A 56,720-nucleotide genomic window follows, 5' to 3' on the forward strand; every position below is an offset into this window, starting at 1 on the left:
AATACGACCGCGAGCGGCTGGTCGCTCTGGTAAAGGCAGGCGGGAAAGAAGATGCCTGAAACGACCCCGGCGATTACCCAGGCCACGCTGGTCAAGAAGGCAGCGCCGAAATCCGACTACAAGCCAGCCGACGTGTCGCCACAGCGGCGCGTGCAGCGCTCGTTTGCGGTCAGGCTATGGTCCGTACGGCATTCGCGACTGCTCGAATGGTTCTACGCTAGGTTCGCCGACATGTTCCTGGCTTTTCACCCGCTGTGGAAGGGCATCGGCTACAGCCGCGTCGAAGGCCCGGTCAAATTCGTCGAAAAACGCGTCAAGGGTTTTATGTTCGACTGCCGCATGTGCGGCCAGTGCATCCTTTCCTCCACCGGTATGTCGTGCCCGATGAACTGCCCCAAGCAATTGCGCAATGGCCCCTGCGGCGGTGTGCGCGCCAACGGCAATTGCGAGGTCGAGCCTGATATGCCCTGCGTCTGGGTCAAGGCCTGGGAAGGCTCGCGCAACATGGTGCATGGCGACAGGATCCTCGACGTGCAGAAACCGGTCGACCAGTCGCTGCGCGAGACTTCGGCCTGGCTGCGGGTGACTGCGCAGGCTGCGGCCGCGCGCGAAGCGGCCCGCAACGCCGCGAACCCTGGGGCCCCGGTATGAACGGCCGCCAGCGCGACGAGAACCCGGCCGGCATCCATCTGCCGCTCGATCCCCTGCCCGGCCACACCTCGCGCGGACGCTTGGAGCGCGTCCTGAGGCGCGGCGAGTTCGCGGTAACGACCGAGCTCAACCCGCCCGACAGTGCCGATCCCGAAGACGTCTACAACCGCGCCAAGATCTTCGACGGCTGGGTCGACGCCATCAACGCCGTCGACGCGTCGGGCGCCAACTGCCACATGTCCTCGGTCGGCATCTGTGCGCTGCTGACCCGCATGGGCTATGCCCCGATCATGCAGATCGCCTGCCGCGACAGGAACCGCATCGCCATCCAGGGCGACGTGCTGGGTGGAGCGGCGATGGGCGTCGCCAATATGCTTTGCCTGACCGGCGACGGCGTGCAGGCCGGCGACCAACCCGGCGCCAAGCCGGTGTTCGACCTCGACTGCATGTCGCTCCTAGAAACCTGCCGCATCATGCGCGACAACGGCAAGTTCCTGTCCGGCCGCAAGCTGACGACGCCGCCGCAGCTTTTCCTGGGCGCGGCGATCAATCCTTTCGCGCCGCCAATCGATTTCCGCCCGCATCGGCTAGGCAAGAAGATCGCTGCCGGCGCGCAGTTCGTGCAGAGCCAGTACTGCTTCGACGTGCCGATGTTCCGCGCCTACATGCAGAAGGTCCGCGATCTCGGCTTCACGGAAAAATGCTTCATCCTGTGCGGCGTCGGGCCGCTAGCCTCGGCCAAAACAGCCAAATGGATCCGCTCCAACGTGCCGGGCATCCATATCCCCGACCAAGTCGTCAAGCGGCTGGAAGGCGCCCAGGACCAGAAGAAGGAAGGCAAGCAGCTCTGCATCGACATCATCAACGAGGTGAAGGAAATTCCCGGCGTCTCCGGCGTCCATGTGATGGCCTACCGCCAGGAGGAATATGTCGCCGAGATCGTCGATGAATCGGGCGTGCTGAAGGGCCGGCAGCCGTGGAAGCGGGAAATCCGCCGCGATGACCAGCTGGTTGCCGATCGGCTCGACCACATACTGCACGACGAGATTACCGAAACCCAGGTGGACATGGTCAAGACCGCGCATTGACGGCGGGCACCGTCCGCTTGAACGAAATCAGATAACGATATAAAGAAATCTTTATATCACGACGGAGAGAGGTTTTCATGACCCGCACCATCGTCGCCTCGGCGACACGAGAGATCATTATCGGATTCGATCAGCCCTTCTGCGTGATCGGCGAGCGCATCAACCCGACCGGCCGCAAGAAGCTGGCCGCGGAGATGGTGGCGGGCAATTTCGAGACTGTCATCAAGGACGCGCTGGAACAGGCCGCCTGCGGCGCGACGATGCTCGACGTCAATGCCGGTGTCACCGCCGTCGATCCCAACGCAACCGAACCGGCACTGCTGGTGCAGACGCTGGAGATCGTGCAGGGCCTGGTCGACCTGCCGTTGTCGATCGACAGTTCGGTGACCGCCGCGATCGAGGCGGCGCTCAAGGTCGCCAAGGGCCGGCCGCTGGTGAATTCCGTTACCGGCGAGGAAGAAAAGCTTGAGGCCATCCTGCCGCTGATCAAGAAATACAACGTTCCGGTGGTCGCCATTTCCAACGACGAGACCGGCATTTCGATGGATCCGGATGTGCGCTTTGCCGTCGCCAAGAAGATCGTCGAGCGCTGCGCCGATTTCGGCATTCCCGCGCATGACGTGGTCGTCGACCCGCTGGTCATGCCGATCGGCGCGCTGGGCGATGCCGGCCGCCAGGTGTTCGCGCTGCTGCGTCGCCTGCGCGAGGAGCTCAAGGTCAACACCACCTGCGGCCTCTCCAACATCTCCTTCGGCCTGCCACATCGCCACGGCATCAACGCCGCCTTCATCCCGATGGTGATCGGCGCCGGCATGACCTCGGCGATCATGAACCCGGTGCGTCCGCAGGAGATGGAAGCGGTGCGCGGCGCCAATGTGCTGAATGGCACCGACGAGAACTGCACCAACTGGATCAGGACCTACAAGGACTACAAGCCGGCCGAAGGCGGCCAGGCGGTAGCGGCCCCGACGGCGGTCAACGCGCCCGGCGAAGGCGGCAATGGCGGCCGCCGGCGCGGCGGCCGTGAAGCCCGGATGGCCCGGGGTTGAGCCACGGCTTGGCCGACACGATATGGTGCTTAGAACTGTTGGGAGGAACGGGTTCGAACCGCGGCACCGGTGTCGCGGCCCAGGTTTCAAGGTTCGCGCAACTTAGAAAGTAAAGTCTGGAACGGATGAACTCTCCTGCCAACATCACCGATCCGCTCGTGCTGTTCATGCCGTCCGGCAAGCGCGGGCGGTTTCCGGTCGGCACGCCGGTGCTCGATGCCGCGCGCCAGCTCGGCGTCTATGTCGAGAGCGTGTGCGGCGGACGCGCTACCTGCGGGCGCTGCCAGATCGAGGTGCAGGAAGGCAATTTCGCCAAGCACAAGATCGTTTCCTCCAACGACCACATCTCGCCCAAGGGCGCCAAGGAAGAGCGCTACGAACGCGTGCGCGGCCTGCCCGAACGGCGCCGCCTGTCCTGCTCGGCGCAGATCCTCGGCGACCTCGTTGTCGACGTGCCGCAGGACACCGTCATCAACGCGCAGACCATCCGCAAGGACGCCGACACCAGGGTCATCGCCCGCGATTCGGCAATCCACATGTGCTATGTCGAGATCGAAGAGCCCGACATGCACAATCCTTCAGGCGATCTCGATCGCCTGAAGATCGCGCTGATGAAGGACTGGGGGCTCAAGAGCCTCGATTTCGATTTCCATCTGTTGCCGCAGGTGCAAGGCATCTTGCGCAAGGGCAACTGGACCGCGACCGCCGCGATCCACAAGGATGCCGAAAGCGAGACCGCGCGGGTCATCTCTTTGTGGCCCGGTCTCAAGAACGAGGCCTACGGGCTTGCCTGCGATATCGGCTCGACCACCATCGCCATGCATCTGGTGTCGCTGCTGTCGGGCCGCGTCGCCGCCTCGTCGGGCACATCAAACCCACAGATTCGCTTCGGCGAGGATCTGATGAGCCGTGTTTCCTATGTGATGATGAACCCGGACGGCCGCGAAGGCATGACGGTCGCGGTGCGCGAGGCGATCTCCGGCCTCGTCGACAAGGTCTGTGCGGAAGGCAACGTTCAGCGCAACGACATCCTGGATTCGGTCTTCGTCGGCAACCCGATCATGCACCATCTGTTCCTCGGCATCGACCCGACCGAACTCGGCGGCGCGCCCTTCGCGCTGGCCGTCTCGGGTGCTGTGCACATCAAGGCGTCGGATATCGGTCTGAAGCTCAACCAGGGCGCCAGGCTCTACATGCTGCCTTGCATCGCCGGCCATGTTGGCGCCGACGCGGCCGCGGTGACGCTCTCGGAAGGTCCGCACCGCCAGGACGAGATGATGCTGATCGTCGATGTCGGCACCAATGCCGAGATCGTGCTCGGCAATCGCCAGCGGGTCGTGGCGGCCTCATCGCCCACCGGCCCGGCCTTCGAGGGTGCGGAAATCTCCGGTGGCCAGCGCGCCGCACCCGGCGCCATAGAGCGCGTCCGCATCGATCCCGACACGCTGGAGCCGAAATACCGGGTCATCGGCTCGGAGCTGTGGTCCGACGAGCCTGGCTTCCTCGACAGCGTGCAGACGACCGGCGTCACCGGCATCTGCGGCTCCGGCATCATCGAGGTGGTCGCCGAGATGTATCTGGCCGGCATCATCTCCGAGGACGGCGTTATCGATGGCGCGCTCTCCGCCCGCTCGCCGCGCGTCACCGCTCATGGCCGAACCTTCTCTTATGTGCTGAAGGAAGGCGAGCCCAGGATCACCATCACCCAGACCGACGTGCGCGCCATCCAGCTCGCCAAGGCCGCCCTTTATGCCGGCACCAAGCTGTTGATGGAAAAGCAGCACACCGACCACGTCGACCGCATCCATTTCGCCGGCGCCTTCGGCTCCTTCATCGATCCGAAATACGCCATGGTGCTGGGACTGATCCCCGACTGCGATCTCGACAAGGTTTCAGCCGTCGGCAACGCCGCCGGCGCCGGCGCACGCATGGCGCTGCTCAATCGCGGCTATCGCCGCGAGATCGAGGAGACGGTGAGCCGGATCGAGAAGATCGAGACCGCGCTGGAGCCAAAATTCCAGGAGCACTTCGTCTACGCCATGGCGCTGCCGAACAAGATCGACCCGTTCCCAAAACTGTCCGCGGCGGTGAAACTGCCGCCGCGCAAGACGGTCAGCGAAGACGGCATTGCCGGCGACGCCGCCCCGCGGCGACGTTCGCGCGAAGGCCACGCCGCCCGGCGCGGCCGGGGGTAACATCCCGCTGGCGGAAGCGGCCCTTCACCCCTAATTTCATTTGTATGCATATGTTTCCAGATCGACCGATCTGGAAACGAAGACGCTGTTTTCGTGAAATCCACCAGATACATGCAGGGAGCATTTAATCGGCATCGAACGGCAGGCAGGAAATAGCTTTCAGCCGCCGCAACACTCCAAGGGAGATGAAGATGTCGATGTTCGAAAGCCTCGGTCGCTTTGGTACGGCCATCAAGCATGCACACGACAGGAACAGGTCCGTCCGGGCCTTGAACAGCCTGCCGCCCGAAATCCAGAAGGATATCGGCTGGCCGTCGTCGCCGCGCAACGACCCACAGGCCACCTTGTCGGCCCTGCTTTTGGGCTCGGCGCGCTGATGACCTTCGCCGACAAATGCAAGCTGCTGGCCAGGCGCCGAAGCCGTCATACGGCTTCGGCGGCAAGCGACCGTCGGCTGCGCGCCGCCCTGTTGCCTCGGCGCTGAGCGCCGCAGGCGGCGACCAGTGCGGTGGAGCCGCAATCACACCACCGTGTTGACACCGCGCAAATCTTGACATTCTGGGTGGAGGTACAATCTTCGGTATTGGGGGTTCTCTTAGTCAGCTCAGCCGAAGTCCGTGTGTCCGCATGCCCAGTCTCAAAAGCCACGTCGTGTCCTTCGTGCTCAGGCACAGCCGCAAGAAGGCGTTTTCGAGCCCGGAAAACCTGCAGCGCTGGATCGCCTATGCGCGCAAGACGGAGGACCACCGGCCGCCCGCCTCGCTACGATCGCGTTTCGACGTCACGACACGCAGCGTTGACGGCTTTCCCGTCTACGAAATCGCGCCAAAGGCCGGCGAGCGAAGGCGGATTCTCTACCTGCATGGCGGCGCCTATGTCTTTCAAATCACGTCCTATCACTGGGGACTGATCGCCGATATGGCCGACCGGCTGGGCTTCGGCATCACAGTGCCGATCTATCCCATCGCTCCCGAACACGATTTCCACGCCATGTTCGGCATGGTCGGCAAGGTCTACCGTCAGATACTCGATGAAGCGGTAGCGCAAGACATCGTCTTCATGGGCGATTCCGCCGGCGGCAACATGGCCGTGGTGCTGACCATGATGGCCGCGGAAGATGCGCTGCCCTTGCCGTCGCGCCATGTGCTGATTTCGCCCGGCCTCGACGTATCGCTCGCCAATCCCGAAGTGTTCGAGGCGGAACGCAACGACCCTTGGCTGGGCATCCCGGGCGGGCTGGAGGCTGTCCGGCTATACAGCGCCGGCATAGATTCCAGCGACTGGCGTATCAGCCCGCTTTATGGCGATTTGTCCGTATTGCCGAAAACGCTGTTGCTGACCGGTTCGCGCGATATGCTCAGCCCCGACAACCTGATTTTCGCGCAAAAGGCCCGCGCCGCCGGCGTCGAAATTGAGGTCGTCTACGAGCAAGGCATGTTCCATGTCTGGCCGTTGATCGACATGCCAGAGGCGCGGCGCGCGCGCGACAGCATCGTGGCGTTTTTGGGCAGCGAAACCGAGATATATCAAGCCAAAGTCGGCGAACTCTCGCTGCAGAAGCCAGATCGCGGCGTCACCGCTCATGGCCTGGCTGCGCCGTTGAGGTCCTGAATCAGAACTTCCCGGTTTCCCTGAACACCTCGAAGGTCGCGCGGATATGGTCGGCGACTGCCTTGACCGGCGCGCTGGCGTCCGGCGCCACGACCATGGCGAGGTTGTAGGTGCCGATATCGGGCATGCCGTCCTTCGGGCAAAGCTCCACCATGTCGTTGCCGAGGAAGGATTTCGGCAGTGGCGCCACCGCAAGGTCGGACATAATGGCGGCGCGCTGGCCGGCCGTATGCGCGCTCATATAGGCGATGCGGTAGTTACGGCCCTCGCGGCCGAGCGCCTCGAGCGCCCCTGCCCGCCAGGCACAACCCTCTTCCCACAAGGAAACAGGCAACGGTTCGCGCAGATGCGCGCAGCCGCCCTTGGCGCCGGCCCAGACGATCGGTTCGGTGAGCAGCACTTCGGCGCCGAGCGCGCTGGTCTTGTAGGAGTTGGTGAGCAGCGTGATGTCGAGCGCCCGGTCGTCCATGCGCCGGCGCAGATTGCTGCTCTGGTCGATGGTGACGTCGACCGCGATCGAAGGATGCGACTGCGCAAAACGCTTCAGCACATGCGGCAACACGCGCTCGCCATAGTCATCAGGCGAGCCGAGCCGCACCACCCCGACAATGTCGGGGATGATGAACTTGGACACCACCTCGCGGTTGATCGACAACAGGCGGCGGGCGTAGCCGAGCAGCATCTCGCCATCCGTGGTCAGCGTCACCGAGCGTGCGTCGCGCGCGAACACGGAGCGGCCGAGAATGTCCTCCAGCTTCTTGATCTGCATGGAGACGGCCGACGGCGTGCGGAAGACGGCATTGGCCGCAGTGGTGAAACTGCCGGTCTCGGCGATCGCCACGAACGTACGCAAGACGTCGAGATCGAGCAGCGGCAATGGATGATTGAGTGGGGCGTTCATCGGGATCGACCTTCAATTTTTCTGATACAAACGATCATTCCATTTCGTTTGATTGAACATCACTTTGGGAGGATAGTCAACTCCATCGAAGGCAGACGTATCGAAAGCGGGCCTTGAACGACCGCGACACGAATCTGCAATCGGCACGAAATGAAGCTGAAACAAACCTGAAATAGCGCTTCGCATGCGGAGCGACCGGTGAACTCCCGGTCCAAAGTAAAGGAGAATGAAATGTCCATCCTGTCATCCATCGGCCGCATAGCGACCGAAATCAGCGCGGCTCGCGCCCGCTACCAGACCGAACGCGCCATCCGCTCCCTGCCGATCGAACTGCAGAAGGATATCGGCTGGCCTGAAGCCGCCGACACCAAGACCGGCACTCGCTACGGCATCGGATCCTGGGCTGGTGGAGCAAAATAAATCGTGTGTATCCAAAGCTGAAGGCCTGCCGCGCAGACGCTGCCCGGCAGGCCTTTTCATTTTGTAGTCGACGACTTTCCGAGCCATGCTGCCGCTGCATGGCGCATATGAACGGGCTGCATAGCAGCCGACATTTCGAACTAACGCCTTGTAAATAATCGTAAACCTTGGGCAGAGTGCCCAAATTTATCGCATTCCGTGTCGCTTTTCATGTCAAGTGCTTCGCTTTTGCGATTTAGTTTCCCCTCACGTAAGCCTATATCAGCGTCAGCCAACGAGCTGCCCCACTCCATCAAGCGAAGGCGACCCGTCTGAGCAACTGAATGGAGATGATCATGAAGCTCTTTGCCCGCCTTTTCCCTCGCCGTGAAATGAACCTGACGACCGCACTCGAGCGCCAGCGCCTTGCCAACACCATGCCGGGCCAGACCGGCGCCATGGCCGCCGCGCGCCTCGGCTTCGTCGCCTGATCTGACAGGCTCGCAAGCGGCGCTCCTTGCTGCTTCGAAGTCGATCATAGCCGCTTCGGCCTTGCCGAAGCGGCTATGTGTCGTCCGTCGGCCACATCCGGCACGTTTGCTCAATCCGGCAGCATGTCGAGCCCGTAACCGCATAGCGATTGCCCATTTGCGACCCGTGTCGCAAATAAAGTCTTTCCGTTGCCGCCTAGCCAATTGACAGGAAAGGTTTTTCCTGATGTCAGCTATGCTGATCGCGACATCCTGTTCGCGCCATTGCAGCGTGAGGGTTTTCCTGTGAACGTCGTAAATCATCCGATCAAGCGATCGTTTGTATTCTTCCTGGTCCCCGATTTCACCATGATCGCCTTTGCAACGGCGCTCGATCCGTTGCGCTCGGCCAACCGGATGCTCGGCTACGAGGCCTATCGCTGGCGGCTCGCCAGCATCGACGGCAAGCCGGTGCGCGCCTCGAACGGCGTCGAATGCGCAGTCAACACCTCGCTGGAGGACGAACGCAAGAAGATGTCCGGCCCCGAGCGGCCGAACATGGCGGTCGTCTGCAGCGGCATCAATGTCGAGCGCTACCAGAACAGATCGGCCTTCGCCTGGCTGCGCGAGGAATACAATCGCGGCGTCGCCGTCGGCGGCCTGTGCACTGGCGCACATATACTGGCCGCCGCCGGTCTGTTGTCCAACAAGCGCTGCGCCATTCATTGGGAGAACCTGCCGGGCTTTTCCGAGGCGTTCCCGAAGGCCAATGTCTTCGCCGACCTCTTCGAGATCGACCAGAACATCTACACCTGCGCCGGCGGCACTGCGGCGCTCGACATGATGCTGAAGCTGATCGGCGACGATTTCGACGAGAGCCTCGTCAACCGGGTGTGTGAGCAGGTGCTGACCGACCGCGTGCGCAGCCCGACCGATCGGCAGCGCCTGCCGCTGCGTGCGCGCCTTGGCGTGCAGAACTCCAAGGTGCTGACCATCATCGAATTGATGGAAGCAAACCTTTCCGAGCCGCTATCCCTGATCGAGATCGCCGATCACGTCGACCTGTCGCGCCGCCAGATCGAGCGCCTGTTCCGCACCGAGATGGGACGATCCCCTGCCCGCTACTATCTGGAAATCCGGCTCGACCGGGCCCGGCACCTGCTGATCCAATCAGCGATGCCGGTGGTCGAAGTGGCGGTCGCTTGCGGGTTCGTCTCCGCCTCGCACTTCTCCAAATGCTACCGCGAACTCTATGCACGCTCGCCGCAGCAGGAGCGCGTCGACCGTAAGCAGTTGCTGGTCGCGTAAAGGCAACATCTCGGATAATCCGATCTCAGATAAGAAGATAGAGCGGCGGTACGCTTCGACTTGAAGGCTCGCCGCTCTAGCGGCTGTCGTACATCCAGCTTCGGTCGCGCCACATTTTCTCACCGACCTGGCAGTCGGTGACCGGCTTGTCTTGCGCCAGCACCACCGGCGGATGCGCAGCTTCGTCCGCCGCCCATTGCGGCGAGGCAGGCCCGGCAAGCTCAAGCATCAGCTTGCGGCGGATCGCTTCGGGAAACTGTGTCCAATCATTGACCGGGATCATGAACGCGCCAGGTCCACCGATGACGCAGTCGGTGTAGTAGCGGTCGAGATAATTGACGTCGTAAACGCTGGTGAAGCCGCTTCGGGTCATCAGCGGCAGGCCATTGATGGTGATGCCTTGTTTGACCAGTCTGTCACGGGTGATGTCGACGGGAGCGCCTTGATTGTTGGGACCATCGCCTGAAATGTCGATGACGCGCTTCACGCCTTGAAAGCCGCTTTCGGCAAAGAGATCGCTGGCGAATTCCAGGGCACCGGAAATCGAGGTGCGCCGGGCGCTGCTGGGCGCATGGGCGGAGAGCTGTTCGACCACGCGCTCGGCGTCGCCACGACTGGCGACTACCGTCCACGGCACGATGACATGCTGCCAGGTCGTGCCGGCCCATTCGACGTAGGTGACGGCGATCTTGCCATAGGCGCCGTCGGCGATGGCCTGCAGCACCGTGTCATGCGTCAGCGCCGCCACATAGCCTTGACGCTGGATTTCGAGTTCGGCCGGCGACATCGAAAGCGAAACGTCGACCGCCAGCACCAGTTCGATATCGACCGGCTCGGCGGCGAGGGATTCCGGCGCCAACACAAGCATCGGCACCAGCGCGGCGGCGCCTGAGAGGAGATGTCTTGCGCGGGAAAAAGCAGACATGCCGCAAGGTAAGCGAGAATTGTCGTTCCACAAAGCGAAAAGCCCGGCGCCGGGCCGGGCCGTTGCGTCACATTTTTGCGAGTCCGCCCCGTTGTGGGAGGATCGTCAAACAATCAACGCTCAGCTGCGCGGATTGAGGTTTTCCGGGTCGTAGAGCGGCCTGTAGCCTACAGCGGCCACTTCTACCGGGTAAGTCTCGCCGAAATACTCGACAGTCAGCTTGCGGCCCTCTTGGCAATACGCCCAGGGCAAGTAGGCCAGCGCGATGTTCTTGCCGATGGTCGGGCCGTAGGCGACCGACGTCGTGAAGGATCGGCGGCCGAGTTCGTCGGCCAGCGTCTCGCCCGTTTCCGGGTCCATCACCGGCATCGTGCCGACTGGATAGCGGGCAACGCCCCTGGAATCGACATTGTTGGTCATCACGAGCGTGCAGAGCATGGCCGGCTGATGCGCGCGGGCGCGATACTCCAGATGCTTCGCCTTGCCGCTGAAATCAGCCTCCTTGACCTTCGGTCGGGCAAGATCGGCCTCCAGCAGATTGTACTCGGTCAGAAGGTCGGCATTCTGCAGGCGCAGGCTCTTCTCCATGCGGCGGCTGTTGGCATAGGTCTCAACGCCAAAAGCCATCACGCCGGTCGAGCGCAGCGCGTCCCAGACGGCCAGGCCGTCTTCGTATCGCATATGCAGTTCCCAGCCCTGCTCGCCGACATAGGAGATGCGGAAAGCGGTCACGTCCTTTCCGGCGATCCTGACGGGTTTGATCGCGGCAAAGGCGAAATTCTCTGGCGCCAGCCCGTCAGGGTTCTCAACGACCTTCTGCAACGTCGACCGCGCATTCGGACCCCAGATGCCGATCGTCACGTATTTTTCGGTCACGTCCGTAACGGTGACATCGAACCCTTTGTCTTGTGCCGTCCTGCGCATGTACTGGAAGTCGCGCGGGCCGGCATCGGCGCCGTCGATGACGCGGCAGCGGTCGGCCATGCGGATCACGGTCAGGTCGGCGCGCACCATCCCCTCGTCGTCGAGGAAGTGGGTATAGATGCCCTTGCCGATGTTGGCATCGCCGCCGATCTTGGCCGCGCACAGCCATTCCATCAGCGCGACATGATCCGGGCCTTCCACGTCGTACATCGCGAAATGCGACAGGTTCACGATGCCGCAATCCTCGCTCATGGCGAGATGCTCGGCATTGGAGACGCGCCAGAAATGGCGGCTGTCCCACTCGTTTTGGCGCAGTGGCACCCGGTTGCCGTATTTCTCGAGCAGGTGCTCGTTGGCGGCATAGCCATGGGCGCGCTCCCAGCCGCCCAGTTCCATGAAATAACCGCCGAGTTCCTTCTCGCGCTCCCAGAACGGCGAGCGGCGCAAATTGCGGCCTTTTGAGAAGGGCTCGCGCGGGTGGACCGCCGGATTGTAGACTTTCATCGCCGTTTCAGTGCAGCGGTCCCAGATGAACTGCTCCTGCGTCTGGTGCGGGTAGAAGCGCGAGTAGTCGATGGCGTGGTGGTCTATCGACGTCCGACCGTCCGTCATCCAGTCGGCGATGAGCTTGCCCATGCCGGGACCGTCCTTGACCCAGATCGCGACGGCATACCAGAGGCCCCGCACCTTCTGGCTCTCTCCCATCGAGGGGCCGCCGTCTGCTGTTACCTGCAGAAGCCCGTTGAAGGAATGGCTCTCATTGTAGCCCAGTTCGCCCAGGATCGGCGTCAGTTCCATGGCGCGCTCGAGCGGCGCCAGGATCTGTTCCATGTCTAGGTCGCGCTGCGACGGCGAAAGACGGGCCTGGTTCTTCTCCAGAAGGTCGCGCGGATGGCAAAGGCGCGGATTGGTCTCTTCGTAATAGCCCCATTCGATCTGCCCGCCTTCGGCGGTCTTGGGGTCGCCGGTGTCGCGCATATAGGCCGAATTGCCTTGGTCGCGCAGCAGCGGCCAGCCGATCTCCTTGCCGGTGCCGGCGAACTCCGTATACGGCCCGAAGAAGGTGAGCGGATGGTCGATCGGCATGACCGGCAGGTCCTCGCCCGCCATTTCCGCGATCAACCGGCCCCAGATACCGGCGCAGACCACCACATAGTCGGCCTCGATGGTGCCGCGGTCGGTCACCACGCCCTTGATGCGTCCGTTCTCGATGACGAGCGACCTGGCCGGCGTGTTCGCAAATGCCCTGAGCTTGCCGGAGGCTTCCGCCTGGTCGACCAGCTTGCCGGCAACCGTTTGCGAGCGCGGGATGACGAGGCCGGCATCGGGATCCCACAGGCCGCCCTGCACCATCTGCTCTTCGATCAGAGGGAACTTCTGCTTGATCTCGGCGGGATCGATCAGACGGGCGCGCGTGCCGAAGGCCTTTGCCGAGGCGATCTTGCGCTTGATCTCCTCCATGCGATCGTCGTCGCCGACGCGGGCGATCTCGAGGCCGCCGATGCGCGCATAATGGCCCATCTTCTCGTAGAAATCGATGGAGTAGAGCGTCGTCCAGCAGGACAGGAAATCATGGCTGGTCGTGTAGCAGAAGTCGGAGGCGTGCGCCGTCGAGCCGATATCGGTCGGGATGCCTGATTTGTCGATGCCGACGATGTCGTCCCATCCGCGCTCGATCAGGTGATGGGCGACCGACGCGCCGACAATGCCGCCCAGCCCGACGATGACGACCTTCGCCTTTTCCGGAAACCCTGCCATTGCCCGTGACTCCAAAGTGCTGTTACGGGCGCCGGCGCCCGCTTGACCGGCGCACAATATGCAGGCGACGGCCATCGCGCTACCGCCTGTTTGCGACACGCTGCAGGTGCGCCGCGACCCCGGCGCAGGACCCTGAAAAATCGGAACCGATTTTCGCCGGGGATCATGCGCAGAGAAAAGTTCTATAGTGTCCCTTGCACGCAAATGACGCGTGTTAGCTGGCGACAGAACTATGATTTATCGCCTGGAACCACTTGCACGGCGCGGCGCCCTTTGATGCTCGCTGACGCCCACAGCGCCATGAATGGGCCAGCGAGCAGCAGGAACGGCGGGATCAGATTGGGAAAGTAGATGCGGGTGTCGTGGATCGGGAAGACGGTGAACTTCGCCAGCGCGCCGAGCACCAATGCCGCAAACAGGATGCCGGCGCGACGGTCGAGCTGGAAGCCGGCGCGGCTTGCGGCAAACCACCCCGCCAGCGCCAGCACCGAGACGCCGACCCAGCTGTTCAGGCTGACGGCGCGGGCCATGGAGACGGCAAAGGTCCGGAGATAGGCGACAGCCGAGAACGGCGGATCGAAGCCGTCCATATTGTAGTGCTGCTCGATCGAGGAGAACCACAGATGCGGCCACCAGCCGGGATGCTGCGCCCAATGCGAGATGGCGAAATAGGCGACCAGGGAGGCGGCAAAGCCGGCCAGCGCGCCCCCCGCCTTCTGCCGGAAGGCGACCAGCAATACGGCGAAGACGGCAAGGAAGACAATGTTGTCGGGCCGCGCCATGAAGGCGAGGAAGAGCAGGATCGCCGTCGCCACTTCGCGACCGCGCATATAGGCAAAGAGCCCGCCGAGGAACAGGGCCGAGCATAGCAGATCCGGCGTCGCAGCCCGCGCCGCGTCGCCGAAATCGGCCATGATCAGCACCGCGCCGGCGACCGGCGCCAGCGCCAGCGCACCTTCGGACCGCAGCCAGAGCAGTGCGATCGTACCGAACAGCAGCACTGACAAAACCGAGACCATGCGCATCGCCTCGACCGGCGACATCACGGAACTCATCGTCGAAAGGATCTCGGCGTAGAGGAATTTGATCCGGTACATGCCGAGCAGCGAATGGAAGTCGGCGGCGTTCGCGGCCATATGGCTGCGAAAGCCGCCGCTATCGTCCGTCAGTGTCTTATACTCATCAGCCGACACACCGGCCTTGACCATGCTATAGGCATAGTCGTGCAGCGCCTGCACATCGGGATAGCTGCCCTCCTCGGCGATCGCGATATAGGGCAGCATGTCCCAATTGGCGTCGGGCATGAACCATGCCATCACGGCGGTCAAAAGGATGTAGAGCGCAAAGGCCGCCGTCCCGATCGGCGCGGCAAGACGCGCATAGGTGCCCTCGCCCCATGCCAGGCCGGCCTCGGTGAGCCGGTCGAGCAGGTTTTTCGGAGCAGGAGACCTGGTCCGCATGGTTTCGCTCGGCGGACTTGGTTCAGCGGACCTGGGATTCAGCGGACCTGGCTTTTGACGAAATCCTTCACGATCGACACGATGCCGCGCGACAGCAGGCTGTCGAGCGCCTCGACAAAGCGGTCTACATGTTCGCGCTGGCAGATCAGCGGCGGTTCGAGACGGATGACATTGCGGTTGTATTCGGTGAAGGCGACGAGCACGTCATAGTCGCGCAGCAGCAAGGCACCAACGAAGCCCGACAGCGACCCTTTCAGCTTCTCGTCAAGCACGCTGACCACGGGCCGCAGCACCATCGGCAGCGTCTGCGAAAAGTCGTGGAATTCCAGCCCGACCATAAGACCCTTGCCGCGCACGTCCTTGATGATCTTGGGATATTTCTCCTTGAGCGCCTGCAGGCGCTGCAGCAGGTAGTCGCCAGTGACAGTGGCGTTGTCGATCAGCCCCTCGTCGTAAAGCACGTTGAGCGCCTCGATCGAGGTGACGCAGGCCTCGCCCATGCCGCCGAAGGTAGCCATGGCGTGGATCATCGCCGTCTTCGGCGTGCCATAGGCCTTCATGTAGACGTCGCGCCTGGCGATCATCGCGCCAACGGCCGCCTTGCCGCCACCGAGCGACTTTGCCAGCGCCGTCACATCCGGAATGACGCCGTAATGCTCAAAGGCATAGAAGCGGCCGGAGCGGCCATAGCCGCACTGCACTTCATCGGCGACCCACAGCACGCCATACTGGTCGCAGAGCGCGCGCAGCTTCTGCCAGTATTCGGCGGGCGCCTGGATGATGCCGCCGCCACCCTGGATGGTTTCGAGCACGATGACGCCGATCTCCGGATCGGAGCGGAACGCACGCTCGACCGCTTCGATATCGGCGAACGGAATGCGCACGACATTGTCGGCCACCTTGAAGTCGGCGCGGTAGAGCGAGCCGTCGGTGATAGCCAGCACACCCTTGGTCTTGCCGTGGAAGGAATTCTCGGCATAGACGACCTTCGGCCGCTTCGGGCCGGCGGCGCGCTCGGCGAGCTTCACCGCCGCCTCCATGGCTTCCGAGCCGGACGAGCCCAGAAACACCATGTCGAGATCACCGGGCGAGCATTTGGCGAGATTGTGCGCCAGGGCCGCTGCATATTGCGACATGAAGGCGATGGCGATCTCCTGCCGCTTCTCCTCCTGGAACTTCTTGCGCGCTTCGAGAAGGCGCGGATGATTGTGCCCGAAGGCCAGCGACCCAAAGCCGCCGAAGAAATCCAGGATCTTGCGGCCGCTCTGGTCGATGTAGAACATGCCTTCGGCGCGTTCGATCTTGATCTTGTGGAAGCCGAGCAGCTTCATGAAATGCAGCTGACCGGGGTTGAGATGCGCCTTGAACAGGTCGGTCATGCGCGCTACGTCCATCGCCTTGGCCTGCTCGACGCTGATCAGATCGGGCTTGGCGGTGATGGCGGGCGAAAGCGCCGGCGCGCTGACCGTGGCACGCGCAGTCGCGTGGTCTGGCTTGGTCATGACGGTCATCTCAAAAAATCTCCTATTGACCCTTTACTCGGCGGGCTTGTTATTCCGCGGGCACATGTTTTGCGGCGACGTCATGGCCGTCTTTCCTGGTGCGGTATTCGCTGTAGGCGGCGATCAGCATGTCCTCGTCGCGATATTGCGGCACCCAGCCGAGCTGGCGTTCGGCCTTCGACACGTCGAGAACGCAGTCCTCATCGGCGATCAGATACTGCTCCGGATCCATGATCGGCATATTCAAGAGGTCGAGCAGGTCGAGCGTGCGCTTGACCGCCCAGCCCGGTGTCGGGATCAGGATCGATTTCGAACCGGCATGCCTGATCAGGTCGCCGAGCAATTTCCGTACCGGCGGCGGGTTGAGCGAACCGAGATTATAGGCTTCGTTCGGCACACCGGCCTTCCAGGCGGCGCGCGCGGCCTCGGCGCAGTCGAACACCGAGATGAACTGGTAGGGGTTCTTGCCCGAGCCAATCATCGGCACCGGAAGGTTCCAGTCGATCAGCTTGAACAGTTTTTCGAGAATGCCGAGGCGGCCGGGGCCGATGATGAGGCGCGGCCGAAACAGCGAGATCGACATGCCGCGCTTGCGCCATTCGGCGGCCAGTTCCTCGGTCTTCTGCTTCGACCAGCCATATTCGCCTAGCGGCGCGACCGGATGCTCCTCGGTCATCGGTTGTGTGATCGTATGGCCATAGATCATGTCGGTCGTATAGTGGACGAGCCTTGGCGCGCCGGCTTTGTCCATCGCCTGTATGATGTGCTCGGTGCCATGGAAATTCACCGGAAAGAAGAACTCGTGGCGCTTGGAGCGCACCTGGATCGGCGACAGCATTTTCGCCGACAGATTGTAGACCATGTCGTCGGCCTTCAGCCCGACCGAAGCGACCGAGGCCGGATCGGTGACATCGCAGCTGACATAGCGGACCGAGCGGTAATGCGGCAGGTCGCTCCTGGCGATGTCGGCGACAACCACCTCCTCGCCGTCGGCCAGAAGTTTCGGGGCAAGGTGGCGGCCGACGAAACCGTCGCCGCCAAAAATCAGATGTCTCATCGAACGATCCCGCTGGTGCGAATCTTGTCGGGGGAAAGGCCTGCCGTCTGGTCCTCATGTCCCCGGCCGCTCAAATCCCGGCCGCTTTGGGCGATCAGCACCGTACCGACGCAGATGAAAGCGATGCCGGCGACGCGCCAGGCATTGAGGTCTTCGCGGAAAATGAAATAGGCGAAGATCGCAACGGCGACATAGGCGAGGCTGAGGAACGGATAGGCGAAGCTGAGCTCGACCTTGGACAGCACATAGAGGTGCGACGCCATCGAGATGACGAAGGTGGACAGGCCGAGGAAAATCCACGGGCTGAAGACGATCTGCAACAGCTTCAGCAACGGGTTGGCGCCCTCGAAGGAAATCGGACCAAGCGACATCATGCCCTGCTTCAGCATGAGCTGCGCGGCGGCATTGGTCATGACCGTGAACAGAATAAAGACGATGTACTTCATATTTTCCCACCAAACCCTTCAGCCGTCCTATTACAAACCTGCAAACGTTTCGTGAAGCAGCAAGAATGTTTTGAGTAAAGCTTTACCTTATCGATTCGTTAACCACGAACCATTCGAATGTTATCTATTCCGCGGCTTCGACGGTTTCGCGCCGCACCTCGAGCTTTTTCGCCGTTCGCGCCCAGAAGCTCGACATGAAGGCTGGATCGCGGATGGCCTCGAGGCGCTGCCATTCCGGAAAGGACGCGGCGAAAATATCGGCGCCCATGCGGGCGTCCTTGTAAGGATTGACCGCGCCACCGGCCTCGACCGTGATGTGGTCGAGTTCCTTCAACAGCGCCAGCGTCGCCCGGCCGCGGTTGGGGAAATCCAGCGTCAGCGTGAAACCCGACCGCGGGAACGACAGCAGTGCCGGCGAACGGATCGAGCCGAAGCGCTTCAGGACCGTCAGGAACGATCCCTGCCCGGCCCGCTTGGCCGCCGCAAGCAAGGCCGGCACCGCCCGGCGCGCGACGTCTTCCGGTACCACGCTCTGGTGCTGGAAAAGCCCATTCGGTCCGTAGAGCCGGTTCCAGTTGCCAACGCCGTCGAGCGGAAAGAAAAAGCCTTGATAGCCGACCTGGCGCGGTGCCGTAGACCAGCCTTTCTTCCACCTGTAGGCAGCGTTGAAGGCAGTGAGGAACGGCCGGTTGAGCACGTTGAACGGCGGCTGGAACGGCACCGAAAGATTTCCGCCGGCACGCAAGGCCGCATGCGAACCATGCTCGGCGTGATTGCCGGTTAACAGCAGCCCGCGCCCACGGCCGTGGCCGCCGGCAAGCTGGTCGATCCAGGCGACGGCATATTCGTTGGCCTGGTCGGCCGCTTCGGCAAGCTCGAAGAATTCGCCGAGGTCGCGGAATGGCGTCGCCTTCTCGACGATGTCGAGCGATGGCACCCGCATCAGCCGGATCGATGCGGACAGGATCAGGCCAGTCAACCCCATGCCGCCGATCGTCGCCGCAAACAGATGCGCATTGTCGGCGGCCGAGCAGTAAAGGGTCCGTCCATCCGATCGGAGCAGCGTGAAGGATTCGACATGGCAGCCGAAGGTGCCGCGCCGGTGATGGTTCTTGCCGTGAACGTCATTGGCGATGGCGCCGCCGAGCGTGACGAACTGCGTGCCCGGAACGACCGCTGGAAAGAAGCCGTATGGCGCTGCATGGGCGATGATGTCGGACAGAAGCACGCCGGCCTCGGCCTCGATCACGCCGGTCTCGGCATTGAAGGCGCGGATGCGGTTCAGCGGCCGCATGTCGACGACCATGCCGGCTTCGTTCTGGCAGGAATCGCCATAGGAGCGGCCATTGCCGTAGGCGAGCAAGGCGTTTCTCGTCGCCTTGCCGCTCTTCAGCAGCGCGACAGCGTCATCCGCCGGGATCACATCGAGTGCCGGCGGCGTGACAAGACCGAAGCTCTGGAACCGCTCTTCCGCCATCCTACCAGCCTCCGGCGACCAGAAACACCGCACCGATGAACACGACGATCTGACTGCGCCAGTCGCGGATGATAAAGACGACCGGATCGTCATGCATCTCGTCGCGGCGGGCGAGTATCCAGACGCGCATGGTCAGGTAAAGCACGATCGGGGCCAGCGGCCAGACCAGCCAGGGGTGCGGATAGAGTTCGCGCACCGCGACGCTATCCATATACAGCGCCAGCACCAATGCCGAGGAAAAGGCCGAGGCCATGCCCGCCTGGGCGACGATCTCCTGGTCTTCGGTGCGGTAGCCGCGGCCGGCGATACGCTCGCCCGCCGGGATGGCGGTCGTGCGCAACTCGACAAAACGCTTCACCAGCGCCAGCGACAGGAAAAAGAAGATCGAAAAGGCCAGCAGCCAGAACGAAACGTCAACGCCGGTCGCCGCGGCGCCAGCCAGAACGCGGATCGTGTAGAGACCGGCCAGCGTCAGCACGTCGATCAGGAGCATGCGCTTGAACGACAGCGAATAGGCGGTGGTGATGATCATGTAGCCGAAGAGCACGCCGAGGAATTCGATCGGCAGCAGAAGCCCTGCGCCAACGCCCGTTGCAAGCAGCACCACCATCGAACCCAGGCCAAACGGGATCGACAGGGCGCCGCTGGCGAATGGCCGGTTGCGCTTGGTCAGGTGTTTGCGGTCGAGCGCGAGGTCGAAGAAATCGTTTAGGATGTAGATGGCCGAAGCCACCGCGCTGAACGAGACGAATGCCAGCAGGCATTTCCAGATCATGTCGGCGTTGAAGTATTCGTGCGACAGCACCATCGGCACCGCGATGAGCGAGTTCTTCAGCCATTGATGAACGCGCAGCATCTTGACGATGGTTCTGAATGTCGGCTTCGGCGCCGGCATCATTTCGGCACTGTGCGCGGCCTGCCAGCGCGCGGCAGCACGGTCGGGCGCGACGACGATTGCCGTGCGTGCGGCGTCGAATACCCTAAGGTCGTGCCGGCTGTTTCCGGCATAGTCGAAGCCGCCATCGCCATAGGCGGCGACAAGCGACGCGCGCTTTCTACCTGAGGTCATGTTGTGGGGGCCATCGGTCGCCAGGACGCGATCGAATATCCCGAGATGCGCGGCGATCGCCTCGGCGAATTTGCGCGGCGTGCCGGTCGCCAGCACGATCTGGCGGCCCTCGCCATGTTCGGTGCGAAGGCGCTGAAGCAGCACTTCGCGGTAAGGCAGCGATGCGGGATCGATGTCGATGCGTTGAGCGACGGCCTGCTTCAACTGCGCCGGCCCGCCCGCGAGCCAGAACGGCACAAGGAAAATATAAAGCGGATTCTTCTTGAGAAGGATGAACAGCCCTTCCCACAACAGGTCCGTCGCGATCAGCGTGCCGTCGAGATCGACCGCAAGCGGGATTGCGTTCCTGTCCGACCGCGCGTCCATTTTCTTTGCCCTGCTTAAACCCGCCGCGCCGTGCTTCGGCGTCTTCGGCCCGATATAGCGAGGAACAGCGCAGCGAACGTTAAAACGCCCAGCCTGGCCTGGTCAGCGTGACGGTATTTCCTCCCTCATCGTTAAGTTTCGATGACCCGAAACGATAAAAGGCCGGGCATTTACCCGGCCTCGAAAAACAACGCGTCAACGTTGCTTGATGAGGGTTACTTGATACGGGCGACGCCACCCGAGATTTCGATCGTCTCCGAACCGGTCAACGCCTCGAGGTCGCCGTTCGGCAAGGTAACGAAACACCCGTTCGGGCAGAATTCCGCGGTTTCGCCGGCGGCCAGCGCCAGCTCCGTCTTGCCACCGCCTTCGGTCACAACCAGCGTGCGGGTCTCGGCGTCTTTGTTGACCGCGCTGGCGGCGAAGGCCGAACCGCCCACGGCAAGAAGAGCGATGGCGGCGACGAGAGACTTCCACATTTGCAATATCGGTGTTTCCACCGCCTCTGTTGCATTTCGCAAGGCATTCTCGCCCTTTGCATGTGAGCTTATATGAGATGCAAGCTGAACGGCAACTGAATGCCGCATTCATGCCGCAATTGGTTTCGGCTTTGGAGCCGACTCCAGGGTATGTTGAGATTCAGGTCAGGCCGAGCCGGAGTCGAAGACGGGCGCGAAGCTGCCAGACTGAGTGGGTTCCGAGAACCGGAACGGAGCGTACTTTTGGGTACGTGAATACCGGAAGCGCAGGAAACGGCCGTTTGTAAGCCGGCATCACCTGAGTATCAATACACCCTAATCGGGATCCGGCTTGCGGGTCTTTCGCCCGGATTTAGCCAGGCGTTTCGTCTCGGCCGCAGCTTCAGCGGCCGCGCGCTCCTGCTCGGCGAATTCAGCTTCGATCTTGTCGTCATCGATCGGCCACGCCTCATGCTTCTTGGTCTCGACGACGGCGCGCGGCGCCGATGGAATTTCGATATGCTGGTCGGCGAACAGATCGAGGACGGCAAACCGGATGTCGTTCTGCACGATGTTGCCGTTCATCACGTCGGCCAGGAACACACGGATTTCGAATTCCAGAGCGGCAGGCCCGAAATTGCTGAACAGCACGAAGGGTTCCGGATTTTTCAGCACCAGCGGATGGCCGCGCGCGATCTCCAAAAGGACAGCATGGGCCTGCTTGACGTCGCTGCCATAAGCGACGCCGACCTTGATATCGATGCGACCGAGCTTGTTGCGGTGCGTCCAGTTGCCAACGGCATTGTTGATCAGGTTTGAATTGGGCAGGATCACCGACTGCCGCTGGAACGTCTCGATCTCGGTGGCGCGCACACTGATCTTCTTGACCGTGCCGCTGATATCACCAGCGACGATCCAGTCGCCGACCTTGAACGGCCGCTCGGCCAAAAGGATCAGACCGGAGACGAAGTTGGAGACGACATTCTGCAGACCAAAGCCGATACCGAGGGACAGAGCGCCAGCGACAAGCGCCAGGTTGGAGAGGTCGATGCCCGCCGCCGATATGCCGACGAGTGCTGCGAGCGCGACGCCGGCATAGCCGACCGCCAGCCGAATCGAGTTGCGCACGCCGGTATCGACCTTGCCACGCGCCATCACCGAGCCGTCGAGCCAGCCCTGGAACCAGCGCGTCAGGAAGTAGCCGATGATGAAGACAACGATGCCGGTCAGGATGCCGGTCACCGAGATCGTCACCGAGCCGATGGTGAGGCCCGTAGCCAGCTTGTAGCCCCAGGCCTGGATGTCACCGGGCTGAAAGCCCCACGTCAACAGGATCAGCGGCAGGAACACCAGCACGATCATCAGGTTGATGGCGACGCTGACGACCAGGCCGAGCTGGTCGAGCGCGGACTCCTCGTAACTGGAATGGGCCGATAGCCAGCGCCCGATCGACGTGTTGGCGAAACCGCCTTCCTCGCCGATCGCCCGCGCCGACAGGAAGCCGATATAGGCGGTGACCAGAATGGTGCCGGTGACCACGACCTGCAGAGAGACAAAGATGGCAAGACCGATATAACCGAGCAGCGCCGCGGCGATGGTGGAGAGGCCGAGCGCGACGGCGGTGTAGCGCAGCCATGCCGGCCACGGACGCCAGGTCCCGTCGGCGGCTTTGAACGGTTTTAGCAGCCCCATCAGGATCAGGATGACGCCGACGATGATGGTGGCGACAAAACTTCTGGCGATGGTCAGCGATAGCGGCGAGCCCATCTTGTCATTGACGACCGACAGGAAATTGTTGATGCCGATGACGACCGCCATGGCGGTCGTCAGCCGCACCAGCCAGCGCGCTGGCCCGGTTTCAACCGGTATCAGGCGCCAGTTCGGCAGTCGCGGCTCCAGCGCCGCATTGGTCAGCCGGTTGACGCAGAACACCACCGCCAGAACCCCGACCAGCGCATTCAGGAAAACGCCAATATCGCCGCGCAACACATTGTAATAATTGAAAAAGAAAACGGTCGAGACCAGGAAAACGCCCACCGCCAGCGTCGGCAGCAATGTCGACCAGAACGCCACCGACAGCCGGCTGAGATAGGAGGGATCTTCGACGGAAGGGTCTGCTTCGAACACGCGCCCGAACAGGCGCCGCCCACCGATGAAAAGCACGGCCGCGAGTGAAAGTGCCGTCAACGTCGCGGCCAGAACGGCCTGGAACTTGAACTTGAAGGCGAAGGTCAGCCATGAGGACACCGCCTTGTAGAAGCCCGTAAATTCATCGTTGGCATCGGAAATGACCTCAGGACTTAGTGCATCGGACAGCACGTAGCGCTTGGTGAGCAGGTTGCGAAACAGCTCGCTGCGCATATTGGCGATCTTGTCGATGAGGCCGCTGATACGGATCGACAGGTTTTGCGCCGCGGCGATGACCGCATTGATCTCGGCCTTTTCGGACGCCAGCGCCTGGCGTTCGCTGGTCACGATGTCGGGCTCGGGCGGCTGGCCCTCAGCCGGCGGCGCCCCGAGCTGCTCGAGCCTAGCGTTGATCTCTGCGAGGCGCGGGCGGAAGGTAAGCGCGCTGTTCAACGCACCTCGCGACATTTCCTCGAGTTGCAGGCGGATATCGACGAGGCTGGCGTCTTCTTCGCCGTCCTCTTGGATTTTCTTTTCGAAATTGTCGGTCCTTGTCGTCAGGTCCTGCAGGATTTTCTGCTGATCGGCGACCAGCTCGGAGGGAGCCTGGCCAAGCTCCTGCGCCACCGCGTCCAGCGACTGCGGCGCAGAGACGACAAGCGCAAGGATCAGGACTAGGCGGAGCAGTCGGAAAGGCATGATTGTCAGGCGACTCACGGACGGCAAGGTGTTCTAAAGCCCGTCCTTGATAAAGACGCTCATACCACGGAGCAAGCCGTCCCGTTCCGCCGCTCCATTTCGGAGTCGGCCAGTCGAAAAGCGATGGCGCAATATTGGCTTTGCGGCGGAGGCCTGCTCTATAGTGTGCCGCATCGCCCGCAACGGATGACAAAAAGAATGGCGGAATATTCGGCCTTTTCGCTTCTCAAAAATGCACTGACCGGTAACAAGGACTGGAAGCCGGCCTGGCGCAAGCCGGACCCGAAGGCGTCCTATGACGTGATCGTCATCGGCGGTGGCGGCCATGGCCTGTCAACGGCCTATTATCTCGCCAAGGAGCACGGCATCACCAATGTCGCGGTGCTGGAGAAGGGTTGGCTTGGATCCGGCAATGTCGGCCGCAACACGACGGCTGTCCGCTCCAACTACCTGCTGCCTGCCAACACGTGCTTCTACGAACATTCGATGAAGCTGTGGGAGAACCTTTCGCACGACCTCAACTACAACGTCATGTTCTCGCAGCGCGGCTGCCTGAACCTGGCGCACACGCCTGCCCAGCTCGACGATCTTGCGCGGCGCGGCAACGCCATGCGCCATCTCGGCGTCGACGCCGAACTGATGACCACTTCTGAGATCGCACGTCTGGTACCGGCTCTGGACGTCTCGGGCACGGCGCGCTTCCCGATCGTCGGCGGGCTCATGCAACCGCGCGCCGGCACTGCCCGTCACGATGCCGTCGCCTGGGGCTACGCGCGCGGCGCCGACCGTCGCGGCGTCGACATCATCGAGAATTGCGAGGTCACCGGCTTCCTGCGCGATGGCGACCGTGTCACCGGCGTGTCGACCTCGCGCGGCGAGATCCGCGCCAAGAAGGTGGCGGTCGCGGTGGCCGGCAGCACCGGACGCGTCATGCAGCTCGCCGGCATCGAGACGATGCCGATCGAGAGCCATGTGCTGCAGGCCTTCGTGACGGAATCGCTGAAGCCGTTCGTCGATACCATCCTCACCTTCGGCATGGGCCATTTCTATATATCGCAGTCGGACAAGGGCGGCCTCGTCTATGGCGGCGACCTCGACGGCTACAACAGCTACGCCCAGCGCGGCAGTTTGCCTATTGTCGACGAGGTGATGAGCGAGATGCTGGCGCTGTTTCCAGGTCTCGCCCGCGTCCGCATGCTGCGCTCATGGGGCGGCGTCTGCGACATGTCGATGGACGGTTCGCCGATCATCACCACCGGCCCGCTGCCGGGCATGTATCTCAACTGCGGCTGGTGCTACGGCGGCTTCAAGGCGACGCCGGCCTCCGGCTGGTGCTTTGCCTGGACCATCGCCAAGGACGAGCCGCACGACTTCAACGCGCCCTTCACGCTCGATCGCTTCCATCGCGGCCTGGTGATCGACGACAAGGGCCAGGGCGCGACGCCGCGGCTGCATTAGAGAAAATGAAATGCTGATCACCTGCCCCTATTGCGGCCCGCGCGACGTCATCGAGTTCACCTATCAGGGCGACGGCAACCGCCAGCGCCCTCAACCCGCCTCGCAGGACCTCGACGCCTGGAACGCCTATGTCTACGACAGGCTGAACCCGGCTGGCGACCACAACGAGATCTGGCAGCATTCCGGCGGTTGTCGCGCCCATCTCAAGGTCGTGCGCAACACGCTGACACACGAGATCTCCAGCGTCGCCTTCGCGCGCGGCGACCACAAAGCCGCTATGCGCCACAAGGCGGAGGGCAAGTCGTGAGCCCGCGCCGCATCGATACCGGCGGCCGGATCGACCGGCTGCGAACCATCCGGTTCACCTTCGACGGCGCGCCCTACACCGGCCATGCCGGCGACACGCTTGCTTCGGCGCTTCTGGCCAACGGCGTCACCCTGTTCGGACGCTCGTTCAAATATCACCGCCCGCGCGGCGTGCTGACATCAGGCGTCGAGGAGCCGAACGCACTGGTGACGGTGCTGCGGGGCGAGGTTCGCGAGCCCAACATCGCCGCGACCATGGTCGAGATCTATGACGGGTTGACCGCTGTCAGCCAGAACCGCTTTCCATCGCTATCCTGGGATGTCAGCGCCCTCAACCAGCTCGGCGGCAACCTTCTGTCCGCAGGCTTCTACTACAAGACCTTCATGGGACCCGCCATCGGCCCGCTGAAGGGCACGCGTTTCTGGATGTTCTGCGAGCATTTCATCCGCCGCGCCGCCGGTCTGGGCCGTGCCGGGATCGCTGCCGACACGGCGCGCTATGAGCGCATGAACGCTTTCTGCGATGTGCTGGTGGTCGGCTCCGGCCCGGCCGGGCTGATGGCCGCCAAAGCCGCCGCCGATCAGGGCGCCCGTGTCATCCTCAGCGAGCTCGAACCGCATTTTGGCGGCTCGGCCAACTGGTCCGGCGAGACGATCGACGGCATGCCGGCCGCCGACTGGGCAGCGCGAACCGCCAGCCAGCTCGAAGGCCGTGACAATGTCCGCCTACTGCCGCGCACCACGGTCTGGGGCTATTACGACGGCAACACGCTCGCCGCGGTTGAGAGGGTGACAGATCACAAGGAGAGGCCCGGCAAGGGCGAACCGCGCCATCGCTACTGGGCAATCCGCGCCAAATCGGTCGTGCTGGCCACCGGCTCCTTCGAGCGGCCGCTGGTGTTTCCGGGCAACGATCGGCCGGGGGTGATGCTGGCGCATGCAGCCGAGCGCTATGCCAATGAGTATGGCGTGCTGCCAGGCAACAGGATCGCGCTCTTCACCAACAATGACAGCGCCTATCGGGCAGCGCTTGCGCTGAAGAGGGCCGGTGCGGCGATCGTCGCCATCGTCGACGTGCGGCCGGAGCTTTCGAGCGAGATGCGCAAGCTCGCCGATGAAGCAGAGGCCAAGAGCCTTTCCGGTCACGCCGTGGTCGCCACCGAAGGCGGCAAGGCGCTGTCCGGCATCAAGGTGCAGCGCTTTGACATGGCCAATGGCGCCCTTGCCGGCGACGCGCGCAGCATTCAAGCCGACTGCCTGCTGATGTCGGGAGGCTGGTCGCCGACCATCCATCTGGCCAGCCAGGCCGGCGCCAAGGCGGAGTGGAACGCTGCAAGGCAAGCCTTCCTGCCGCCGAAGCCAACACAGCAATGGATTGGCGCCGGCGCCTTCACCGGCAGCTTTTCCACCGCCGGGGCAATCGCCGAAGGCCGCGCCGCCGGTCTTGCCGCGGCGGGCGGAACGGGCACGCCGGCGGCCTTGCCCGTTGTCGAAGCAGCACCCGGCGATCCCGATCCGGCGCCGGTGTTCGAGATCAGGGCCAATGGAAAGAGCTTCGTCGATTTCCAGCACGACGTGACGGCGGAGGATGTTCGGCTGGCGCATCGCGAAGGCTTCGTCTCGGTCGAGCACCTGAAGCGCTACACCACGCTCGGCATGGCGACCGACCAGGGCAAGAGCTCCAACATACCCGGCCTCGCCATCATGGCCGAAGCTTTGGGCAAACCGATCCCGGAGGTCGGCACGACACGCTTTCGCCCGCCTTTTTCGGCGGTGTCGATCGGTTCGCTGGCCGCGGAGCGTTTCGGCGACCTGAAGCCAGAGCGGCTGACGCCGATGCATGACTGGCATGTCGCCAACGGCGCGACCATGTATTCGGCCGGCCTCTGGTATCGCCCGATGATCTACGGGCTTTCAGGCGAGACAATCGAGCAGGCCTATGTGCGCGAAGCCAAAGCAACCCGAGAGAGCGCAGGCATCGTCGATGTCTCGACGCTGGGCAAGATCGCCGTACAGGGTCCGGACGCAGCGGAATTCCTCGACCGGGTCTACACCAACATGTTCTCGACGCTGGCCGTCGGCAAGGCCCGCTACGGGCTGATGCTGCGCGAGGACGGTCTCGCCTTCGACGACGGCACGACGTGGCGGCTCGGCGAACAGGACTTTTTGATGACCACCACCACCGCCAATGCCGGCAAGGTGATGCAGCATCTGGAATATTTCCTCGACGTCATTTGGCCGGAGCTGAAGGTCCATGTCACCTCGGTGACCGACGAATGGGCGGGAGCGGCGATCGGCGGGCCGAAGGCCAGGGCAATTCTTGCCGCCTGCGTCACCGGCACTGCCGTCGACAACGCCACTCTGCCCTTCATGGGCATCGTGCGCGGCAAGATATCAGGCGTGCCGGTGATGATCTGCCGGCTTTCCTTCTCCGGAGAAATGGCCTTCGAGGTTTACTCCGGCGCCGGGTACGGCACCCATGTCTGGGAAGCGTTGATCGAAGCCGGCAAGCCGTTCGGACTGGTGACTTACGGGCTTGAGGCGCTGGGCACGATGCGCATCGAGAAGGGCCACGTCACCGGCGCCGAGATCGATGGCCGCACCACGGCACGCGACCTTCATCTCGACTGGATGCTGTCCAAGAAAAAGCCCTTCATCGGTTCGGCGATGATGGATCGCGAGGGTCTGATCGCGCCCGACCGCCTGGAACTCGTCGGCTTGATTTCGCTGGACAACCAGCCGCTCAACGGTGGCGCTCACATCGTCGAGACACTTGACGAAGCCAACCCGCACGATTCCATCGGCCACATCACTGCTTGCTGCTATTCACCGGCGCTCGGCAAGTATATCGCGCTCGCTTTGGTCAAGGACGGCAAGGCACGGCGTGGTAGGCGCGCCCATATCTCCGATCCGTTGCGCGGCCGGTTCGGCCCGGTCGAGATCGTCTCCAATCACTTCTTTGATCCGGACGGGAGCCGCATGCATGGTTGAGCGCCAATCACCGCTTGAGTTGGCACCGCTTGAGCTGGAACTGCGCACCGGCTCGCATGGCGATTTCGAACACGGCATCGATGTCATCCTCTCCGAAACCAGGCCGGGATCGATCCTGCAGCTCGCTGCCTGGCCGGGCCAGGAGAAGAAGCTGATCGCCGGTATCCGCACCGTTACCGGCCTTGCTCTGCCCGATGGAGCCGGCGCCGGCAGCACCGATGGGGTGAGGTCCGTATTCGGCTTCGCGCCCGGAAAATTCACCGTGGTCGACGAGGCCGAGGGCTTGGGGTTGGCCTTTGCCAATGTCGTCACCCCGGCGATCGGCACGGTGACCGACCTGTCGCATGGCCGCACCGCGATCCGCATCGCCGGACCGAAGGCCGAATGGGTGCTGGCAAAATTCTTCGCCATCGACTTCGCGCTGCCGGCCTTCCCGGTCGGAGCCGGCCGCTCGACCATGCATCATGACGTCTTCGCGCAGATTCAGCGCACCGGCGCCGACCAATTCGACATCTATGTGTTCCGCTCGTTTGCGCGCTCGTTCTGGAAGGCGCTCTGTCACGCCAGCGAGGAAGTCGGTTACGAAGTGCAGTAGACCGTGGCGGCGCGTCGTCACCTCACTTGGCGCCACCTCACTTGGCGAACGTCACCCACTCTTCCAGCGGCGCGCGGTCGGTGCGGAACTCGTTTTCCGGCTTGGACGTGTCCTCATGGCCGAGCGCCATCCCGCAGACGACGATCTCCTCGTCGGGAATGTTGAGCACGGGCCTTATCTGCCGGTGATAAGGCGCGAACGCCGCCTGCGGACAGGTGTGCAGGCCCCTGCCCCGCGCCGCCACCATGATGTTCTGCAGGAACATGCCGTAGTCGATCCAGGAGCCCTTGTTGAGCCGCCGGTCGACGGTGAAAATCATGCCGACCGGCGCGTCGAAGAAGACAAAGTTTCGGTCGTGCTGCGCGCGCATCCTGTCCACCTCACGCCGGCCGATGCCGAGCACACTGTAGAGGCCGAAGCCGTTGGCCCGCCTACGGGTGAGATAGGGTTCGAAGAACTGATCGGGATAGTAGCGATATTCGTCCCAATCGGCCTTTTCGGCGCGGATACCGGAGTTAAGGATAGCGTCGGTGATCCGCTGCTTGACCTCGCCTTTGGTGACGTAGACCCGCCAGGGCTGCATGTTGGTGCCCGAAGGCGCCCGAGCTGCCACGGCGAGAATGGAGCGGATCGTCTCGTCGTCGACCATGTCGGGCAGGAAGGCGCGCACTGAACGGCGCGATGTGATCGCCTCGTCGACGATCGCCGCATCCTTGGCGATCCGGGTGTTGTTTTCCAGCATGGGCCGTCCTTAGCGCATAACCCCGGAAACCGGAATCGGTTTCCGGAAAGGATCATGCGCAGTCCAGAAAATGATAGAGCATCCTTTGCGCGTCCAATTGGACGCGCGGCGCTCTAACGGGGTCTCGACCGGACGTCCCTCACTCGCCGTTCGTGGCCGAGCCTTTGCCCGAACCTTGAGAATGGCGCAAGCAAATCTTGTGGCCTCATGAAAATGCTCTTGATTTTTTCACGAGCTTGGCCTCTCATGAAATTTGCCCCGAATTTTTCACCAAGGGGAATTTTTCACCAAGAGAAATTCTTCATCGAGAGAAATGGCTTTGCCCTCAACCGCCGTCAGATCGGAGCAGGAAAATCGCGAACGGCTGCTGGCCGGCGATATCAGGGCGCTGCGCAGGGCGCGCGGGCTGACGCTTGCCGAGATCGGCCTAAAGCTCGGCCGCTCCGTCGGCTGGGTCAGTCAGGTCGAACGCGGCCTGTCGATACCATCGCTCAGTGACCTCAGGGCCTTCGCCGAATTGTTCGGCGTGCCGGTCAGCCTGTTCTTCAGCCACGATGTGCCCGTCGAGAAAGAGCGCGGCGTGGTCGTGCGTGCTGGCAGCCGCCGCACGCTTGGCACAAGCGATTCCGGCTTGATGGAGGAGCTTCTGTCGCCCGACCTCGGCGGTAGTTTCGAGATGCTGCGTTCGGTCTTCGCGCCAGGTGCGGAGATGAAGACCGAGGCGCGCCGGCCGACGGAGGAAGCCGGATATGTCGCCTCCGGCAGCTTCGACATCGAGATAGCAGGCGTCTGGCACCAGCTTGGCGAAGGCGATTCCTTTCGCTTTGACGACAAGCCGTTCCGCTGGCGCAATCCTGGAGCGGAGCCAGCGGTGGTGATCTGGGTGGTTTCGCCACCTGTTTATTGAAGCTTTGGAGAAAAACATGGCCGGTTTGCCGACCACGGCACGCGTGGTGATCATAGGAGGCGGTGTCGTCGGCACCTCCTCGCTCTATCATCTCGCCAAGGCGGGCTGGACCGATTGCGTGCTTCTGGAAAAAAACGAGCTCACCTCCGGCTCGACCTGGCATGCGGCCGGCAACGTGCCGACCTTCTCCTCGTCATGGTCGCTGATGAACATGCAGCGCTATTCGACGGAGCTCTATCGCGGGCTGGCCGACGAGGTCAGCTATCCCATGAACTACCATGTCACCGGCTCGCTCAGGCTGGCCCATACGGTTGAGCGCATGCAGGAGTTCCAGCGCGCCAAGGGCATGGGCCGCTACCAGGGCATGGACATCGACGTGGTCGGGCTCGACGAGATCAAGCGCCGCTACCCGTTCATCGAGACGCATGAGCTGAAAGGCGCGCTCTACGATCCGAGCGACGGCGACATCGACCCGGCGCAGCTGACCCAGGCGCTGGCCAAGGGCGCGCGCGACATGGGTGCGAAGATCATCCGCTTCTGCCCGGTCACCGGCGTGCGCCGTGAGAAGGACGAATGGGTCGTCGAGACCGCGCAGGGCGAAATCCGCTGCGAGATCGTCGTCAACGCCGCCGGTTACCGCGCGGCCGAAGTCGGCAGGATGTTCGGCCGCAACGTGCCGATGATGGTGATGAGCCATCAATATATCCTGTTCGAGGAAATCCCCGAACTGGCCGCGTGGTCGAAGGAGCAAGGCAGGAAACTGCCGCTCCTGCGCGACGTCGACACCTCCTACTATCTGCGCCAGGAAAAGAACGGCATGAATCTCGGCCCCTACGAGCGCAATTGCCGCGCCCACTGGGTCGGTCACAACGATCCAATGCCCGATGACTTCTCGTTCCAGTTGTTCCCCGACGATCTCGACCGGCTGGAGAACTATCTGGCCGACGCCGTTGCCCGCGTGCCGATCCTCGGCACCGCCGGATTGTCCAAGGTCATCAACGGACCGATCCCCTACGCGCCGGATGGCAACCCGCTGATCGGGCCGATGCCCGGCGTGCCGAATGCCTTCGAGGCCTGCGTCTTCACCTTCGGCATCGCCCAGGGCGGCGGCGCCGGCAAGGTGCTGGCCGAATGGGTGACCGAGGGCCAGACCGAATGGGACATGTGGTCCTGCGATCCGCGCCGTTTCACCAGTTTTGCCTCGGCTCCGGATTACTGCGTTGCCAAGGGCATGGAGATCTACGGCAACGAATACGCCATCCAGTTTCCGCGCCATGCCTGGCCGGCTGGGCGCGACCGCAAGCTGTCGCCAATCCACGATCGCATCAAGGCGCTCGGCGCCTGCTTCGACGCCTATAATGGCTGGGAGCGCGCCACCTGGTACGCGCAAGCCGGCGACGATGTTTCGGAAGCCGCGACGCTGACCTTCCGCCGCGACGGGCCCTGGCAGCATCGCGTCCGCGAAGAATGCCTCGCCGTGCGCGACGCCGCCGGCATTTTGGACCTGCCGGGTTTTTCCCGCTTCAACCTGGACGGCCCGGGGGCTGCGGAATGGCTGAGCCAGCAGATCACCGGGCTGGTGCCGAAACCTGGCCGCATCGGCCTTGTCTATTTTGCCGACGACAAGGGCCGCATCGTCACCGAAATGTCGGTGGTGCGCCACGAGGAGAATTTGATGACGCTGATCACCGCCGCCGTGGCGCAGTGGCACGATTTCGAGTGGCTGAAATCGCGCATGCCCAGGGATGCGACGTTCAAACTGATCGACCGGACGGAAGAATATTCCACGCAGATCCTCGCCGGACCCAATTCGCGAAAAATCCTCGCCGATGTCTGCGCGGCTGACCTTGCTCTGTCCTGGCTGACGCATCAGGAGACAACAATCGCCGGCCGTTGGGCAAGGCTGGTGCGTGTGTCCTTCGCCGGCGAACTCGGCTGGGAAATCCACACCAGGGTCGACGACACCGCCGCCATCTTCGACACCGTCTGGGCGGCCGGCCGGAAGCACGGCCTGAAGCCGTTCGGCATGTACGCTCTGGATTCACTCAGGCTTGAAAAAGGCTATCGCGCCTGGAAGGGCGACCTGTCGAGCGACTATTCGATCCTGCAGGGCGGGCTGGAACGGTTCGTCAAATGGGACAAGCCCGAATTCCGCGGCAAGGCGGCGTTGCTGAGCGAAAAACAGCAAGGCGTGAGGAAGCGCTTCGTCACGCTGGTCGTCGAAAACTCCGGCGACTGCGACGCACCTTACATGTCGACGCTCTGGCATGACGGCCGGATCGTCGGCGAGACGACGTCGGGCGGCTGGGGCCATCGCGTCGACAAGTCGATCGCGCTCGGGATGCTGCGCGCCGACCTGACCGAACCAGGAACCGCGGTCGAGGTCGAGATCTTCGGCGAGCGCTTCAAGGCCGTCGTGCAGAACGACGAGCCGCTGTGGGATCCGAAGAACGAAAGGCTAAGAGCATAATGCCCAGACCATCATCGCGCATTTCCGGTATCGTGCCTTCCGGCAAGGATGGCTGGGAAGTCCACTTCGCGGCCTGGACACGCAAGGAGGCCGGCGAGGACATCATCGTGCTGTCGGTTGGCGACCATGATTTCGATACGCCGGCGCAAACGATCGAAGCCTGCGTGACGGCGGTTCGCGCCAGCAATCACCACTACACCCCCCTTCCCGGTCTTCCGCGCCTGCGCAAGGCAATGGCGGCGGCCTCGACCGCGTGCTCCGGCATTGCGACCAACCCCGATCAGGTCATCGCCACGCCAGGCGGACAGGCAGCGCTGTACGCGGCCGTGCAAGCCGTTCTCGATCAGGGCGACCATGCCATCGTGGTCGCGCCCTACTACGCGACCTATCCCAACACGTTCAGCGCGGCCGGCGCCGATTTCACCGTGGTCGAAACACCCGCCGAGGATGGTTTTCAGCCGCACGCCGCCGACATTCGCGCAGCGCTTCGGCCGAACACGCGCGCCATCCTCATCAACACGCCGAACAACCCGACGGGTGCTGTCTACTCGCGCCAGCGTCTGGAAGAACTGGCGCAGATCTGCCGGGAGCATGACCTCTGGCTGCTGTCGGACGAGGTCTATTGGACGCTGGGTGGTGGCGAGCACATCTCGCCGCGCGCGCTGCCCGGCATGGCGGAACGCACGCTGGTCATCAATTCGATGTCCAAGAGCCACGGCATGACCGGCTGGCGCATGGGTTGGCTGACCGGGCCCGAAGAGATGATCTCGCTGCTGACCAACCTCAATCTGGTGACGACCTACGGCCTGCCGGCCTTCATCAGCCTCGCTTGCGCCGAGGCGCTGGAAAACGGCTACGGCGTCAAGGCGATCGCTGAACGCTATGCCGCAAGGCGCACCGTCGTCCTCGAGGCCATGCGCGGCATGAACAACGTCACGGTGCGAGGCTCCGAAGGCGGCATGTATGTCATGCTCGACATATCGGCTCTCGAACCGGACGACGAGAAATTCGCCTGGGCGCTCCTCGACAAGGAGAAAGTCGGCGTAATGCCGGGCTCGAGCTTCGGCAAAGCCGCCGCCGGCCACATCCGCATCAGCCTCTGCCAGCCCGAGGCCGTGCTTTTGGAAGCAGCCCTTCGCTTGCGCCGCTTCGCGTCTGGCTATCGCCGTGAGGCCGCATGAGCGCCCTGCCACCCAAAACCATCCCGACAAAGGCTCGCGCCGTCATCATCGGCGGCGGCGTCTCCGGCTGCTCGGTCGCCTACCACCTGGCCAAGCTCGGCTGGACCGATATCGTGCTGCTCGAACGCAGGCAGCTAACATCGGGCACGACATGGCATGCCGCCGGCCTGATCGGCCAGTTGCGCGGCTCGCAGAACATGACGCGGCTGGCGAAATATTCGGCCGACCTCTACGTCAAGCTGGAAGCCGAGACCGATGTCGGCACTGGCATGCGGCAGGTCGGTTCGATCACCGTGGCGCTGACCGAGGAACGCAAGCACGAGATTTATAGGCAGGCGTCTCTCGCCCGCGCGTTCGATGTCGACGTGCGCGAGATTTCGCCAAATGAAGTCAAGGAGATGTACCCGCATCTCAACATTTCCGATGTGGTCGGCGCAGTCCACCTGCCGCTCGACGGCCAATGCGATCCGGCCAACATCGCGATGGCGCTGGCCAAGGGCGCACGCCAGCGCGGTGCGACGATTGTCGAGAATGTGAAGGTCACCAAGGTCCATACAAAGAATGGCCGCGTCACCGGCGTGTCATGGGCGCAAGGCGACGGGCAAGGCACGATCGAAGCCGACATCGTCGTCAATTGCGCGGGCATGTGGGCGCGTGAGCTCGGGCGCCAGAACGGCGTCACCATCCCGCTGCATGCCTGCGAGCATTTCTACCTCGTCACCGAGCCGATCCCCGGTCTCTCCCGCCTGCCGGTGCTGCGCGTGCCGGACGAATGCGCCTACTACAAGGAAGACGCCGGCAAGATGATGCTCGGCGCATTCGAGCCAGTGGCCAAGCCATGGGGCATGGACGGTATCCGCGAGGACTTCTGCTTCGACCAGTTGCCGGAGGATTTCGAGCATTTCGAGCCGATCCTCGAAATGGGCGTCAACCGCATGCCGATGCTGGCCAGCGCCGGCATCCACACCTTCTTCAACGGTCCGGAGAGTTTTACCCCCGACGATCGCTATTATCTCGGCGAGGCACCCGAGCTTTCCGGCTACTGGATGGCGACCGGCTACAATTCGATCGGCATCGTGTCGTCCGGCGGCGCCGGCATGGCGCTGGCGCAATGGATCAACGATGGCGAAGCACCCTTCGATCTCTGGGAAGTCGATATCCGCCGCGCCCAACCGTTCCAGAAGAACCGCCGCTACCTGAAGGAGCGCGTCTCCGAAACGCTCGGCCTGCTCTATGCCGACCATTTTCCGTACCGCCAGATGGCGACCTCGCGCAATGTCAGGCGTTCGCCGCTGCATGAGCATCTGAAGGCACGCGGCGCCGTGTTCGGCGAAGTCGCCGGCTGGGAACGCGCCAACTGGTTTGCTCGCGAAGGCCAGGAGCGCGAATACCGCTATTCCTGGAAGCGTCAGAACTGGTTCGACAATCAGCGCGACGAGCATTTCGCGGTCCGGAACGGCGTCGGCCTGTTCGACATGACCTCATTCGGCAAGATCCGTGTCGAAGGCCGCGACGCCTGTGCCTTCCTGCAGAAGCTTTGCGCCAACGACATGGACGTGGCGCCGGGCAAGATCGTCTACACTCAGATGCTCAACCAGCGCGGCGGCATAGAGAGCGACCTCACCGTCTCGCGCCTGTCTGAAACGGCCTACCTCCTCGTCGTGCCCGGCGCAACGCTGCAGCGCGATCTCGCCTGGCTGTGCAAGCACCTCGTCGACGAATTCGTCGTCATTACCGATGTCACCGCTGCCGAAGCCGTGCTCTGCCTCATGGGTCCGGATTCCAGGAAGCTGATTCAAAAGCTGAGCCCAAACGATTTCTCCAACGAAACCAATCCGTTCGGGACGTTTCAGGAGGTAGAAATCGGCATGGGTCTGGCCCGCGCCCACCGCGTCACCTATGTCGGCGAACTCGGCTGGGAGCTTTATGTCTCGACTGAGCAGGCGGCACACGTCTTCGAGACGATCGAGGACGCGGGCGCCGATGTCGGCTTGAAGCTCTGCGGCTTGCACACGCTCGATTCCTGCCGGATCGAAAAGGCTTTCCGGCATTTCGGCCATGACATCACCGACGAGGATAACGTGCTGGAAGCCGGTCTTGGTTTCGCGGTGAAGACCGCCAAGGGCGATTTTCTCGGCCGCGATGCCGTACTGAAGAAAAAAGAAACCGGATTGAACCGGCGGCTGGTGCAATTCCGGCTGAAGGACGCGGAGCCGCTGCTCTTCCACAACGAGGCGATCCTGCGCGACGGCAAGATCGTCGGCCCGATCACCTCAGGCAATTACGGCCATCATCTCGGCGGCGCCGTGGGCCTCGGCTACGTGCCGTGCAAGGGCGAGAGTGAGGCAGACGTGCTGTCGTCGTCCTACGATATCGAGATCGCCGGCGAGCGCTTCGCCGCCGAGGCATCGCTGAAGCCGATGTATGATCCGAAATCGGAACGAGTGCGGATGTAGCTCAGAACCGCTCCAGTTTCGCCCGCACTTTCTCCAGAAACGCCGCCCTCGTCTTCGGTGTCGAGGAATCCATCAGGTAGTGCGCCAGAAAGAACGTCCTGCAGCGGGTAGCGCAGAGCGCTCGCATGCCACGCAGGATTGTCTTGCGTCCCGGTTGGCCGACGACGACGCTCCACCATGTCGGCGCGCCGCAGGTCGTGATCACCCCGATCTTCGTCACATGCCTCATCAGCGACTGGATCCGTCCCTTGCCCGCCGGCAGCCGGAAGGCAACGTCGGTCGCCCAGACCCGGTCGAGCCAGCCCTTCAGCATTGCCGGCAGCCCGTACCACCATGTCGGATAGATGAAGAGGATTGCCTCGGCCCAGTTGAGGTGGTCGATGTGCGGCTCGAGCGCCGGGTCCTGCGGGGCACGCTCATTGTAGCTACGCCGTTCTTCGCAGCCCATGACCGGATCGAAATCTTCCGCATAGAGGTCGAGCAGACGCACCTCCCAGCCCCTCGCCTTCAACACGTCGATGGCGGAGTCTCGGATCGAGGCGCAAAAGCTTTCCGGGACCGGATGGCAGTAAACCACAAGGACCCGCATCAGAATGCATCCATGCTGGCGGCGACCTTCGCCATAAATCTCTGCCGCGTTTCATCGCTCGACAGGTTCATCGAATACTGCGCGAGGTAGGACACGGAGGCACCCGGCTTGACCGTGGCGCGCAGCACACGGCTGACCAGCTTGCGCGGTGGGTCACCCATCAGCATGGCACGGAACCGGCTGCCGCCATAGGTGGTGACCGCCGCCACCTTGCGAATGTTGTGCAGCGACGGCTGCACCTTGCCATTGACCAGCTTGAACGAGACGCCAGGCAGGAAGACGCGGTCGAAAAAACCTTTCAGGATCGCAGGATAACCGAAGTTCCACACCGGGAACGACAGCACCAGCGCCTCGGCCTTTTGCAGCCTCGCGACATAAGCGGCTGCCGGATCATCGGCGCCGCGCTCGTCGTGATAACCGAGCCGCTCAGCGCGAGTCAGCCGAGGATCGAAATTCTCCGCATAGAGATCGCAATCGTCGACGCCGTGGCCGGCGGCCGTCAGCCGCTCGACGATCATCTGGTGCAGACCGGCATTGAAGCTGGTCTCCACCGGATGGGCGTAGAGAACGAGGATGTTCATCACCCCGCCTTCTGCAACCCCTTGAACAGGAACGACCTGCCCGAGCGATAGTCGTAGTCCGGGTTTTCCCAGGCGATCATCTTACCGGGATTGAGCAGCCCTTGCGGATCGGTTTCGCGCTTGAAGGCGAGCTGCACCTCGTCCGTCTGCTTCATGCCGCCCTCTTCCAGCGTGTAGCGGTGCGGATTGAAGACCCAGCAGCCATTGTCCTCGTGGATGCGGATGATCTCGTCCAGCCGCTCCGCCGTGGTGAAGCGGACCAGCGGCAGTCCGGCGACGCCAATCGAACCGTCGAAGCGGATGAACTCCAGATGCGCCGGCACCTCGTCGCCAAAGCGGTCGATCATCGCCTTGACGTGAGCGAGGTGATCCGGCGAGGGATAGCGGATCTGCAGGTATGTGATATCGGGATCGACCCTGATGGCGCGCAGCGTCGTGTGGTTCCAGGTCAGCTCATAGGCCGGCGGCAGGCCCTTGAGATCGGCCTCCTTGTCGGCACGGAAGACGATCTCGCCCCTGCTGCGCGCCGTGAAGGCGACAAAGGCGTCCATCGCATGCGGCGCGATCATCAGGACGACGATGCTCTGCTCGCGCCGGAAGAATCTTTGGTGCCGCTTGAAATAGTCATAGGGGATAGGAGCGGCGATCGGCGTGATCAGCTTCGCCAGAATGCCGTCCTGGATGGCGAGATCGTTGCCGAAGCCGGCTGCATCCATGAAATCGTCGAAGCCGACGATGACATCGACCCAGTCGTATGCCGCCGTCAGCGGCATCTCGACCTCGGTGATGATGCCGTTGGTGCCGTAGGCATGCATGACCTTCAGCACCTCCTCGCCGGTAAGATCCATGGTGCGAGGCTCCGCCTCCATCGTCACGGTCCTCAGCCGGATGACATTGCCGAGATCGCGCAGGCCACCCCAGCGGATCGAGCCGACACCGCCCGAACCGCCGGCGACAAAGCCGCCGATCGATGCGGTGTTATAAGTCGATGGCGACATTCGCAGTTCCTGGCCGGAATGCGCGCGCGTCGCTCTGTCGATGTCGGCGAGGACAGCGCCGGGTCCGGTCACGACGCGGCCGGGCGCAATCGTCTTGACCGCGTTCATCTCGGCGAGATTGAGCACGACGCCACCGGACAAAGGCATCGCCTGCCCGTAATTGCCGGTACCGCTGCCGCGCGGCGTCACCGGAATGCCGTGCCGGTGGCAGGCGGCAAGCACGCGGATCACCTCGTCTTCCGTCTTCGGCGTCACGATCAGGTCGCCGGTCACATGGTCGAGTTGTTGCTTCAGCACCGGACTGTACCAGTAGAAATCGCGGCTCTTCTGCTGGACGATCGCCGGATGGTCGTCGATCTTCAAACCGTCGAGGTCGCGCTTCAGTGCCGAAATGTCCATCATCCCACCATCAGATCGTCGAGTTCGGCATAGTCGGGCAATTGGCGCTCGATGGCGCGGCCGTCGCGCACCACGATGCGATCCGATTCGGGCCGTGACAGCAATTCCGTCCAACTCCGTCCCCTGAAGACGACGAAATCGGCGCCAGCCCCGGCGGCAAGCGTGCCGAAGCCATCGAGCCGCATCACCTTGGCCGGCGTCGCGGTCACCGCTTGCGGCCAGTCGCCGACCGGGTGATCGAAATGCAGGATACGCGTCGCCATGCGGTACACCTCCAGCATGTCGAGATCGCCATAGGCGTAGAACGGGTCGCGGGTGTTGTCGGAGGCGACGGCGACCGGAATGCCGCGCGCCTTCATCTCATGCAGCAGCGTCACGCCGCGCCAGCGCGGCGTGGTGTTGTCGCCGCGCCGGTCCTGCAGGTAGAGATTGCACATCGGCAGCGACACCACACCAAGCCCCGCCTTCGCCACCTTGTCCAGCGTGTCAAGCACCTCGAGATCGGGCTGGCGTGCCAGCGAGCAGCAATGGCCGACGAGGATGTTTCCCTCAAAACCGTTCCATAGGGCTGCCTCGGCTATCTTCTTCAGCGAGATCGCCGAAACGGCGTCGGTCTCGTCGGCATGGAAATCGAGGTCGAGGCCATGCTTGATCGCCTGCGCAAACACCTGGTCTAAAAGTTCTTCGAGGTCCGGCACCATGTAGGTGACGACGCCGAGCACGCCCTTGGCCGCGGCCACGCGTCTGGCCAGTTTTTCGAACCACTTCTTCTCCCGCACACCTTCGATGCCGAGCAGGCAGACCGCCTGCAGCTCGATCCGGCCGCGCCATTTCTCCCGCATCGTCTCGAACACCGGCCAGGAGATCTCTTCCTGCGGCGCGACGCTGTCGAGATGGGTGCGCAAGGCCCTGGTGCCGTGCGCGTAGGCGCAGCGCAGCGAAAAATCCATGCGGCGGGCGACGTCGTCAGCGCTCCAGCGGGCAACGCGGTCGGCGCCGGTGGCGTTCAGCGCGCCCATGAAGGTGCCGTCGGGATTGGGTTTTCGAGGCCAGATATGGCCCTTGTCGATATGCGTATGGCAGTCGACGAAGCACGGCATGACGATGCGGCCGTGAAGATCGACGGCGCCCGCCGGCGTATTGGACTGGCGATGCGCCACGATGCTGGAAATCCTGCCGTCGGCGATAGCGATGTCGGCGAGGGCAAAGCCATCGGCATCGAAGGCTGCGGCAAGGCCCGGCGTCAGGGATGCGTGAAGCCGGGCGTTGGTGAGGACATAGGAACCGACCTGAGGAATGGCTTCCGGCACTCTACCGCTCCTGCTTCAGCGCACTTTCGTGCCAGCGCCGCAAGATGAGATGCGAAATCAGCGACAGCACCAGGAAGATCAGGATGCCGGTGAACGAGATCAGGATCAGCGCTGCGAACAGCCGCGGTGCGTTGAGCCGGTAGCCGGCCTCGATGATACGCGAGGCAAGGCCGGACGACTGGCCGGTGGCACCGGCCACGAACTCCGCCACCACCGCACCGATCAACGACAGGCCGCCGGCGATCTTCAAGCCGCCGAGGAAATAGGGCATCGCCGCCGGCAGGCGCAGATAGCGCAATTGCTGCCAGCGGGTCGCGCCGTTCAGCTTGAACATGTCGCGCAGATTGCGGTCGACGGAGTTGAGGCCGAGCGTGGTGTTGGACAGGATCGGAAAGAAGGCGACGATCCAGGCACAGAGCAGAAGCTTCGTCGTCTGGTTGTCGACATAGATGTTGATTAACGGGAAGATCGCGACGATCGGCGTCACCTGCAGGACGATGGCAAACGGGAAGAACGACATCTCCACCCATTTCGATTGCGCGAACAGCACCGCCAGCCCGACACCGCCGATGACGGCAAGGAGCAGGCTGAGGAAGGTGATCTTGAGCGTCACCAGCAGCGACGAGAACAGCAGCCCGGCATCGTCGAACAGTGTCTGCAGCACCACGCCGGGGCGCGGCAGGATGTATTTCGGGATGTCGTTCCAGACGCAGATGCGATCCCACAGCCAGATGGCCAGGATCATGATCGCCAGCGGCAGCAACCATCGGCCGATCCGTTCGAGCCGCTCCTGGCGCACGCGACGCGCCTCCTCGGGATCGAGCGTCAGGGCGTGCTCTTCAATGGCCGTCATGGTGTGGTCCGGCGGTCGAGTTGATGGCGCCGATCAGCACATCGGACGCCTGGCGGCAAAGTGCGGCATAATCGGGCGAGGTGCGGAAGGCTTCGTTGCGCGGATAGGGTGCATCGACGGCAAACTCCCTGAACACCCGGCCCGGTCGCGCCGCCATGACGACGACGCGATTGGAGAGGAAAACGCTTTCGAAGACGCTGTGGGTAACGAAGACGACGGTGAAACGCTCGTCCTGCCACAGTTCCAGAAGATCGTTGTTGAGCTTGAAGCGGGTGATCTCGTCGAGCGCCGCGAACGGCTCGTCCATCAGCAGAATACGCGGCTTGGTCACCATGGCGCGGGCGATCGAGACGCGCATCTTCATGCCGCCGGACAGCTCGCGCGGCACGGCATTCTCGAAGCCGGTCAGGTGGACCCGCGCCAGCATCTCCGTCACCGCCGGCGCCGCCTTTGCCCGCGACACGCCCTTCAGCCGCAGCGGCAGCCAGACATTGTCGAAGACATCGGCCCATGGCAGCAACGTCGGCTCCTGGAAGACAAAGCCGATGTTCGTGCGGTCGAAGGCGCTGCTGCCGCGCCAGTCGAGCAGGCCGGAGGTCGGCGTCGCAAGACCAGCGATGAGGCGCAAGGCCGTCGACTTGCCGCAGCCGGACGGGCCGAGAAGGCTGAGGAAGTCGCCTTCCCGGATCGTCAGGTCGACGTCGCTAAGCGCTGTCACGCCATTGGAAAAGACCTTGCCGACGCCGCGCAGCGCCAACAGCATCGGACCATTGCCCGATGCGCTTGCCGGCGCTTGCGCCACTTTCTCCTGCATCATGCCTGGGTGCTATTTCTTCAGGTCGATCCCGACGCCCTTGTTGACGAAGGCCAGCGTGTAGGACTTCTTGATGTCGACGTCGGCCGGCACGACCTTGGCCTTGACCATCTTGTCGTAGAAGCTCTGGATGCGCTCGTCGGTCATAGCGCCGATGCCGAGTTTTTCCGTGTCGCCGGAATCGACGATGCCGAATTTCTTCATCTGCTCGATTGAAAACGCGATCTGCTCGTCGCTGATGTCGGGGTTGTCCTTCTTGATCGCCGCGTTGGCGGCAGCGTTGTCGCCGTAGAGATAGTTGTACCAGCCCTTGGCCGAACCATCGACGAAGCACTGAACCACCTCCGGCCGCTTGTCGATCGTGGTCTGCATGGTCTCGATCGTCGTCGCATAGGTGTCGAAGCCGTAGTCGGCGAGCAGGAACAAATTGGGCTGAAAGCCGCCTTCCTTGGCGACCGCATAGGGCTCCGAGGTCACGTAGCCTTGCTGGATCGACTTCGGATTGGCGATGAAAGGTGCGGGGTTGAAAGTGTAGGGCACGCGCTTGGCCGGATCGAAGCCGAACTCAGTGATCATCCACTGAAAGAAGCTCTGTGCCCCTTCGTCACCGATGATGTACTGGTCCGCGTTCTTCAAATCCTCCCATTTGTCGAGCCCCTGACCCGGATGAGCCATGATCACCTGCGGCTCTTTCTGGAAGGAGGCGGCGACCACGCGCAGCGGAATTTCCTGCTGGACGGCGTCGAAGGCCTGCAGCATGTTGCCGCCCATGTAGAAGTCGATCTTGCCGGCCAGCAGCAGCGGCCGGCCGCTGACCTGCGGGCCGCCCTGCATGATCGTCACGTCGATGCCGCACGCCGCATAGGTACCGTCCGCCACGGCCTGATAGTAGCCGCCATGCTCGGCCTGGGCGAGCCAGTTGGTGCCGAAGGTGACTTTCTCGTTCGCCGCCGCGCTCAGCGTGCTCGCGGCAATCAGTACGATCGCGCCAGCCGGGATCTTAAATTTTCCGTCCATCCACACCACCCTTTGTTGGCTCCGGCGCGCCACGCGCCGGGCTCGACACCATCGATTCTAAAAGCAAGACGCATGCCACCACCGCGGCCGCCCGCTTACGCAAGAGCCGCATGCGAAAGCCGGGCGGGTCATGCTGTACCGAAGGCATCGTGCCTATTTTTTGAACGCCTGTCCATAATCGCCCTGATAACATGCACTGCATCTTGAAGGCTTGCCCAATCCAGTCTTAGGCTGACGGCAGACTGGAGATTTTCATGTTCAAATTCCTCACGCCGAAGTCGATCAAGCCGCCTTTCGCCCGCTACAGCCATGGCGTCGAGGTGCCGCCCGGCAAGAGGCTGGTGCTGTGCTCGGGCCAGGTTGCCATCACGCCCGATGATCAGATCCCGGAGGATGCCGGTGCGCAGGCCGAACTCTGCTTCACGAATATAGTCGCGATTCTCGGCGAGGCCGGGCTTGGACTCTCCGACATCGTCCGCATCAACGCCTATGTCACCGACCGCGCCTTCCTGCGGCCCTATATGGACGTTCGAGACCGCCTGTTCACCAGCCCTGCGCCGGCCTCGACGCTGATGATCGTGTCCGGTTTCGCGCGGCCGGAATTCAAGGTCGAGATCGAGGTCGTCGCGGCTGGGTGATCGACAGGCGATCTTTCCCGCGCTAGGTCTGGCCGTGTATCGAAGAGGCCACTCTATCGAAAAGGCGACTCTATCGAAAAGGCATGACATGACCGTTGCAAACAAACGTGTGTGGTGGGGCGACTATCGGAGCACCGAATACGCGACCATCGATCCGGAGGCGACGATCGCCGTGCTGCCGGTGGCGGCGATCGAACAGCACGGCCCTCATCTGCCGGTCTCGACCGACACCTCGATCATGAACGGCATGCTTGAGACGGTGATCGCCCGCCTGCCCGGCGATCTCGACATCCGCATCCTGCCGATCCAGGCGGTGGGCAAGTCGAACGAGCACCTGCATGCGCCGGGAACCCTCACTCTGCCGGCGGCGACCTTGATCGAGGCGTGGACGGAGCTTGGCCTGTCGATCGCGCGTGCTGGGTTGAGGAAACTGATCGTCGTCAACTCGCATGGCGGGAATGAGGAGATCATGGGCATCGTCACGCGCGAATTGCGGGTGCGCGCGAAGATGCTGGCGGTGAAGACGAGCTGGCAGCGCTTTGGCCGGCCGGCCGGCATGTATACCGAGCTTGAAGATCGCCAGGGCATCCATGGCGGCGATGTCGAGACCTCGCTGATGCTGCATTTCCGGCCGGACCTGGTCGACATGGCAAAGGCCGGCAATTTCGTGTCCAACGTCGCCCGCGCCGAAAACGAGTTTTCGCTGCTGCGTCACACCGGAACGCACGCCTTCGCCTGGATCGCCACCGATCTCAACCCAAACGGCGTGGTCGGCGACGCCAGCATTGCAACGGCCGAAAAAGGCCGGCTGACCGCCAACCATCAGGCCGACGGTTTCATCAGCCTCCTGAAGGATGTGCGCAAGGCGAAGCTGGCCGACTGGCTGGCGTAGACTCTGATCAGCCGTCGATCTTCAGCGCGAAAGGCGTGCCTTCGAAGGCATCCGCTCCGCGCCCGATCGCCTGGATCGCGTGGATCATGCGGCCGTTGCGGGCGAGCAGTGCATCGGCGACCGCAATCAGTCGCGGATTTGGTGTCGCCGTCGGCGACAGCGCGCGCAGCGTCTCGGCCAACTCGACCTCGTCACGCTTCGGCGCCAGTGCGGCCGCAATGATGTAGGCCGAGGCGGTCGAACGGCTGATGCCGGCATAGCAATGCACGACCAGCGGACTCGCACGATCCCATTGCCGCGCGAAATCGAGCAAGTTGCGGACATGCGTCTCGCCCGGCATGGTCATGCCGTCCTGCGCCACGGCAATGTCGTGCATGACCAGATGCAGATGGTTTTCCCGGATGATCGAGGCCGGGCGCGTCACCTCGGTGCCGACGGCCAGCAGGGAAAGCAGCCGCTCGGCGCCGGTCTTCGCGACCGTTTCCTCGACTTTCGACAGCGAACAGACATGGATCATCGCTTGATCTCCTCGATCTGATCGTCGCGCCGCTGCGCCCAGTCGGCAAGAGCCGATTCGAGCCGCTGCCATTCCTCGCCCTCGCCCGGCAACCCGGCGCGCAGCACATCCGGCCGGCCGGAGAAATGACGAAGCAGGATGCCACGCTCGCCGAGCGCCGAAAAGAGACCGGCGGCGTTCGCCAGCCTGATATAGCGGAACAGCGTGGTGCCGCCGGCGACAGGCACACCGAAGCGACCGAACAGCGCATCAAGCCGCGCCGCATCCCCGGCCAGACGGCGTCGCATCTCGACCTGCCAACCGGTGTCGGCAAGCGCCCGGATACCATATTCGAGCGCCGGTCCGGCGACCGCCCACGGCCCGAATTGCGCCTCCAGCCGTTCGACCGTCAGCGTGTCGGCTATTGCAAAGCCAAGCCGCAGGCCGGCCAGCCCAAAGAACTTGCCAAAGGAACGCAGCACGACAATGCCGCCCCGGTCGACATCGCCGGCCAGGCTTTCGCCAAGCGGGCCTACATCCATGAAGGCCTCGTCGACAACCAGCAACCCGCCTCTGGCGTGCAATTTTCCGGCCAGCTCAAGCAGCCTCTCGCGCCCGACAATACGCCCATCCGGATTGTTGGGGTTGACGACGATGGCGAGGTCGGCTCCTGCCAAAGCCTCGAAATCGTCGACCTCCGTCACCGCATGGCCGGCGATCGCCGCTGCCCGCTGATGTTCGGCATAGGTCGGCCCGAGCACCAGCGCCTTGCCGGGACTCGCCAGCGAAGCGACGCGCGGCAACAGGATCTGCGTGCCGGGCGCCGCCGCCACATTCGCCGCCGAAGGCGCGCCATAGGCGCTCGCCGCGACATCAGCCAGATCACGGACCCGCGCGGCTTCCGGCAATCTTGACAGAGCGGTGGCGGGCAGCTCGAAAAAAGGGTAGGAGTGCGGATTGATACCGGTCGAGAGGTCGACGAAGGGTTGGGGCGCATGGGGAAAAAGCCCCCTCGCCCGGCCAAGGCTTCCGCCGTGATCCACCATTGCCGCCGCGCCATCAAGAAGCTTCATGTCAATCCTGATCGCTTTCCTGTCACTGGTTGTTGAATTCGCTGTCGGCTACCCAGCCTGGCTGTTTGGCGCTATCGGCCATCCCGTCACCTGGATCGGCAGGCTGATATCCTTTCTCGACCGCAGGCTCAACCGCGCCACTGATTCCGACGCTGTCCGTCGCCGGCGCGGCGTTGATGCCCTGCTGATCATCGTGCTGGTGCCGGCCGCCATCGCTTTCGCGGTGGAAACCATGCTTTCGGGCATTCCTGCCGGATTGGTCCTCACGGCGATCCTGGCGACATCGCTGCTGTCGCAGAAGAGCCTGGCCGAGCATGTCGAGGCTGTGGCCGACGGACTCGACAATGGTGGACTCGACATCGGCCGTCTTGCCGTCTCACAGATCGTCGGCCGCGATGCCAAAAAGCTCGACAGACCTGGGGTCTGCCGCGCGGCGATCGAAAGCCTGGCCGAGAATTTTTCCGACGGCGTCGTCGCGCCCGTCTTCTGGATCGGCGTCGGCGGGCTGGCCGGCGGCGTCGCCTACAAGGCCGCCAACACAGCCGATTCGATGATCGGCCATCGCACCCCGCGGCACGAGGCCTTCGGCCGGGCGGCGGCGCGCTTCGACGATCTGATCAACCTGCCGGCGTCGCGGCTGACCGCACTGCTCATCGTGCTGGCCGCTTTCCTCGTCAAAGGCGCCGATGCCGACAAAGCCTGGCGCACCATGCGGCGCGACGCGAAGAAGCACCGCTCGCCCAATGCCGGCTGGCCTGAGGCAGCGATGGCCGGCGCGCTCGGCTTGGCGCTCGCCGGCCCGCGCTCCTATGGCGGTGTCATGGTCGACGATGCTTTCATGGGCGAAGGCGGTCGCCGCGAAGCGGAAAGCGCCGATATCAGGCGGGCGCTGAAACTCTACCGGGTCGCCGACTTTCTGCTGATCGCGCTGTTTGGCTTGCTGTCGGTGATCGTTATCGTCGTCTGACGACGCTCGATCCAGACCTGCAACGCGGTCGGTCGAGATCGACCGAAACAAAAAACCCGCCTCGGCGGCGGGTCGCTGGCGCAAACCAGCACCATACTAAAATTACTAGCATATCTGCCGGCACAAAGCAAGAACAAATGTGCCTGTCCTCAGGGCAATCGCTTCAGATTGGCGCTGCCCCTCCTGCGTTCCACCGTTGGTGGTTGGCGAAAGCCGAAGCGATTGCCTTGGTTGCGAGCTTCCCTAAGCGCGGGCAAAACCTCTTAAAACTCGATCCCCTGCTGCGCCTTCACGCCGGCGGAAAAATGATGCTTGGTCACGCCCATTTCGGTGACCAGATCAGCCGCCTCGACCAGTGCTGCCTTGGCGTTGCGGCCGGTGACGACGACATGCAGGCCCTCGCGACGGGCCTTCAGCGCCGCCACCACCTTGTCGAGATCGAGATAGTCGTAGCGCAGCGCGATGTTCAGCTCGTCGAGCACAAGAAGGCTGATCGACGGATCGGCCATCAGCTCCAGCGCCTTGGCCCAGGCGGCTTCGGCGGCAGCAATGTCGCGCTTCAGATCCTGCGTCTCCCAGGTAAAACCCTCGCCCATCGTGTGCCAGACGACCCGGTCGCCGAAAGCGGCAAAAGCGTCCTTCTCGCCGGTGTGCCATTTGCCCTTGATGAACTGGACGACGCCGACGCGCTTGCCGTAGCCCAGCATCCTCAGCGCCAGCCCGAAGGCGGCAGTGGTCTTGCCCTTGCCAGGCCCGGTATTGACGATCAGCAGGCCCTTCTCGACCGTCTTTGCCGCAACCTCGGCGTCCTGCACCGCCTTGCGCTTGGCCATCTTGGCGCGGTGGCGTTCCTCGTCCCTGTCGTTAATCGGCCCGTCTTCGATATGTGGTTTGTCTTCGATGTGCTTGGTATCAGCCATGTCATTTCACCTTGAGCGGCAGCCCCGCCACCATCAGCAGCACCGCATCGGCGACAGCCGCGACCTGCTGGTTGAGCCGGCCGGCGGCGTCGCGAAACCGGCGGGCCAAAGCATTGTCCGGCACGATGCCCTGCCCGACTTCGTTGGAGACCACGAACCATGACCCACGCGGCCGCGACAGCACATCCGCCAGCCCTTGGCATTCGGCCTCCATGTCGCGTTCGGCCAGCATATGGTTGGTCAGCCACAGCGTCAGGCAGTCGATCAGGACAGGCCGGCCGTCGGGCAAAGCCTCGATCGCGCCGACGAGATCGAGCGGCGCGTCGATGGTCGTCCAGCCCTCGCCGCGCCGCGACCGATGCAGCGCGATGCGCTGGCGCATTTCGTCGTCGTAAGCCTCGGCAGTGGCGATATAGGTCCACGGCGCCGGACAGGCCGTTACCAGTCTTTCGGCGTGCGCGCTCTTGCCGGACCGCGCACCGCCGATGACCAGGGTCAGCTTCCCGCCAGGAGCAACGCGATCAGGCAAAGCTGTCGCGCAGGCTGGTCGCCGTGCCGGTGAAACGGCCGCGCACCACGCCGACGACGACGCCGAGCACCAGCCAGAACACCAGATTGGTCAGCGTTACCGCCACCACGAACTGGTGGTGCAGGCCTTCCGGGATCGGCGACTCGAAACTGTCGGGCTGCGGCGCGCCGACGATATGCGGTGCCACGATCAGCGCCACGGCCAAGATCGCCAGTGGCAGCGACTTGCGGAAGGCAAGCAGGCCGAGACCTGCCGCCGTCGCCACCACGGTCGCCGTCCACCAGATCTGGCGCTGGGCGAGATCGGCCGCCGGCATTGCCGGCAACTCGGGCGGCAGACCAAGGTTAGGAGCCAGCGTGAACACGGCAAAGCCGGCAAGGCCCCAGAACAGTCCCTGACGCCAATTGCCGATGCCGCCGGCGAACTCAGAGGCGGCGACCAGGATCAGCGCAAAGCCGATGCCGGTGACGACATTGGCAACGACGTTGAAGGCGAAGCGCTCGAAACCATCGGCCGGCGCCCAGCCTTCATCTTCCGGAGCGGCTGCTTCGGCAGGACCCGGTGCGGCGCTGGTCATGGCATTGGTATCGGTAGCGTTCGCGGCGGGGGGCGCGGCATGGTCATGCGTGTGGCCGCCGCCGGCCTGTTCGTAGACTTCCGCCTTGAGAATGAGCGGCACGGTGGCGTAGGCCTGCATGCAGGCGAGAACGACGCCGGCCACGAGCCCTGCGATCGCCGCGATGAACACGACGTTGCGAAACAGTGTCATGATGTCAGCCCCTCGTCAGTGGCAGGGAAACGCCATCGAGTGGCGATAGTCGTGGGCGGCGTTGTGGACCGCATCGATATGCGAGAAGCCGACAAAGCCCATGACGAAAATGCCGAGACATGCGGCAAGCGCCAGCTGCATGAAGCGCGACTGCGAGGAGACGGAAGCGCCGAGGGAGACGGAAGCGGTATTCATGTCTTGTCCTTTCGCCCTCCACCCGAGGGCATAGAAGTCAGTTCTCCTGTCGCCGGCAGGTCTCCTGGCTCACGGATCAGCGCCCTTCCCCACCTTCCCGAAGAAAATCTTCAGTGGCATATGGAGAGGACTACCGCACACAGTTGCGGGGGCAGCCACGGCATTGGGCAAGTTTTGCCCGCACCGCATTCCCTCTTGGCTCCAAACGGAACCGACGACAGGTGTGACTATAGGCAGAATCGCCGCGCCCGGCAAACCAAATTCCGCCAACGGCCAGCGGGAATGCGCCATTTGGCTTCAGCCTTCCAATGAAGCGATCCGATTGGCGACCAGTTGCTGCAGATGCCAAAGATGGCGGTCGTGAATGCCGCGCTCTTCCAGGTTTTTCACCGTGTTGTAGAGGTAATCGACGCCTGATCCCCAGTGCCCACAGGACGTGGTCAGTCTTTCGACGACCTCGTGCTCATCGAGCGAACCAGCATAGGTGATGCCGCTGCGATTGATGACGAAAGCCAGCGCCCTCAACGGACCGCCGTCGCTCGCCAGCCTGAGAATACGAGGCTTATAGCTTGTCGGCTTCAGCGTCATTTCGCGTCGGAAAAGCCTGCCCAATTGCTGTCGCCGATCGCCATCGGTGAGCCGAAAAGCGATGCCCTTGCACTGCCCTCCGCGGTCCAGAGCCATCATCAGGCCGGGACGATCCTTGGTGCCGCGCCAGCGCGTCATGTTCATGCAAAAGGACCGGTGCCAGCCACGCACCACGGCGACACGTTCCTCGACATGGTCGATTTCGGGTTTCCAGATCAGCGAACCGTAGCCGAACAGCCACAACGGTTCGGCGGCAGGGAGTTCTGCCTGTAACTCGTCCAGCATCGCGTCATAGTCGCCATCATCCAGATGCATGGCATCCGGGTCAGGTCCAGCATCCTGGACCTCGCGCCAACAGCGCGCGACCAGCTCCGGCGTAAGCGCCATCTGTCGTGTGGCCACGTTCCAGATCCCTTCTTGCCGCATGATTATGCGTCCCGCTCGAGACTCGCAATGCCGTCACCGCGATTGACAATTTTCGCGGCCGGGTGTCGGCTGGCACGTCACAGGAGCCGGCCATGCAACCTACCCCTAGCGAGCATGATCCCTATAACGGCCTGACCCGGGCCGAGCCGACGCTGCCGGCGTCGGACTACTGGGACCTGGAGGCCTATCAGCGCGATCTCGACGCCATCTGGTATCAAAACTGGCTGCTCGTCTGCCGCGAGGCTGACCTCGCCCAGCCGCTGGCGTTCAAGACATTCCGTGTCGGCACGCAGGAGATCGTCGTGGTGCGCGACGAGACCGGAGCACTTCGCGCCTTCCACAACACCTGCCGGCATCGTGGCTCGCAGCTTTGCCGGGAAAGAGAAGGACGGCTGAAGGCGCGGCTCATCACCTGCCCCTACCACGCCTGGTCCTATTCGCTGCGCGGCGATCTCGTGCGCGTGCCGTCGAAATCGCTGCCCGAAGGCTTCGACAAGGCCGATCATCCGCTCTACCGGGTGGCGCTGTCGGTGTGGCGCGGTTTTGTCTTCGTCAATCTCGCGGAAGACGCCGCCGGTTCGGCTGAAGCATCCTTCGATCCCACATCCGGCGATCTCGCCAACTGGCCGCTGGAAACGCTGGTGACCGGCCATGTGCTGCGCAAGGTGATGAACTGCAACTGGAAGATCTTCTGGGAGAACTTCAACGAGTGCCTGCATTGCCCGGGCGTTCACAAGGACCTGTCGAGGCTGGTGCCGATCTATGGCCGCGGCCTGATGGGACGGCACGACGATCCCGAATGGGCCCGCCACGCCGACAACGATGCCCCTGAATTTTCAGGTGGTCTGCGGGCCGGGGCCGAGACCTGGTCGCGCGACGGCTACGTCCACGGTCCGGTCTTTTCCGACCTGACGCCCGCCGAGCGCGCAGCCGGGCAGACCTATGCCACCAACCTGCCGTCTATGTTCATCGTTGGCCATGTCGACTATGTCAGGACCGTACGGCTGGTGCCGCTTGGACCGGAGCAGACCGAACTGACCGCCGAATGGCTTTTTTCGCCCGAAGCGCTCGCCGATCCGACGGCGGACCTCGACAACATCGTCGCCTTCGGCAGGCAGGTGCTGGAGGAGGACGCTGACATCTGCGAGGTCAATCAGAACGGCCTGCGCTCGAGGCGCCACAAGGCCGGCGTGCTGATGCCCGAGGAATATGAACTGCACCGCTTCCACAACTGGGTGCGTCAGCGGCATATAGGGCTTTCGCCGACGCGCTGAACATCAAAGGAATTTGGCCCGCCTTCTTTTGTCCCGGGCAACCATGATAGTCGTCTTGCAGTGCTGAATCAGATTGCGAGACCATGAGCATTCCTACGCCGACCGCCCCAGTTCAGGATTCGCCGAAACTGAAGCGCATCGTCGCCATCGACGTCGCACGCGGCATCGCTTTGCTTGCCATGGCGAGCTACCATTTCACCTGGGATCTCGAATTCTTCGGCTACACCGATCCCGGCCTGACCGCCTTCGGCTGGTGGAAATTCTACGCGCGCTGCATCGCTTCGACCTTCCTGTTCCTGGTCGGTGTCAGCCTGTTCCTCGCCCATGGCAAACAAATCCGCTGGAACGGCTTCTGGAAACGTTTTGCCATGGTCGCCGGGGCAGCGCTCGCCATATCGGCCGCCACAAGGCTTGCCACCCCGGACAGCTTCATCTTCTTCGGCATCCTGCACGAGATCGCGTTGGCCAGCCTGCTCGGCCTGGCGTTCCTGCGGCTGCCGGCACTGCTGACGGTTGTTGTCGCGGCTTTCGTCATCACCGCACCCCTCTACCTCAGGTCCGAGATCTTCGACCATCCGGCCCTGTGGTGGGTCGGCCTGTCGGCAACCAATCCGCGCTCAAACGACTATGTCCCGCTGTTGCCGTGGTTCGGCGCCGTGCTTGCGGGCATCGCGGCGGCAAAACTCGCCTCCGCCTCCGGCGTGCTGAGGCGGCTGGCGGACCTGACGCCCGGTCGCTGGACAAATCCGCTGGTCTTTATCGGCCAGCACAGCCTCGCTTTCTATCTGATCCACCAGCCGGTGCTGATCGGCTCGGTCTGGCTGTTTTCGCAAATCATGCCGGCGCCGGTCGAAACCAAGCAGGTGACCTTCCTGCAACAGTGCCAGACATCGTGCGAGCAATCGCGCGACACGGAGTTCTGCTCCAGCTATTGTGTGTGCATGCTCGATACGCTCGAAGGCGAGGCCACGCTTGATCGGCTCTACCGCAACGACCAGGCTGCGGAATGGAAGGCACATCTGGGCGAACTCGCCGACGCCTGCACTGCCAAAGCCGACAGCACCTTGATGGAGGGAGGAGCACAATGACCGACGAGCACCCGAGACCGGGCCAACCGAAACCGGGGCAGCCGAAACCGGGACAACCGAAAGCGGGGCTCATACCGTGGCCGCCGCTGATCTATCTTGCGGCCATCGCCATCAGTATCGCGCTTGGCTTGCTTTACCCGCTGCCATGGATCGGCGGCCTTCTCGGCGACATCCTGTTCGCGGCCGGCTGGGTGGCCTTGCTCGGCGTGGTCGCACTCTGGTTCACGGCGATCCGCACCATGATCCGGGCAAAGACGACGCTCCACCCAAACGCCGTGCCGGACCATCTGGTCACATCAGGCCCCTTCGCCGTCAGCCGCAACCCGATATATCTGGCCAACACGCTGCTGCTGATCGGCGTGGCCCTTGTCTCGGGGATCGCATGGTTCCTGCCGCTGGCAATCATCGCGGCCTTCGCAACGCGGAAGATGGCGATCGAGGGCGAGGAAAAAGTTCTGGCGGCTAAATTCGGCAAGAAATACCGGGACTACGCGAAAAGGGTGCGGCGCTGGATCTGATGGCGGCGAAATCAGCCCGAAGCCTTGCCTGACGCGCGTCCCGTGTCCGGCAGCAGTTTCCGCCCGACATAAAGCAGCGCCGGGATCAACAGCACGATAGCCAAGACGACGGCCGGCCCCGCCAGGGCGAAACGCGTTGACGAGATATAGCCCTCGCGAAACGCCTGATGCAGCAGGGCGACTGTGGCCGGCAGGTTCAGGACGATAGCGGTCGCAGTGCCCGGCATATAGCGGCCCATGGCCAATGTGGCGAAGAGATGCGGAAAGGCCACATTGAGCAGCATCGCCAGCGCATAACCGGTCAGGACGTAGGCGCCGAAACTTTCCGGTCCCTGCACGGTGGCGATCAAGGCCACAACGCCGGCAAGAACAGTGAGCACGAAGACCGCGAACCGGAATTCATTGGCTCCAACGGGACGATGCCAACGCCCTGCTTGCTCGGACCAGGCAGGTAGAAAAACGGCTTCCTCCAGATTGTGGATAGCGACCACAGCGGCGAACAGCCAAGCGAGAATGATAAACATGATTTGACTGAAACGCCGGTTCAGAGTGCCTGGCGAAAAGACAGCGGGATCGGTCAGGTGTTGACGCCGAGCTCCACCAGCCGCTCGACGCAGGACTCCTCGGCCTGGTCGAGTTCCGCCAGGGTTTCTTCGAGGTCCCGGCGCTTCTGGCGCAGATCCTCGCGCTTTTCCTCGATGCGCTTGATCATCAGATTGAGTTGACCGACCTCCCCGGGCGGCTCCTTGTACATCTGGATGATTTCGCGGATTTCGTTGATCGAAAAGCCGAGCCTCTTGCCGCGCATGATCTGGCGGATGAGATGCCGGTCCGACGGGCGAAACAGCCGCGTGCGGCCGCGCCGTATCGGCTGCACCAGCCCCTCGTCCTCGTAGAAGCGCAGCGTCCGCGTCGACACATCGAATTCGCGAGTCAGTTCGGTGATCGAATAATATTCCCGCATCGTCACTCCAAAGCGGCGATCGCCCATCATGCGGCGATGCCCTTCATTCAAAAAAGGGCTCGTCCCGTGCCGGAATCGACCGGTAGCTCTCCGTCGAAACTTCGCACGCAACTTACGTAAAAGTCAATTGAAACGCCTTATCAGGCTCCCGCGCCCAGATGCAGCCACCAAGTGGCAAGGCTAAGGAAGGCAAGGAAACCGATAACATCGGTAATCATCGTCGTGAAGATTGATGACGAAATCGCCGGATCAGCGCCGAGCCTGTCGAGGAACAGCGGAATCAGAATGCCGCCGAGGGCCGCAGCCAGCATGTTGACGATCATCGCTGCGGCAATGACGAAACCGAGATCGGGATTGTGAAACCACAAGCCGGCGACCAGCCCGAGGATCGTCGCAATGACCATGCCATTCAGCAGGCCGACCACAACCTCGCGGCGAATGACACGACCGGCATTGTAGATATCGAGATCGCGTGTGGCGAGCGCGCGCACGGTCACTGTCATCGTCTGCGTGCCGGCATTGCCGCCCAGCGAGGCAACGATCGGCATCAGTGCGGCAAGTGCGACCATTTCCTCGATCGTCGCACCGAACATGCTGATCACCGAGGCCGAGATGAAGGCCGTCCCGAGATTGACCAGCAGCCACGGAACGCGCGAGCGCGAGGTCGAGAAAATACTGTCCGACAGTTCTTCGTCGCCGACACCGCCCATGCGCAGCAGATCTTCCTCGGCCTCCTGTTGGATGACGTCGACCACGTCGTCGATGGTCAGCACGCCGACAAGCCGCTCGTTCTCGTCGACGACGGCGGCGGAGAGAAGGTCGTATTGTTCGAATTCGCGCGCCGCCTCTTCCTGGTCCATCGTGGCCGGAATGGCGTGCCTTGTCTCATGCATGACCTCTTCGACCTTGACCGAGCGCTTGGTGCGCAGGATCTGGTCGAGGTCGATGGCGCCGAGCAGCTTGAAGCTCGGATCGATGACGAAGATCTGGCTGAAGCGGTCGGGAAGGTTGTTGTCCTCGCGCATGTAGTCGATGGTCTGGCCGATCGTCCAGAACGGCGGCACGGCGACAAACTCCGTCTGCATGCGGCGGCCGGCGGTCTCTTCGGGATAGTCGAGCGAGCGGCGCAGCCTGATCCGCTCGGTGAACGGCAGTTGCGACAGGATCTCGTCCTGGTCTTCCTTTTCGAGATCCTCGAGAATGTAGACCGCGTCGTCGGAATCGAGATCCTGCACGCCCTGGGCAATCTGCGCGTTGGGCAGATTGTCGACGATGTCGCGGCGGATCGCCTCGTCGACCTCGGTCAGCGCGGAAAAGTCGAAGTCGGCGCCCAACAGTTCGACCAGCGCGCGGCGCTGTTCGGGATGCAGCGCTTCGAGCAGGTCGCCGAGCTCCGATTGGTGCAGGTCATCGACTTCACGCTTCAGCGTCAGCGTGTCGCGATCGGCGATCGCCGCACCGATCTGGGCAAGGAACGACGACAGAATGGCGCCGTCCTCGCCATAAATATCGGCGTGGCTGTCGTCAGCGGCCCTGGCGCCGGTCGTCTGTTCGTCCTGGCCTTCCACAAGCGCCTCCTGCCATCAGAATTCCGGAAAAGGTGCCTGTCAGGTCTAGCGCATGACCCTGAAAAATCGGAATCGATTTTCAGAAGGGACCATGCGCAAAGACAAATTGCTACAGTGTCCTTTGCGCGCGGCGGCACGATTCGATTTAAGAATCCGCCGCTCCATGGCGCAGCGAGCGGGGAATATCAAACGAAATGCGCCCTTCCCC

Annotated in this window: 53 protein-coding genes and 1 riboswitch (1 of these 54 running past the window's edge); of the genes, 24 read left to right on the forward strand and 29 right to left on the reverse strand. The window is 63.0% G+C overall.

Annotated elements, in window-relative coordinates; all coding sequences use genetic code 11:
- The 7 genes from E5X88_RS01400 to E5X88_RS01430 form a co-directional block, all read left to right on the forward strand.
- Positions 1-59, forward strand: the final stretch of a protein-coding gene (locus E5X88_RS01400) for a virulence factor (RefSeq protein WP_292157436.1). It extends 244 nt beyond the left edge of the window; the window shows 59 of its 303 coding nt (coding positions 245-303); its start codon lies off the left edge, out of view; the stop codon is at positions 57-59.
- Positions 52-651 carry a methylenetetrahydrofolate reductase C-terminal domain-containing protein gene (locus E5X88_RS01405; protein WP_292157438.1) on the forward strand — a complete coding sequence of 200 codons (600 nt, stop codon included), beginning with the start codon at positions 52-54 and terminating at the stop codon, positions 649-651. Before E5X88_RS01400 ends, E5X88_RS01405 begins: the two co-directional genes overlap by 8 nt.
- Complete coding sequence (locus E5X88_RS01410; RefSeq protein WP_292157439.1) at positions 648-1,739, forward strand: methylenetetrahydrofolate reductase; 1,092 nt, start codon at positions 648-650, stop codon at positions 1,737-1,739. The genes E5X88_RS01405 and E5X88_RS01410 overlap by 4 nt, the downstream gene beginning before the upstream one ends.
- Before the next feature lie 77 nt (positions 1,740-1,816).
- Positions 1,817-2,788: a methyltetrahydrofolate cobalamin methyltransferase gene (locus tag E5X88_RS01415; RefSeq protein ID WP_140639040.1), complete on the forward strand. Its 972-nt coding sequence runs from the start codon at positions 1,817-1,819 to the stop codon at positions 2,786-2,788.
- 125 nt (positions 2,789-2,913) lie between these two features.
- A complete protein-coding gene (locus E5X88_RS01420; protein WP_292157443.1) occupies positions 2,914-4,983 on the forward strand; it encodes an ASKHA domain-containing protein in 2,070 nt (689 codons plus the stop codon).
- Positions 4,984-5,174: 191 nt separating this feature from the next.
- On the forward strand, positions 5,175-5,360 hold the full coding sequence (locus E5X88_RS01425; protein WP_292157446.1) for a hypothetical protein: 186 nt from the start codon (positions 5,175-5,177) through the stop codon (positions 5,358-5,360).
- Positions 5,361-5,610: 250 nt separating this feature from the next.
- Positions 5,611-6,594 carry an alpha/beta hydrolase gene (locus tag E5X88_RS01430; protein ID WP_292157448.1) on the forward strand — a complete coding sequence of 328 codons (984 nt, stop codon included), beginning with the start codon at positions 5,611-5,613 and terminating at the stop codon, positions 6,592-6,594.
- Position 6,595: 1 nt separating this feature from the next.
- Here E5X88_RS01430 and E5X88_RS01435 read toward each other — a convergent pair whose 3' ends face one another.
- A complete protein-coding gene (locus E5X88_RS01435; protein WP_097576400.1) occupies positions 6,596-7,495 on the reverse strand; it encodes a LysR substrate-binding domain-containing protein in 900 nt (299 codons plus the stop codon).
- Between the two features lie 231 nt (positions 7,496-7,726).
- Between E5X88_RS01435 and E5X88_RS01440 the strand changes: the two genes are divergently transcribed.
- The 3 genes from E5X88_RS01440 to E5X88_RS01450 all read left to right on the forward strand — a co-directional run bounded on the left by E5X88_RS01440 (position 7,727) and on the right by E5X88_RS01450 (position 9,672).
- A complete protein-coding gene (locus tag E5X88_RS01440) occupies positions 7,727-7,915 on the forward strand; it encodes a hypothetical protein (protein WP_292157451.1) in 189 nt (62 codons plus the stop codon).
- A gap of 335 nt (positions 7,916-8,250) precedes the next feature.
- On the forward strand, positions 8,251-8,385 hold the full coding sequence (locus E5X88_RS01445; protein WP_127853696.1) for a hypothetical protein: 135 nt from the start codon (positions 8,251-8,253) through the stop codon (positions 8,383-8,385).
- Between the two features lie 285 nt (positions 8,386-8,670).
- Entirely contained in the window at positions 8,671-9,672 is a 1,002-nt protein-coding gene (locus E5X88_RS01450; RefSeq protein ID WP_292157457.1) for a GlxA family transcriptional regulator, read from the forward strand.
- A gap of 76 nt (positions 9,673-9,748) precedes the next feature.
- Here the strand turns inward: E5X88_RS01450 and E5X88_RS01455 are convergent, their stop codons facing one another.
- The 10 genes from E5X88_RS01455 to E5X88_RS01500 all read right to left on the reverse strand — a co-directional run bounded on the left by E5X88_RS01455 (position 9,749) and on the right by E5X88_RS01500 (position 23,940).
- Positions 9,749-10,597 (reverse strand): DUF1194 domain-containing protein, encoded by an 849-nt coding sequence (locus E5X88_RS01455; protein ID WP_292157459.1) that lies wholly within the window; start codon positions 10,595-10,597, stop codon positions 9,749-9,751.
- Between the two features lie 120 nt (positions 10,598-10,717).
- Positions 10,718-13,279: an FAD-dependent oxidoreductase gene (locus E5X88_RS01460; RefSeq protein ID WP_292157461.1), complete on the reverse strand. Its 2,562-nt coding sequence runs from the start codon at positions 13,277-13,279 to the stop codon at positions 10,718-10,720.
- 230 nt (positions 13,280-13,509) lie between these two features.
- On the reverse strand, positions 13,510-14,739 hold the full coding sequence (locus E5X88_RS01465; RefSeq protein ID WP_292157463.1) for a hypothetical protein: 1,230 nt from the start codon (positions 14,737-14,739) through the stop codon (positions 13,510-13,512).
- Positions 14,740-14,777: 38 nt separating this feature from the next.
- Complete coding sequence (locus E5X88_RS01470) at positions 14,778-16,250, reverse strand: aspartate aminotransferase family protein (protein WP_292157465.1); 1,473 nt, start codon at positions 16,248-16,250, stop codon at positions 14,778-14,780.
- A gap of 40 nt (positions 16,251-16,290) precedes the next feature.
- Positions 16,291-17,298 (reverse strand): NAD(P)-dependent oxidoreductase, encoded by a 1,008-nt coding sequence (locus E5X88_RS01475; RefSeq protein ID WP_292157467.1) that lies wholly within the window; start codon positions 17,296-17,298, stop codon positions 16,291-16,293.
- Positions 17,295-17,744 carry an EamA family transporter gene (locus E5X88_RS01480; protein ID WP_292157469.1) on the reverse strand — a complete coding sequence of 150 codons (450 nt, stop codon included), beginning with the start codon at positions 17,742-17,744 and terminating at the stop codon, positions 17,295-17,297. The genes E5X88_RS01475 and E5X88_RS01480 overlap by 4 nt, the downstream gene beginning before the upstream one ends.
- A 124-nt stretch (positions 17,745-17,868) precedes the next feature.
- On the reverse strand, positions 17,869-19,221 hold the full coding sequence (locus E5X88_RS01485) for an FAD-binding oxidoreductase (protein ID WP_292157471.1): 1,353 nt from the start codon (positions 19,219-19,221) through the stop codon (positions 17,869-17,871).
- Position 19,222: 1 nt separating this feature from the next.
- Positions 19,223-20,656: a UbiA family prenyltransferase gene (locus tag E5X88_RS01490; RefSeq protein WP_292157473.1), complete on the reverse strand. Its 1,434-nt coding sequence runs from the start codon at positions 20,654-20,656 to the stop codon at positions 19,223-19,225.
- A 215-nt stretch (positions 20,657-20,871) separates the two neighbouring features.
- A complete protein-coding gene (locus E5X88_RS01495) occupies positions 20,872-21,135 on the reverse strand; it encodes a hypothetical protein (protein WP_292157474.1) in 264 nt (87 codons plus the stop codon).
- A gap of 315 nt (positions 21,136-21,450) precedes the next feature.
- Positions 21,451-23,940, reverse strand: a complete 2,490-nt coding sequence (locus E5X88_RS01500) for a mechanosensitive ion channel family protein (RefSeq protein WP_292157477.1) — start codon at positions 23,938-23,940, stop codon at positions 21,451-21,453.
- Between the two features lie 198 nt (positions 23,941-24,138).
- Between E5X88_RS01500 and E5X88_RS01505 the strand changes: the two genes are divergently transcribed.
- Genes E5X88_RS01505 through soxG form a run of 4 tightly spaced genes read left to right on the forward strand, consistent with a single transcriptional unit; the run spans position 24,139 to position 29,290 of the window.
- Positions 24,139-25,398, forward strand: coding sequence for a sarcosine oxidase subunit beta (locus tag E5X88_RS01505; protein WP_292157479.1), 1,260 nt, complete (start codon positions 24,139-24,141; stop codon positions 25,396-25,398).
- A 10-nt stretch (positions 25,399-25,408) separates the two neighbouring features.
- The gene (locus E5X88_RS01510) at positions 25,409-25,705 is read left to right on the forward strand and encodes a sarcosine oxidase subunit delta (RefSeq protein WP_292157481.1); all 297 of its coding nucleotides are present in this window, start codon (positions 25,409-25,411) and stop codon (positions 25,703-25,705) included.
- The gene (locus E5X88_RS01515) at positions 25,702-28,695 is read left to right on the forward strand and encodes a sarcosine oxidase subunit alpha (RefSeq protein WP_292157482.1); all 2,994 of its coding nucleotides are present in this window, start codon (positions 25,702-25,704) and stop codon (positions 28,693-28,695) included. The genes E5X88_RS01510 and E5X88_RS01515 overlap by 4 nt, the downstream gene beginning before the upstream one ends.
- Positions 28,688-29,290, forward strand: a complete 603-nt coding sequence (gene soxG, locus E5X88_RS01520) for a sarcosine oxidase subunit gamma family protein (RefSeq protein ID WP_292157483.1) — start codon at positions 28,688-28,690, stop codon at positions 29,288-29,290. Before E5X88_RS01515 ends, soxG begins: the two co-directional genes overlap by 8 nt.
- Before the next feature lie 37 nt (positions 29,291-29,327).
- Here soxG and E5X88_RS01525 read toward each other — a convergent pair whose 3' ends face one another.
- Entirely contained in the window at positions 29,328-30,032 is a 705-nt protein-coding gene (locus E5X88_RS01525; protein WP_292157485.1) for a nitroreductase, read from the reverse strand.
- A gap of 313 nt (positions 30,033-30,345) precedes the next feature.
- Here E5X88_RS01525 and E5X88_RS01530 point away from each other — a divergent pair, with 313 nt between their 5' ends.
- The 4 genes from E5X88_RS01530 to E5X88_RS01545 are packed head-to-tail and all read left to right on the forward strand — an operon-like array spanning position 30,346 to position 37,046.
- Entirely contained in the window at positions 30,346-30,939 is a 594-nt protein-coding gene (locus tag E5X88_RS01530; protein ID WP_292157487.1) for an XRE family transcriptional regulator, read from the forward strand.
- Between the two features lie 16 nt (positions 30,940-30,955).
- Positions 30,956-33,409: an FAD-dependent oxidoreductase gene (locus E5X88_RS01535; RefSeq protein ID WP_292157489.1), complete on the forward strand. Its 2,454-nt coding sequence runs from the start codon at positions 30,956-30,958 to the stop codon at positions 33,407-33,409.
- Entirely contained in the window at positions 33,409-34,590 is a 1,182-nt protein-coding gene (locus E5X88_RS01540) for a pyridoxal phosphate-dependent aminotransferase (RefSeq protein WP_292157491.1), read from the forward strand. The genes E5X88_RS01535 and E5X88_RS01540 overlap by 1 nt, the downstream gene beginning before the upstream one ends.
- Positions 34,587-37,046 carry an FAD-dependent oxidoreductase gene (locus tag E5X88_RS01545; RefSeq protein WP_292157493.1) on the forward strand — a complete coding sequence of 820 codons (2,460 nt, stop codon included), beginning with the start codon at positions 34,587-34,589 and terminating at the stop codon, positions 37,044-37,046. Before E5X88_RS01540 ends, E5X88_RS01545 begins: the two co-directional genes overlap by 4 nt.
- 1 nt (position 37,047) lies before the next feature.
- Here E5X88_RS01545 and E5X88_RS01550 read toward each other — a convergent pair whose 3' ends face one another.
- The 7 genes from E5X88_RS01550 to E5X88_RS01580 are packed head-to-tail and all read right to left on the reverse strand — an operon-like array spanning position 37,048 to position 43,607.
- Positions 37,048-37,635, reverse strand: coding sequence for an NAD(P)H-dependent oxidoreductase (locus E5X88_RS01550; RefSeq protein ID WP_292157495.1), 588 nt, complete (start codon positions 37,633-37,635; stop codon positions 37,048-37,050).
- Positions 37,635-38,216, reverse strand: coding sequence for an NAD(P)H-dependent oxidoreductase (locus tag E5X88_RS01555; protein ID WP_292157497.1), 582 nt, complete (start codon positions 38,214-38,216; stop codon positions 37,635-37,637). The genes E5X88_RS01550 and E5X88_RS01555 overlap by 1 nt, the downstream gene beginning before the upstream one ends.
- Positions 38,216-39,613 carry an FAD-binding oxidoreductase gene (locus E5X88_RS01560; protein WP_292157653.1) on the reverse strand — a complete coding sequence of 466 codons (1,398 nt, stop codon included), beginning with the start codon at positions 39,611-39,613 and terminating at the stop codon, positions 38,216-38,218. Before E5X88_RS01560 ends, E5X88_RS01555 begins: the two co-directional genes overlap by 1 nt.
- Positions 39,613-40,923 carry a cytosine deaminase gene (locus tag E5X88_RS01565; protein ID WP_292157500.1) on the reverse strand — a complete coding sequence of 437 codons (1,311 nt, stop codon included), beginning with the start codon at positions 40,921-40,923 and terminating at the stop codon, positions 39,613-39,615. Before E5X88_RS01565 ends, E5X88_RS01560 begins: the two co-directional genes overlap by 1 nt.
- A gap of 1 nt (position 40,924) precedes the next feature.
- Positions 40,925-41,776 carry an ABC transporter permease gene (locus E5X88_RS01570; protein WP_292157502.1) on the reverse strand — a complete coding sequence of 284 codons (852 nt, stop codon included), beginning with the start codon at positions 41,774-41,776 and terminating at the stop codon, positions 40,925-40,927.
- Positions 41,763-42,593, reverse strand: coding sequence for an ABC transporter ATP-binding protein (locus tag E5X88_RS01575; protein ID WP_292157504.1), 831 nt, complete (start codon positions 42,591-42,593; stop codon positions 41,763-41,765). Before E5X88_RS01575 ends, E5X88_RS01570 begins: the two co-directional genes overlap by 14 nt.
- A gap of 9 nt (positions 42,594-42,602) precedes the next feature.
- Positions 42,603-43,607 carry an ABC transporter substrate-binding protein gene (locus E5X88_RS01580; protein ID WP_292157506.1) on the reverse strand — a complete coding sequence of 335 codons (1,005 nt, stop codon included), beginning with the start codon at positions 43,605-43,607 and terminating at the stop codon, positions 42,603-42,605.
- 254 nt (positions 43,608-43,861) lie between these two features.
- On the opposite strand from E5X88_RS01580, the gene E5X88_RS01585 reads away from it, so the two are divergent.
- On the forward strand, positions 43,862-44,245 hold the full coding sequence (locus E5X88_RS01585; protein ID WP_292157508.1) for a RidA family protein: 384 nt from the start codon (positions 43,862-43,864) through the stop codon (positions 44,243-44,245).
- 88 nt (positions 44,246-44,333) lie between these two features.
- Positions 44,334-45,137 carry a creatininase family protein gene (locus tag E5X88_RS01590; RefSeq protein ID WP_292157510.1) on the forward strand — a complete coding sequence of 268 codons (804 nt, stop codon included), beginning with the start codon at positions 44,334-44,336 and terminating at the stop codon, positions 45,135-45,137.
- A 7-nt stretch (positions 45,138-45,144) separates the two neighbouring features.
- Here the strand turns inward: E5X88_RS01590 and E5X88_RS01595 are convergent, their stop codons facing one another.
- Together E5X88_RS01595 and cobD are read right to left on the reverse strand one after the other, a co-directional pair.
- A complete protein-coding gene (locus tag E5X88_RS01595) occupies positions 45,145-45,654 on the reverse strand; it encodes a tyrosine phosphatase family protein (RefSeq protein ID WP_292157512.1) in 510 nt (169 codons plus the stop codon).
- Entirely contained in the window at positions 45,651-46,706 is a 1,056-nt protein-coding gene (gene cobD, locus E5X88_RS01600) for a threonine-phosphate decarboxylase CobD (RefSeq protein ID WP_292157514.1), read from the reverse strand. Before cobD ends, E5X88_RS01595 begins: the two co-directional genes overlap by 4 nt.
- On the opposite strand from cobD, the gene cbiB reads away from it, so the two are divergent.
- Positions 46,705-47,673: an adenosylcobinamide-phosphate synthase CbiB gene (cbiB, locus tag E5X88_RS01605; RefSeq protein ID WP_292157517.1), complete on the forward strand. Its 969-nt coding sequence runs from the start codon at positions 46,705-46,707 to the stop codon at positions 47,671-47,673. The genes cobD and cbiB overlap by 2 nt on opposite strands.
- Positions 47,674-47,936: 263 nt before the next feature.
- Here the strand turns inward: cbiB and cobO are convergent, their stop codons facing one another.
- The 5 genes from cobO to E5X88_RS01630 form a co-directional block, all read right to left on the reverse strand.
- The gene (cobO, locus tag E5X88_RS01610; protein WP_292157519.1) at positions 47,937-48,593 is read right to left on the reverse strand and encodes a cob(I)yrinic acid a,c-diamide adenosyltransferase; all 657 of its coding nucleotides are present in this window, start codon (positions 48,591-48,593) and stop codon (positions 47,937-47,939) included.
- A 1-nt stretch (position 48,594) separates the two neighbouring features.
- Entirely contained in the window at positions 48,595-49,122 is a 528-nt protein-coding gene (gene cobU, locus E5X88_RS01615; RefSeq protein ID WP_292157522.1) for a bifunctional adenosylcobinamide kinase/adenosylcobinamide-phosphate guanylyltransferase, read from the reverse strand.
- Positions 49,115-49,891, reverse strand: coding sequence for a CbtA family protein (locus E5X88_RS01620; RefSeq protein WP_292157524.1), 777 nt, complete (start codon positions 49,889-49,891; stop codon positions 49,115-49,117). The genes cobU and E5X88_RS01620 overlap by 8 nt, the downstream gene beginning before the upstream one ends.
- A 15-nt stretch (positions 49,892-49,906) precedes the next feature.
- Positions 49,907-50,086 (reverse strand): CbtB domain-containing protein, encoded by a 180-nt coding sequence (locus E5X88_RS01625; protein ID WP_126042790.1) that lies wholly within the window; start codon positions 50,084-50,086, stop codon positions 49,907-49,909.
- 36 nt (positions 50,087-50,122) lie between these two features.
- Positions 50,123-50,317, reverse strand: a riboswitch (cobalamin riboswitch).
- A gap of 66 nt (positions 50,318-50,383) precedes the next feature.
- Positions 50,384-51,076, reverse strand: a complete 693-nt coding sequence (locus tag E5X88_RS01630; protein WP_292157526.1) for a gamma-glutamylcyclotransferase — start codon at positions 51,074-51,076, stop codon at positions 50,384-50,386.
- Between the two features lie 116 nt (positions 51,077-51,192).
- Here E5X88_RS01630 and E5X88_RS01635 point away from each other — a divergent pair, with 116 nt between their 5' ends.
- From E5X88_RS01635 to E5X88_RS01645, 3 genes are all read left to right on the forward strand, one after another.
- Entirely contained in the window at positions 51,193-52,374 is a 1,182-nt protein-coding gene (locus E5X88_RS01635) for an aromatic ring-hydroxylating dioxygenase subunit alpha (RefSeq protein ID WP_292157528.1), read from the forward strand.
- A gap of 83 nt (positions 52,375-52,457) precedes the next feature.
- Positions 52,458-53,462: a heparan-alpha-glucosaminide N-acetyltransferase gene (locus tag E5X88_RS01640; RefSeq protein ID WP_292157530.1), complete on the forward strand. Its 1,005-nt coding sequence runs from the start codon at positions 52,458-52,460 to the stop codon at positions 53,460-53,462.
- Positions 53,459-53,980 (forward strand): isoprenylcysteine carboxylmethyltransferase family protein, encoded by a 522-nt coding sequence (locus tag E5X88_RS01645; protein ID WP_292157532.1) that lies wholly within the window; start codon positions 53,459-53,461, stop codon positions 53,978-53,980. Before E5X88_RS01640 ends, E5X88_RS01645 begins: the two co-directional genes overlap by 4 nt.
- Positions 53,981-53,991: 11 nt before the next feature.
- On the opposite strand, the gene E5X88_RS01650 is transcribed toward E5X88_RS01645, so the two are convergent.
- From E5X88_RS01650 to mgtE, 3 genes are all read right to left on the reverse strand, one after another.
- Entirely contained in the window at positions 53,992-54,504 is a 513-nt protein-coding gene (locus E5X88_RS01650; RefSeq protein WP_292157534.1) for an HXXEE domain-containing protein, read from the reverse strand.
- A gap of 53 nt (positions 54,505-54,557) precedes the next feature.
- Positions 54,558-54,944, reverse strand: a complete 387-nt coding sequence (locus E5X88_RS01655; protein WP_126044048.1) for a MerR family DNA-binding transcriptional regulator — start codon at positions 54,942-54,944, stop codon at positions 54,558-54,560.
- A 140-nt stretch (positions 54,945-55,084) separates the two neighbouring features.
- Positions 55,085-56,512 (reverse strand): magnesium transporter, encoded by a 1,428-nt coding sequence (gene mgtE / locus E5X88_RS01660; RefSeq protein WP_292157536.1) that lies wholly within the window; start codon positions 56,510-56,512, stop codon positions 55,085-55,087.
- Positions 56,513-56,720 lie beyond the last annotated feature (208 nt).

The organism is Mesorhizobium sp., from assembly GCF_004962245.1.
Taxonomy (GTDB): Bacteria; Pseudomonadota; Alphaproteobacteria; order Rhizobiales; family Rhizobiaceae; genus Mesorhizobium.

Excerpts from the sequence above, each read along its gene's own strand:
- E5X88_RS01460 (WP_292157461.1), bottom strand. The coding sequence starts at position 13,279 with ATGGCAGGGTTTCCGGAAAAGGCGAAGGTCGTCATCGTCGGGCTGGGC.
- E5X88_RS01560 (WP_292157653.1), bottom strand. The coding sequence starts at position 39,613 with ATGGACATTTCGGCACTGAAGCGCGACCTCGACGGTTTGAAGATCGAC.
- E5X88_RS01470 (WP_292157465.1), bottom strand. The coding sequence starts at position 16,250 with ATGACCGTCATGACCAAGCCAGACCACGCGACTGCGCGTGCCACGGTC.
- E5X88_RS01655 (WP_126044048.1), bottom strand. The coding sequence starts at position 54,944 with ATGCGGGAATATTATTCGATCACCGAACTGACTCGCGAATTCGATGTG.
- E5X88_RS01645 (WP_292157532.1), top strand. The coding sequence starts at position 53,459 with ATGACCGACGAGCACCCGAGACCGGGCCAACCGAAACCGGGGCAGCCG.
- E5X88_RS01455 (WP_292157459.1), bottom strand. The coding sequence starts at position 10,597 with ATGTCTGCTTTTTCCCGCGCAAGACATCTCCTCTCAGGCGCCGCCGCG.
- E5X88_RS01405 (WP_292157438.1), top strand. The coding sequence starts at position 52 with ATGCCTGAAACGACCCCGGCGATTACCCAGGCCACGCTGGTCAAGAAG.
- cbiB (WP_292157517.1), top strand. The coding sequence starts at position 46,705 with ATGTCAATCCTGATCGCTTTCCTGTCACTGGTTGTTGAATTCGCTGTC.
- E5X88_RS01625 (WP_126042790.1), bottom strand. The coding sequence starts at position 50,086 with ATGAATACCGCTTCCGTCTCCCTCGGCGCTTCCGTCTCCTCGCAGTCG.
- E5X88_RS01650 (WP_292157534.1), bottom strand. The coding sequence starts at position 54,504 with ATGTTTATCATTCTCGCTTGGCTGTTCGCCGCTGTGGTCGCTATCCAC.
- cobD (WP_292157514.1), bottom strand. The coding sequence starts at position 46,706 with ATGAAGCTTCTTGATGGCGCGGCGGCAATGGTGGATCACGGCGGAAGC.
- E5X88_RS01535 (WP_292157489.1), top strand. The coding sequence starts at position 30,956 with ATGGCCGGTTTGCCGACCACGGCACGCGTGGTGATCATAGGAGGCGGT.
- E5X88_RS01640 (WP_292157530.1), top strand. The coding sequence starts at position 52,458 with ATGAGCATTCCTACGCCGACCGCCCCAGTTCAGGATTCGCCGAAACTG.
- E5X88_RS01595 (WP_292157512.1), bottom strand. The coding sequence starts at position 45,654 with ATGATCCATGTCTGTTCGCTGTCGAAAGTCGAGGAAACGGTCGCGAAG.
- E5X88_RS01430 (WP_292157448.1), top strand. The coding sequence starts at position 5,611 with ATGCCCAGTCTCAAAAGCCACGTCGTGTCCTTCGTGCTCAGGCACAGC.
- E5X88_RS01550 (WP_292157495.1), bottom strand. The coding sequence starts at position 37,635 with ATGCGGGTCCTTGTGGTTTACTGCCATCCGGTCCCGGAAAGCTTTTGC.
- E5X88_RS01590 (WP_292157510.1), top strand. The coding sequence starts at position 44,334 with ATGACCGTTGCAAACAAACGTGTGTGGTGGGGCGACTATCGGAGCACC.
- E5X88_RS01415 (WP_140639040.1), top strand. The coding sequence starts at position 1,817 with ATGACCCGCACCATCGTCGCCTCGGCGACACGAGAGATCATTATCGGA.
- E5X88_RS01495 (WP_292157474.1), bottom strand. The coding sequence starts at position 21,135 with ATGTGGAAGTCTCTCGTCGCCGCCATCGCTCTTCTTGCCGTGGGCGGT.
- E5X88_RS01570 (WP_292157502.1), bottom strand. The coding sequence starts at position 41,776 with ATGACGGCCATTGAAGAGCACGCCCTGACGCTCGATCCCGAGGAGGCG.
- E5X88_RS01440 (WP_292157451.1), top strand. The coding sequence starts at position 7,727 with ATGTCCATCCTGTCATCCATCGGCCGCATAGCGACCGAAATCAGCGCG.
- E5X88_RS01525 (WP_292157485.1), bottom strand. The coding sequence starts at position 30,032 with ATGCTGGAAAACAACACCCGGATCGCCAAGGATGCGGCGATCGTCGAC.
- E5X88_RS01505 (WP_292157479.1), top strand. The coding sequence starts at position 24,139 with ATGGCGGAATATTCGGCCTTTTCGCTTCTCAAAAATGCACTGACCGGT.
- E5X88_RS01425 (WP_292157446.1), top strand. The coding sequence starts at position 5,175 with ATGTCGATGTTCGAAAGCCTCGGTCGCTTTGGTACGGCCATCAAGCAT.
- E5X88_RS01485 (WP_292157471.1), bottom strand. The coding sequence starts at position 19,221 with ATGGCGGAAGAGCGGTTCCAGAGCTTCGGTCTTGTCACGCCGCCGGCA.
- E5X88_RS01435 (WP_097576400.1), bottom strand. The coding sequence starts at position 7,495 with ATGAACGCCCCACTCAATCATCCATTGCCGCTGCTCGATCTCGACGTC.
- E5X88_RS01500 (WP_292157477.1), bottom strand. The coding sequence starts at position 23,940 with ATGCCTTTCCGACTGCTCCGCCTAGTCCTGATCCTTGCGCTTGTCGTC.
- E5X88_RS01575 (WP_292157504.1), bottom strand. The coding sequence starts at position 42,593 with ATGATGCAGGAGAAAGTGGCGCAAGCGCCGGCAAGCGCATCGGGCAAT.
- E5X88_RS01540 (WP_292157491.1), top strand. The coding sequence starts at position 33,409 with ATGCCCAGACCATCATCGCGCATTTCCGGTATCGTGCCTTCCGGCAAG.
- soxG (WP_292157483.1), top strand. The coding sequence starts at position 28,688 with ATGGTTGAGCGCCAATCACCGCTTGAGTTGGCACCGCTTGAGCTGGAA.
- E5X88_RS01530 (WP_292157487.1), top strand. The coding sequence starts at position 30,346 with ATGGCTTTGCCCTCAACCGCCGTCAGATCGGAGCAGGAAAATCGCGAA.
- E5X88_RS01410 (WP_292157439.1), top strand. The coding sequence starts at position 648 with ATGAACGGCCGCCAGCGCGACGAGAACCCGGCCGGCATCCATCTGCCG.
- E5X88_RS01465 (WP_292157463.1), bottom strand. The coding sequence starts at position 14,739 with ATGCGGACCAGGTCTCCTGCTCCGAAAAACCTGCTCGACCGGCTCACC.
- E5X88_RS01490 (WP_292157473.1), bottom strand. The coding sequence starts at position 20,656 with ATGGACGCGCGGTCGGACAGGAACGCAATCCCGCTTGCGGTCGATCTC.
- E5X88_RS01635 (WP_292157528.1), top strand. The coding sequence starts at position 51,193 with ATGCAACCTACCCCTAGCGAGCATGATCCCTATAACGGCCTGACCCGG.
- E5X88_RS01510 (WP_292157481.1), top strand. The coding sequence starts at position 25,409 with ATGCTGATCACCTGCCCCTATTGCGGCCCGCGCGACGTCATCGAGTTC.
- E5X88_RS01545 (WP_292157493.1), top strand. The coding sequence starts at position 34,587 with ATGAGCGCCCTGCCACCCAAAACCATCCCGACAAAGGCTCGCGCCGTC.
- cobO (WP_292157519.1), bottom strand. The coding sequence starts at position 48,593 with ATGGCTGATACCAAGCACATCGAAGACAAACCACATATCGAAGACGGG.
- E5X88_RS01585 (WP_292157508.1), top strand. The coding sequence starts at position 43,862 with ATGTTCAAATTCCTCACGCCGAAGTCGATCAAGCCGCCTTTCGCCCGC.
- E5X88_RS01480 (WP_292157469.1), bottom strand. The coding sequence starts at position 17,744 with ATGAAGTACATCGTCTTTATTCTGTTCACGGTCATGACCAATGCCGCC.
- E5X88_RS01420 (WP_292157443.1), top strand. The coding sequence starts at position 2,914 with ATGAACTCTCCTGCCAACATCACCGATCCGCTCGTGCTGTTCATGCCG.
- E5X88_RS01620 (WP_292157524.1), bottom strand. The coding sequence starts at position 49,891 with ATGACACTGTTTCGCAACGTCGTGTTCATCGCGGCGATCGCAGGGCTC.
- E5X88_RS01475 (WP_292157467.1), bottom strand. The coding sequence starts at position 17,298 with ATGAGACATCTGATTTTTGGCGGCGACGGTTTCGTCGGCCGCCACCTT.
- E5X88_RS01445 (WP_127853696.1), top strand. The coding sequence starts at position 8,251 with ATGAAGCTCTTTGCCCGCCTTTTCCCTCGCCGTGAAATGAACCTGACG.
- E5X88_RS01555 (WP_292157497.1), bottom strand. The coding sequence starts at position 38,216 with ATGAACATCCTCGTTCTCTACGCCCATCCGGTGGAGACCAGCTTCAAT.
- E5X88_RS01580 (WP_292157506.1), bottom strand. The coding sequence starts at position 43,607 with ATGGACGGAAAATTTAAGATCCCGGCTGGCGCGATCGTACTGATTGCC.